Origin of the sequence: Rathayibacter iranicus NCPPB 2253 = VKM Ac-1602, assembly GCF_003149025.1 — a bacterium.
GTDB classification, from domain to species: domain Bacteria; phylum Actinomycetota; class Actinomycetes; order Actinomycetales; family Microbacteriaceae; genus Rathayibacter; species Rathayibacter iranicus.
In genome coordinates, this window is the sequence record NZ_QGDV01000002.1 from 168,251 (window position 1) to 225,921 (window position 57,671).

Here is a 57,671-nt window from a genome sequence, read left to right on the forward strand (position 1 = left end):
ATCTCCGACTCTGGAGCAGAGTGCCGCGCGAAGTGCTCTCGCTGGTGCTCGCCCTCCCGCTCGTCATCGTCGGCGCGTTCTGCGCGGGAGCCGCGCTCGCGCTCGCGCTCGGACTGCTCGGCGTCCTCATCGGGCTGGTCTTTCTCCCCGCCGCCCTCTACGTCGCGCGTTTCTTCTCCCGGGCAGCGGTCGGCCTGGACGTTCTGGCCGGTCGACCCGCCGTGCAGGATCCGCAATGGCGACGGGCGCCGGCATCGGGCACCTCCGCCACCTTCGCGCTTTACGGGCCGGTGATCGACGGCCACTACTGGCTGGCGCTCCTGCACACGCTCCTTGTCGCTCCACTGCTCGCCATCCTGTTCGGTCTCGTCCTCCTGCTCTGGGTCGCCGCGGGTCCCGGCACCGTCGTCTCGGCTTTCGGCGGTGGCAGCTCGGGGGTGGTGAATGTGCTGGCCGAGCAGACCGCGAACGCCCTCCGCATTCCAGAGCCGCCTAATGGATTCGTCACCGCGGCCGCCGTCGCCGTCACGGTGCTGTTCGTCACGACGCTCCCGTTCGTGACCCGCGGTCTCACGCTCGCGCGGTTCCTCGTCGACCGCCTCCTGCTCGGGCCATGGGAGTCGGAGGCACTCCAACGCGAGGTCGCCGAACTCAGCGCTTCCCGTGGCGCGGCCGTCGCCGCCGAGGACCGGGCACTGCGACAGCTCGAGCGTGACATCCACGACGGACCCCAGCAACGCCTCCTGCGCGTGCAGATGGACCTCGCCTCCGCCCGGACCCGGATCGCCGCCGACCCCGAGTCGGCCGTCACTCTCGTCGACGAGGCGCGCGAGCACGTTCGGGCCGCGCTCGACGAACTCCGCGCGCTCTCCCGAGGCGTGGCGCCACCGATTCTCCAGGACCGCGGATTCGAGGCTGCCGTGCTCTCGCTCGCGGCACTCAGCCCGGTCCCCGTCGAGGTGCTGACCGAGCACTCGGTGGCCGATGTGCCGCCCGAGGTGGAGCGCAGCGTCTACTTCGTCCTCGCCGAACTGTTCGCGAATGCCTCGAAGCATGCCTCCGCGCGCTCGATCCGTGTGTACCTCGATACCCGCGACGCCGGACCGGCAGGGGAGCGTTGGCTCGACGCGTGGGTGATTGACGATGGAGTCGGCGGCGCCGCCGCGGTCGCCGGTCACGGCCTTGAGGGGATCGGCGGGCGGGTCAGGGGGCTGCAGGGGCTGCTGACGGTGGAGTCGCCGCTCGGCGGGCCGACCACGATCGGCGTTCACGTTCCCTTCCGTCCGACGGCCCTATCCTGAGCGGGTGCCCGTCATCCGCGTCGCCATCGCCGAGGACTCGGTCCTCCTGCGCGAGGGCCTCGTCCGTCTTTTCGAGGACGCGGGCTTCGACTCCGTTGGGGCATTCGGCGACGCCGACGGCCTGCTCGCTGACCTCGCTCGCGACCCGGGAGGCGTCGACGTCGCGGTGCTCGATGTGCGCATGCCGCCCACTTTCCGTGACGAGGGCGTGCGCGCGGCGCTAGAGATCCGCCGCCGCCACCCCGGGATCGCCGTCCTCTTGCTGAGCCAGTACGTCGAAGTGACGTACGCGCAGGAGTTGCTCGGCTCCGGCGACGGTGGCCTCGGCTACTTGCTCAAGGACAGAGTCGCGTCGGTGGACGAGCTCCGCGACGCTGTCGAGCGCGTCGCCGCCGGGGGAACGGTCCTGGATCCGCAGGTTGTCGCCTCTCTGCTGCACCGTCATCGTGATCCGCTGGCCGCCCTCACGCCGCGAGAACGCGAAGTGCTGGAGCAGATGGCGCAGGGCAGGACGAATGCCGGTGTCGCCACGGCCCTGTTCGTCGGCGTCGGTGCCGTTGAGAAGAACGTCACCGCGATCTTCCAGAAGCTGGGGCTCGAGGACTCGGGCTCCGACCATCGACGCGTGCTGGCCGTGCTCGCGTGGCTGCGCGCGGGCCGTTGAAGGCTACTGAGAGGATCATCCGATGTCACCGACTCTTTCGCAGGGCGCTCGCGTTCTCTCCCTGGCCGGTGGGCGCACGCCGGTCATCGCCGCCTCCGCCTGGGTAGCGCCTGGAGCCGTGATCATCGGCTCGGTGCGCCTTGGCGAGCGGACGAGCGTCTGGTACGGAGCAGTCCTCCGCGCGGAGCACGCACGGATCGAGCTCGGCGAAGGCAGCAATCTGCAGGACGGTGTCATCGTGCACGTCGATGAGGGCTTCGACGCCATGATCGGCGCGGACGTCTCGGTCGGGCACAACGCCGTCCTGCACGGCTGCACTCTGGAGGAGGGCGTGCTCGTGGGGATGAACGCGACGGTTCTCAACGGCGCCACCATCGGGGCGGGATCGCTGGTTGCGGCGGGCGCCGTGGTGCTGGAGGGCGCGACCGTCCCGCCCGGATCTCTCGTCGCCGGTGTTCCGGCCAAGGTGCGCCGAGAACTGTCCGAGGAAGAGCGCGCGGATATCCGCCGAAACGCCGCGTCGTACATCATCCTGACCGAGGAGCACCGCGCCGCGGAGTGAATCATCGCATGGTAGCTGTGGCACAGCCACGGTGGAGGGGCTGACGAGAATCGAACTCGCATCATCTGTTTGGAAGACAGAGGCTTTACCACTAAGCTACAGCCCCGAATGTGGGCCCCCATGGATCCTGACCCGGGAAATCCGACCCTGGCGGATCCGGAGGTGTGTAGCCCCGGACATTCGGCGTGTCCGCGTCTCTCGACCCGGGCACCAGGACAGCGTAGTACATCGGATCCGATTCGCGGACACCCCGCTCGTCCGCGTCACGCGGTTCCGGTCGTCGGAGCCGCCGTGCAGTACACTTGCGAAGGCCATTTCGGCGTGTTGCGCGAGCGAACGTGCGGGGAGGGCTTGACGAGAGTCTCATCAGCACGGTGCTTAGGCCCGCGCATTCGGGGCGTAGCTCAGCTTGGCTAGAGCGCCCGCTTTGGGAGCGGGAGGTCGCAGGTTCGAATCCTGTCGCCCCGACCACGAGAACTCATCGTTCTGACACCGACCCGTCACGACCGGTCATCCGGCGCCGACACCAACCAGCACAGGAGATCCCCTCACGTGAAGACCACGCTAGAACAGCTGAGCCCGACGCGCGTGAAGCTCGCGATTTCGGTCACCCCGGACGAGCTCGGCCCGAGCATCACGCACGCCTACGGCCATATCGCCGAGCAGATCACCGTTCCCGGCTTCCGCAAGGGCAAGGTTCCGCCGGCCATCGTCGACCAGCGCGTCGGCAAGGCAGCCGTTCTCGAGCACGCTGTCAATGAGGGCATGGACGGCTTCTATCGCGAGGCTGTCCGCGAGACGGAGGTCCGTCCGCTGGGCCGCCCGCAGGCCGACATCGTCACGTGGCCGAGCGAAAAGGACTTCGCCGGCGACCTCGAGCTCTCCATCGAGGTCGATGTCCGGCCCGAGATCACTCTGCCGGACTACGACGGCATCGAGCTGACGGTCGACGCTGATGTGGTCACCGACGCCGACGTCGAAGCCGAGCTGGATACGCTCCGCGGCCGCTTCGGCACTCTCGTTACCGTCGACCGCCCTGCGGCTCTCGGCGACTTCGTGCAGATCGACTTGATCGCGACGATCGACGGCGTGGAGGTCGACAGCGAGAACGGCGTCTCGTACGAGCTTGGCTCTGGTCGGCTTATCGAGGGCATCGACGAGGCCCTCGATTCGCTTACCGCCGGCGAAAGCACGACCTTCTCGGCTCCGCTGGTCGGAGGAGATCACGTTGGCGAGCAGGCCGAGATCGCCATCACGCTCACGGCTGTCAAGGAGCGCGAACTCCCCGAGGCCAACGACGACTTCGCTCAGATCGCCAGCGAGTTCGACACCATCGCCGAGCTGCGAGCCTCCCTCAAGGAGCGTGCCGCCGAGCAGAAGACGTTCGCTCAGGGCGGCGAAGCCCGCGAGAAGCTCGTCGACGCGCTGCTCGCGCTCGTCGAGGTTCCGGTGCCCGCATCCCTCGTCGAGGACGAGGTGCACCGACACCTCGAGGGCGAGAACCGCCTCGAAGATGACGAGCACCGCGCCGAGGTCACCGAGGCCAGCGAGAAGACCTTCAAGACCCAGATCCTCCTCGACTACGTTGTCGAGCGGGAGAAAGTACAGGTCAGCCAGGACGAACTCATGCAGTACCTCATCCAGGGTGCCGCGCAGTACGGCATGGAGCCGAACGAATTCATCAAAGTGTTGTCCGAGAACAACCAGATCGGCCAGATGGTGGGCGAGGTCGGCCGCAATAAGGCCCTCGCGATTGTGTTGGGCAAAGCCAAGGTGACCGACACCGAGGGCAACCCGATCGATCTCACCTCGTTCACCGCCGTACCGGGCGACGACGAGGCGGCCGAATCCGAACCCGACGCCGTGGAGGCCGCCGAGACCGAGGTCGTGGAGGAGGCGCTGGCCGTATCCGATGCCGAGGCACCCGCCGAGTCCGCGGCTGAGGAGGAGCCCGCAGCGGCTCCCAAGAAGAAGCGCGCCCCGGCCAAAAAGAAGGATGCCGCTCCCACCGAAGAGACCGCGGTAGCCGAGTAGTCCTCACAGTACACAGCTGGAGCCGCCCCCGATCCATCGGAGGGCGGCTCCTTGCGTGCGTGGCCGGTCGATCCGCCGCGGGCGAACACGGACGGCTCCGGCTCCGCCCCCGGCGAACACGGCAGGATCGGCGCTGCACCGTCCGATAGATTCGCCTCCGAAGCGACAACTGAAACGGAGCAATACATGGCCGACATGGTTATGCCCAACAGTGTTTTCGACCGCCTGCTCAAGGACCGGATCATCTGGCTCGGTTCTGAGGTGCGCGACGAGAACGCGAACGAGATCGCCGCAAAGCTCCTGCTCTTGGCAGCCGAGGATGCCGAGCGCGATATCTTCCTCTACATCAACTCTCCCGGCGGCTCCATTACCGCGGGCATGGCGATCTACGACACCATGCAGTTCGTCCCGAACGACATCGTGACCGTCGGCATCGGGATGGCGGCCTCGATGGGGCAGCTCCTCCTCACCGCTGGAACGCAGGGCAAGCGCTATATCACCCCGAACGCGCGAGTGCTCTTGCACCAGCCGCACGGCGGCTTCGGGGGTACCGCCTCCGACATCCAGACTCAGGCGCAGCTCATCCTTGACATGAAGAAGCGCCTCGCCGAGATCACGGCGAAAGCGACTGGCAAGACCGTCGAGCAGGTCAACGACGACGGCGACCGCGATCGCTGGTTCAGTGCCGAGGAGGCTCTGGCCTACGGCTTCGTCGACCACATCCGTTCGTCGGCGTCCGACGTGACCGGCGGTGGCGGAACCGCCATCGACGAGTAGTCCAGCGACCGCGCCGAGAGATCAGGAACAGACAATGACCACACCCACCTTCGGCACAACGGCGTTCGGCTCGGGAGCCGCACCGTCCTCGCGCTATATCCTCCCCACCTTCGAGGAGCGCACGGCCTACGGCTACAAGCGCCAGGACCCGTACGCGAAGCTTTTCGAGGACCGCATCATTTTCCTCGGCGTGCAGGTCGACGACGCCTCCGCAGACGACATCATGGCCCAGCTTCTCGTGCTCGAGAGCCAGGACCCAGACCGTGACATCGTCATGTACATCAACTCCCCGGGCGGCTCCTTCACCGCGATGACGGCGATCTACGACACGATGCAGTACATTCGCCCGCACATTCAGACCGTGGTGCTCGGGCAGGCGGCTTCTGCCGCAGCCGTGCTGACCGCCGCGGGCACACCTGGCAAGCGACTGGCGCTGCCGAACGCGCGCATCCTCATCCACCAGCCAGCCGTGCAGCAGGGTGGGGGTCAGGCCTCGGACATCGAGATTCAGGCCGCCGAGATCATGCGGATGCGCGAGTGGCTGGAGGAGACCCTGTCCAGCCACTCCAACCGCTCGGTCGAGCAGGTCAAGAAGGATATCGACCGCGACAAGATCCTCGGTGCGAGCGACGCACTCGAGTACGGGTTGATCGACCAGGTCCTCACGAGCCGCAAGAGCCTTCCCGCTCTTACGTCCTGAGGATCGTCAGTGCAGGGGCCGGGTGGCGGAGCGATCCGCGGCCCGGCCCCTGCTCTGTTCCGGCCCCTGCTCTGTTCAGGATCTGCTCTCTTCAGGATCTGTACTGCTCAGGACCTGCGTTCTCCAGCCGCAGCGCTCACCGAATCGCCCGTCATCCGTAGCAAAGCGCCATCCGCCGCGCAAGGGACGGCAAATTCGGCCCGCGTCCCGAGGCATCGCAGCTCAGAGGCTAGGCTCGGAGGGTCGCCCAGCGGCACCGTCGGTCTGGGTACGCCGGAGCTTCAGCGCTCAACTCGAACTCAGCACGACCAGACCTCCGCACGACACACGCACGACAAGGAAGTGGGGCATTCCCGTGGCACGTATTGGCGAGAGCGCCGACCTGCTGAAGTGCTCCTTCTGCGGTAAAAGCCAGAAGCAGGTCCAGCAGCTCATTGCAGGACCGGGCGTCTATATCTGCGACGAGTGCGTCGAACTGTGCAACGAAATCATCGAGGAGCGCCTGTCCGAGTCCAGCGAGGAGACGAGCCACGAGTTCGACCTCCCGAAGCCCAAGGAGATCTTCGGCTTCCTCGAGGAGTACGTGATCGGGCAGGAGCAGGCGAAGAAGGCCCTCGCGGTCGCCGTCTACAACCACTACAAGCGGGTCCGCGTCCGCAACACCATTACCGCGGCGGACGCGATCCACGATGAGGTCGAGATCGCCAAGAGCAACATCCTGTTGATCGGTCCGACCGGCTGCGGCAAGACCTATCTTGCGCAGACTCTGGCCAAGCGGCTGAACGTCCCGTTCGCGGTCGCTGATGCAACGGCCCTCACCGAGGCGGGCTACGTGGGCGAAGACGTCGAGAACATTCTCCTCAAGCTGATCCAGGCCGCTGACTATGACGTCAAGCGGGCCGAGACCGGCATCATCTACATCGACGAGGTCGACAAGATCGCGAGAAAGGCCGAGAACCCCTCGATCACCCGCGATGTCTCAGGTGAGGGCGTGCAGCAGGCGCTGCTCAAGATTCTCGAAGGGACGATCGCCTCGGTGCCGCCGCAGGGCGGCCGCAAGCATCCGCACCAGGAGTTCATCCAGATCGACACCACGAACGTGCTGTTCATCGTCGCCGGGGCTTTCGCCGGGCTGGAAGACATCATCTCGTCCCGCGCGGGCAAGCGGGGGATCGGCTTCGGCGCTCCACTGCACAACAAAGGCGACGAGATCAACATTTTCAGCGAGGTCTTGCCGGAGGATCTGCACAAGTTCGGGCTCATTCCGGAGTTCATCGGTCGCCTCCCCATCGTCACGACGGTCACTCAGCTCGACCAGCACGCGCTCATGCAAATCCTGACCGAGCCGCGCAATGCGCTCGTGAAGCAGTATCAGCGGATGTTCGAGATCGACGGGGTCGAACTCGAGTTCGACCGCAGCGCGCTCGAGGCCATCGCCGATCTGGCCGTCCTACGCCAGACCGGGGCTCGTGGTCTGCGCGCGATCCTCGAGGAAGTGCTCGGCCCGATCATGTTCGAGGTGCCCTCGTCCGATGAGGTCGCTCGCGTCGTCGTCACCCGCGCCGCGGTCCTCGACAATGCCGCGCCGACGATCGTGCCGCACGCGCCGCGTCGCGAAGAGAAGAGCGCCTGAACCGGCGGCCGTGTCGCTGACCGAGTGAGCGGATCGGCCATCCGCGCCAGTTCGCGGTGATTGGCCCCTCGCGTCGGCCAGAGCGATCCTGCGCCTTCCCTACTCTGGCGAAGCGCGAGATCGTCGCGTCCGTCGGCTTGCACCCGCGGTTCGCGCCCGGGAGGCACCGCCATCATCCAGCCGCTGCTCGCCGGGATCGTCGCTGCACTCACTGGCTTCTCTAGCTCTTTCGCGATCGTCCTTGGTGGAGTCGTCGCGGTCGGTGCCACTGATTCCCAGGCCGCCTCCGGACTCTTGGCCGTCTGCGTGCTGCAGGGCCTGTTGTGCATCCTGCTGAGCGTCCGCTACCGGGTGCCGATGACCTTCGCGTGGAGCACTCCGGGCGCGGCGCTACTCGCCGCGACGGCGACCCTCCCCGGTGGTTTCGATCGCGCGGTCGGCGCGTTCCTCTGTGCCTCCGCCCTGCTCGTGATCACTGGACTGTGGCCGGCATTGGGAAGACTCGTCGCGCGCATTCCTCGACCGCTGGCCAACGCGATGCTCGCGGGCATTCTCTTCCCGCTCGTCCTCGCCCCGGTGCGGGCCGCTGTCGAGATTCCCGAACGAGCGCTACCGGTAATCCTGCTCTGGCTGATCCTGGCTCGGCTCCTCCCGCGGTGGGCGGCGCCTGCGGCTATCGCGCTGGCCATCGTGCTGCTGCTGGTGACGGACGGGGCGGCCCTGGACAGCGCCCAGCTGCTCCCGGTGCCGCAATTCGTCGCTCCGGTCTTTGACATCGGCGCGATGGTGGGGATCGGATTGCCGCTCGCTGTCGTGACGATGGCGGGGCAAAACATTCCGGGCATCGCGGTGCTCTCGAGCTTTGGCTACGAGGCGCACTCCCGACCGGGCATCGTGCTGAGCGGGGCGTTTTCGGGTGTTGCGGCCGTGTTCGGCGGCGTGCCGATCAACTTCGCTGCCCTGAGCGCGGCGCTGACCGCGGGACCCGAAGCCTCGGCGCGGCCGGAGCAACGGTGGATCGCGTCCGTGTCGGCGGGCGGGTCCTACCTGGTGCTCGGTCTCTTCGCGGGCGCCGCCGCCGCTCTGGTGTCGTCTGCAAGTCCCCTCCTGATCGAGGCGGTCGCGGGGTTGGCGCTCCTTGGCGTCTTCGTCTCGGCCCTGCAGGCGGCGGTGGAGGACGTGACGCTGCACATACCAGCCGCTACGACCCTCCTTGTGACGGCCTCGGGCGCCACGATTGCCGGGATCGGTTCGGCGTTCTGGGGGCTCGTCGTCGGACTGGTCGTTCTGGCCTGGCTCGTGCCGAGGAGGCACCGGGCCTAGAGATCTCCGCGGGCGAGGACGGCCCGACTATCCCCAGTCGTCCTCGCCCTCGACGCGGCCCTCGGGCTGCGTAATGAAGGCCGCGTCCTCACCGGGACGATAGGTGATCGTGGTGCCGTTATCGAGTTCGAGCACGGGCTTGCCCTCGAGCCAGGTGAGTGTCCAGCGCCAGTCGGCGGTCGCCGTTCCGGAGTGGGTGAGCTCGCCCTCCACCTCGTGGACTGCGGTCACCACGATCGCTGGCAGGGTCTGCGGGGGCGTGTCGCCGACCGCCCATCGGGTTCCGAGTTGCATCCGGTGTCCTCTCTCGTGGTCGCACTGCGGGAGTCCCCTCCCTGGAGCTTTTACGCCTCGGTCTCGAGTTCGATTGCGACAGACAGCGCGTCGCCCTCGTCGAATGTCAGCTCCGCGATGCGCCCGACAGCCGCGAGATCGTTCGCTGCGAGCCGGAGCGAGGCGACGAAATCGGCCGGAGCGGTGACGGTAGCGGAGACCACCGCGGCCTTCTGCGACGCCTTCGCGTCGGTCTTTGCGCGTCGAATGGCAGTGAGCACTGAGCTGGCCGCCGTCAGCACCGATGGGTCGCCGTCCAGGCCTCCCGAGGTCGGCCACGGCTGACGGTGCACAGAATCGTCGTGCGACCACGACCATGTCTCCTCCGTCGCGAAGGGGAGAAAAGGAGCGAAGAGGCGCTCTAGAGCGTCGAGCGCCCGGTGCAGTGCGGCTGCCGCTGAGGCGCCGTCCTCGCTGTACGCGCGCTCCTTGACGAGTTCGAGGTAGTCGTCGCAGAACGTCCAGAAGAACGCTTCCGTTGTCTCCAAGGCCCGCGCATGGTCGTAGTTCTCGAGCGCGGTCGTCGCCTCGGCGATGACGGTATCGAGCGTCGCCAGCATGCTCAGGTCAAGTGGATTCGTCACCGTCGCGCCCTCGGCGGGCGGGAAGCCGTGGATGAACTTCGCCGCGTTGAGAACCTTGATCGCCAGGCGGCGGCCGATCTTGATCTGCGTCGGATTCTGCGGGTCGAAGGCTGCGTCGGTGCCGAGGCGGGACGAGGCAGCCCAGTAGCGGACCGCGTCCGAGCCGTGCTGCTCCAGCATCGCCGCGGGGGTGACGACGTTGCCCTTCGACTTCGACATCTTCTTGCGGTCGGGGTCGACGATGAAGCCGGACACGGTCGCGGTGCGCCAGGGAGCACGGCCGTCCTCGAGCTGAGAGCGCAGGAGTGTGGAGAAGAGCCAGGTGCGAATGATGTCCTGACCCTGCGGGCGCAGATCGTAGGGCGCGACCAGCTGCCAGAGCTCGTCGTCGCGCTCCCAGCCACCCGCGAGCTGCGGGGTGAGGGACGAGGTCGCCCAGGTGTCCATCACGTCGAGCTCGCCCTGGAATCCACCCGGCACACCGCGCTGCTCCTCGGAGTAGCCCGGAGCGGCATCGCTGGACGGGTCGACCGGTAGATCCGACTCCTCCGGAACGAGCGGAGAGTCGAAGATCGGAGTGCCGTCGCCGTCGAGCGGGTACCAGACGGGGATCGGCACGCCGAAGAAGCGCTGACGCGAGATCAGCCAGTCTCCCGAGAGGCCGTTTACCCAGTTCTCGTAGCGGACGCGCATGAACTCCGGCACGAAGCGCACGTCGCGGCCGAGTTCGAGCAGGCGCTCCTTGAGGGCTGCGTCGCGCGCGCCATTGCCGACGTACCACTGGCGGGTCGAGACGATCTCGAGCGGCTTGTCGCCCTTCTCGAAGAACTTCACCTGGTGCGTGATCGGACGCGGCTCGCCGAGCATCTCGCCCGACTCCTTCAGCAGTGCGACGACGGCCTGCTTGGCAGAGAAGACGGTCTTGCCCGCAAGCTGCGCGTAAGCCTCGCGGCCGGCATCACCCGTAATGGCGGCCGGCGCTTCCGAGATGAGGCGTCCGTCGAAGCCGATGATCGCGCGATTGGGCAGGTCGAGTTCCCGCCACCAGACGACGTCGGTGATGTCGCCGAACGTGCAGATCATCGCTATGCCCGAGCCCTTGTCCTTCTGCGCGAGGTGGTGCGCGAGGACCGGTACCTCGACATCGAAGAGCGGAGTGCGCACCGTGGTACCGAACAGTGGCTGATAGCGCTCGTCATCGGGGTGCGCGACCAGGGCGACGCAGGCGGGGAGCAGCTCGGGCCGGGTCGTCTCGATGAAGACGTCGTCGGCTCCGTCCCGATGAAAACCAATGCGGTGATATGCGCCGGGCTGGTCCTTGTCCTCGAGTTCGGCCTGCGCGACGGCGGTGCGGAAGGTGATGTCCCAGAGCGTGGGCGCCTGGGCCTGGTAGGCCTCTCCGCGAGCGAGATTACGGAGGAACGCGCGCTGCGATGCGGCCTGGGACTCGTTGCCGATCGTTCGGTAGCTCTGCGACCAGTCAACGGAGAGGCCGAGGGTCCGCCACACGTCTTCGAACTGCTTCTCGTCCTCGACGGTCAGGCGCTCACAGAGTTCGATGAAGTTACGGCGCGAGATGGGCTTCTGATCGGCCGCCTTGCTGCTCTTGGTGTCGCCGCCCTCGAACGGAGGGGTGAAATCGGGGTCGTAGGGGAGCGTCGGGTCGCAGCGCACTCCGTAGTAGTTCTGCACGCGGCGCTCGGTGGGCAAGCCGTTGTCATCCCAGCCCATCGGGTAAAAGACGCTCTTTCCCCGCATCCGCTGGAAGCGCGCGATCACGTCGGTGTGGGTGTAGGAGAAGACGTGACCGATGTGCAACGAGCCGGACGCGGTCGGCGGCGGCGTGTCGATCGAATAGACGTCGGCGCGGGAGAGTCCCGCACGGTCGAACCGGTAGGTCCCGTCGGTCTGCCAGCGCAGGCCCCACCTCGACTCCAGGCCCTCGAGGGCGGGCTTCGCGGGGAGACGGTCGGCGAGGGTCATGATGCTCCGGTTCGATGTGGGCGGCACCGCGTTGGTGGTGATGGTGCCTGGATGGCGGCTGTTAGCCGCGACAATGCTACCGGCCCGCGCGCACGTCTCTCGGGACACGACGGGGAACGGCACCGAGGGAAGGCGTCACACGTGCCGCTTGGCCGAGCGGCGCAGAGTCAGGCGACGACGGAGGCGAAGCCAGCGCAAACGGGCGCGAGCGCCTCTTCGAGGTATGGCACCAGCTCGCCGCGTGTGGAGCCGGCGGCACCCCACGACTGCACCGCTGCCACTGCTGCTCCGACGCTCGAGTAGGCGACGGACCGGGACAGGTGTGAGGGCAGCGGATGCGCACTGCGCTGCTCCACGAACGTCGCGATGATTGCCGCCTGCCGCGCGAGCCGCGAGAGGGCAGATGCCTGCAGCTCGTGAACGCCGCCGATCAACTCGGACTGAGTGAGTACCCACGGCACCGTGGCGGGACCGAAACCGGAGCCGACGACGAGCAGAGCGTCGCGGAGCGCGTCCATCACGGGACGGTCGGCGTCCGTCTCGGCGAGCGCCTCAGGGAGCTGCGCGAGGCGGTCGTCCACGAGTACCCAGAAGACATCGCTCTTGGATTCGAAGTAGTTGAAGAAGGTGTTGCGCGACACTCCGGCGCGCAGGGCGATCTGCTCCACTGTCGTTCGGCCGTAGCTCTGCTCGATGAAAAGATCGAGGGCCGCGTCCTCGAGCATCGACCGCGACGAGGCTCGAGGCCGTCCCCGCTTTGCTCCTCGTGTCATGATCGCTCCTTACTTTCCGTATCCGCCGACGCGCTAGGATAACGGTTGGACGACTGAGACCCGGCCATCACCGGTGAGTCTTCGGAAGAACAGCGTCGGCTCCGGCCGCTGCCCAGTAGACCCGGACGGGTGCGGCCCGTGATAGCCGATCGAGTGGGAACGCGTCAGTGGGCACTCCGTGAGGAGCGTCTGGCCGACCGGTCCAAGCGAGGTGGTACCGCGACCCGGCCCGGGGTCTGAGATCCGGGCGGGCCGTCCTCGTGCAGACCAGCAGCACTGCCAGGAGATCGCACGTGACCTACCCCCTGACCCCGCCCACCCCCGATGGCTTCGAGCCCGCCGAGAATTCCGCCGATGGCCGAGGCGTGACTCCCTCGCCGCGCTTTCCCGAGATTGAGAAGCGCGTACTGGCCTATTGGAAGGCCGACGACACCTTCCAGGAGTCGATTCGTCAGCGCGAGGGCGCGCCGGAGTGGGTCTTCTACGACGGCCCGCCCTTCGCGAATGGCCTTCCGCACTACGGGCATCTGCTCACGGGCTACGCCAAGGACGTCTTCCCGCGCTTTGAGACGATGCGCGGCAAGCAGGTGCATCGCCGCTTCGGCTGGGACACCCACGGCCTCCCGGCCGAGCTCGAGGCGGAGCGGCAGCTCGGCATCACCGACAAGTCGCAGATCGAGGAGATGGGCGTCGCAGCGTTCAACGCGGCCGCGAAGGAGTCGGTGCTGCGCTACACGGGGGAGTGGCAGGAGTACGTTACCCGCCAGGCGCGCTGGGTCGACTTCGATGACGACTACAAGACGCTCGACCCCTCCTTCATGGAGTCGGTGATCTGGGCGTTCAAGCAGCTCTACGACAAGGGACTCGCTTACGAGGGCCACCGCGTGCTGCCCTATTGCTGGCGCGACCAGACCCCGCTCTCGAACCACGAGCTGCGGATGGACGACGACGTCTACAAGATGCGCCAGGATCAGACGGTCACCGTCACCTTCCCGCTGGTCGGCGAGACTGCGGAGGCGCTGCAGCTCACGGCAGTGCGCGCACTCGCGTGGACCACGACTCCCTGGACCCTGCCGACGAACCTTGCCCTCGCGGTCGGGCCGGACATCGAGTACGCCGTCGTGCCAGCGGGCCCGGACGGCGCTGCCGACGGGAAGGGCGAGCCGGAGGAGCGCGAACTCTCGGCCGAGTACCTCTTGGCGATCGACCAGGTCGGCGCCTACGCGAAGGATCTGGGCTATCCCGACGCCGCGTCAGCGCTGGCCGCCGTCTCGCGCACGCACCGCGGTGCCGAACTCGAGGGGATCAGCTACGACCGCCTCTGGGACCACTACGCCGACACCGAAGCCTGGGGCACTCAGAACGCGTGGCGCATCCTCGTCGCCGACTATGTCACCACGAGCGAAGGCACCGGCATCGTGCACCAGGCCCCCGCCTACGGCGAGGACGACCAAAAGGTGTGCGAGGCGGCGGGCATCCCCGTCATCATTTCCGTCGATGACGGAGGCCGCTTCCTGCCTCAGATCGCCGAGGTCGCCGGGCTCCAGGTCTTCGAGGCGAACACGCCACTGACGCGGCTGTTGCGCGCGGAGCACCGCCTTCTCCGCCAGGCCAGCTACGAGCACTCGTATCCGCACTGCTGGCGCTGCCGCAATCCGCTGATCTATAAAGCCGTCTCCAGCTGGTTCGTCCGTGTCACGGCGATCCGGGACCGGATGGAGGAACTCAACCAGGAGATCACCTGGGTCCCGGAGAACGTCAAGGATGGCCAGTTCGGTAAGTGGCTCTCGGGCGCCCGCGACTGGTCGATCAGTCGCAACCGCTACTTCGGCTCGCCCATTCCCGTGTGGAAGAGCGATGATCCCGAGTACCCGCGCATCGACGTCTACGGCTCGCTCGACGAGCTGGGGCGCGACTTCGGCGTGCGCCCGGAAGACCTCCACCGCCCGTACATCGACGAGCTGACCCGACCGAACCCCGACGACCCGACCGGCCGCTCCACGATGCGCCGCATCTCGGACGTACTCGACGTGTGGTTCGACTCCGGATCGATGCCGTTCGCGCAGGTGCACTACCCGTTCGAGAACGCGGACTGGTTCGAGACTCACAATCCGGCGGACTTCATCGTCGAGTACATCGGCCAGACCCGCGGCTGGTTCTACACGCTGCACGTGCTCTCGACGGCACTCTTCGACCGCCCCGCGTTCCGCAACGTGGTCAGCCACGGCATCGTGCTCGGCAACGACGGGCAGAAAATGTCGAAGTCGCTGCGCAACTACCCCGACGTGGCCGAGGTCTTCGATCGCGACGGCTCCGATGCGATGCGCTGGTTCTTGATGTCGAGTCCGGTTCTGCGCGGCGGCAATCTCGTGGTCACCGAGGAAGGGATCCGTGAAGGCGTCCGCCAGGTGCTCCTGCCGCTGTGGAGCACCTGGTACTTCTTCTCGCTCTACGCCAACGCCTCTGCCGAAGGAGGCTATAAGGCGACCCGGCGTACCGACTCCGAGGACGTGCTCGACCGATACCTGCTGGCGAAGACCCACGATCTCGTCACGACCGTCAGCCACCACCTCCAGGCGCTGGACTCCACGCTCGCCGCGGCCGCGCTCCGCGACTTCTCGGATGTGCTCACCAACTGGTACGTGCGGCGCTCCCGCGACCGCTTCTGGCAGGGCGTCGACGCGGAGGGCCGCGGCTCCGAGGCGTTCGACACGCTCTACACCGTTCTCGAGACCGTGTGCCGCACGGCCGCTCCGCTCCTCCCGCTTGTCACCGAGCAGATCTGGCAGGGCCTCACCGGCGGGCGGAGCGTCCACCTGACCGACTGGCCCGAAGCGAGCGAGTTCCCCGTCGATGAGCCTCTCGTGCACGCAATGGACGCCGTGCGCGTTCTCTCGTCGACCGCCCTCTCGCTGCGCAAGAAGGCGGGACTCCGCGTACGTCTGCCGCTCGCACGCCTGACCGTCGTGGTCGCTGGTGCCGAGGAATTGGCACCGTTCGAGGCGATCCTCCGCGACGAGCTGAACGTGAAGGAGGTCTCGCTGGTGCAGCTCGTCGACTCCAGCGCCGCCGACTACGGAGTCACGTCGCGGCTCGCGGTCAACGCGCGCGCCGCGGGTCCCCGCCTGGGTAAGGGCGTGCAGACGGTGATTAAGGCAGCAAAGGCCGGCGACTGGAGCGAGACGGACGGCGTCGTCACCGCCGGCGGTGTCGAGTTGGTCGAGGGTGAATACGAGCTGACCCTCGAGGTCAGTGGCTCCGCTGGCGACGACCGCGCCATCGCGCTGCTCCCGCGCGGCGGCTTCGTGCTGCTTGACACCGCGACGACCCCCGAACTCGAAGCGGAGGGTCTCGCTCGTGACCTCATCCGCGCCGTGCAGGATGCCCGCAAGGCGGCAGGCCTTGAAGTCAGCGACCGGATCGTGCTGGAGATCGTGCTCGACGAGCCGAGTCTGCACGCGCTCGAGCCGCACGCGCTGTGGATCGCAGAGGAGACCCTCGCGACTGGCTGTGGCTTCACTCCGCTGACCGTGGCGCTGGAGGGTGGAGAGGGTGCGATCACCTTCGGCCCGGCCGGCACCGCCATCATCCGCATCGAGAAGATCGAGGCCGCCGATGTCTGATCCGCTCGACAACGACGAGCGTGCGGCCGCGGATGCTGTTTACGCGGCGCTCCTGGCGCGGCTCGGCGAGGCGAGCATCCGCCCGCGACTGGCGCCGACCCGCCGGGCAGTCGAGATCCTCGGCGATCCGCAGCGGGCTTACCCGATCATTCAGGTCGCGGGCACCAACGGGAAGACCTCGACCAGCCGGATGATCGAGAGCCTTCTGCGCGCCCACGGGCTGCGGGTCGGGCTGTTCACCAGCCCGCACCTGGAGCGCGTCAACGAGCGGATAGTCCTCGACGGAGAACCGATCTCGGACCGCAGCCTCGCGGAGAACTGGCAGGACGTCGAGCCCTACCTCCGGATGACCGACGTCGAACTCGCGGAGCAGGGCGAGGCGCCGCTCTCGTACTTCGAGGCGCTGACGGTGCTCGCCTACGCGGCCTTCGCCGATGCCCCTGTCGATGTCGCCGTGATCGAGGTCGGGATGGGCGGTGAATGGGACTCGACGAACGTCGCCGACGCTCAGGTAGCCGTCTTCACTCCGATTGCCCTCGACCACACCACTCGCCTCGGCTCCACGATCGAAGAGATCGCGCGGACCAAGTCGGGCATCGTGAAGCCGCTCGCGTCCGTCGTCTCGGCGAGGCAGGTCCCCGAGGCGGAGGCGGTGCTGCGCCATGCGGCTGAGGTGACCGAGTCCTCTTTGGTCTTCGAGGGCGCGGAGTTCGACGTCGAATCGACAACCGTTGCCGTCGGCGGTCAAGTCGTGACCATCCGTGGCCTCGTCAGCACCTACGAGCAGCTGTTGCTGCCGTTCTTCGGCGACCATCAGGCCGAGAATGCGGCGGTCGCCGTCGCGGCGGTCGAAACCTTCCTTGGCGGAGGCACGCAAGAGCTGACCGGCGACGTGCTCGACGAGGGCTTTGCGGCCGCCACCTCGCCCGGACGGCTGCAGGTGGTGGGCCTCGCGCCGCGCACTCTCGTCGATGCAGCGCACAACCCACATGGCGCTGCCTCCCTCGCCGCCGCGCTCGGTCGCTACTTCGACTTCGACCGGGTGACCGCCGTGCTCGGCGTGTTGGCCGAGAAGGATGCTGCGGGGATCCTCCGCGCGCTGCTGCCGGTGGTCGACGAGCTGATCGTCACGACGGCGCCCAGCGAGCGCGCTCTGCCCGCCGCCGACCTCGCGGCCCTTGCGCGGACGATCTTCCCGAAGGAGGCGGTTCGCGTGGCCGAGGACCCGCACGGCGCGCTCACCGCCGCTCGCGTCCTCGCGTCTCGTACCGACAAGGGCGCACTGCTGGTCACCGGCTCCATCACGCTCGTCGGTCGTACGATCACCATCGCCCGCGACGAGAAGTGGCTGGGGTCGTGAGGGCCGGACGTTCTCGCCGCACACGGACCGTGCGCGAGAGCCTCGGCTCGATCGTGCTTGGCTTCGAGGCGGTCATCGTTTTCCTCGCGACGCTCGTCGCCTTTGGGCTCAAGGTCGCTGATCCGGTGGTCGTGCTGGTCGCAGGAGCTGTGCTCTGCCTCGCGCTGGTCGCTGCCGTGGGCCTGCTGAACCGCCCGATCGGGTTCCGCGTCGGCTGGGTGCTCCAGTTCGTTATCGTGGCCTCGGGCCTGCTGGTCCCGATCATGTACGTCATCGGCGCCGCCTTCGTGGCGCTGTGGACGTACTGCATGGTGACCGGCACCCGCCTCGACGCACAGACCCACCGAGCCGCGCAGCCCGCCGATCCCACCGATCCCACCGAAGGAGAACGCTGAATCATGGCAACTCAGGAGACTCTCGTCCTCGTCAAGCCCGACGGCGTCGCCCGCAACCTCACCGGCGAGATCCTCCGCCGCATCGAGGCGAAGGGCTACTCTCTCATCGACGTCAAGCTTGTCGAGGCCGACCGCGGGCTGCTTTCCGCCCACTACGCCGAGCACGAGGGCAAGCCGTTCTACGAGCCCCTTGTGGAGTTCATGGAGAGCGGACCGATCGTCGCCCTCCGCATCGCTGGCGACCGCGTTATCGAAGGCTTCCGCGCCCTCGCCGGAACCACCGACCCCACCACAGCCGCACCGGGCACGATCCGCGGCGACCTGGGACGCGACTGGGGTCTCAAGGTTCAACAGAATCTCGTGCACGGCTCCGACTCCGAGGAGTCCGCCGCTCGCGAACTCGCGCTGTGGTTCGCCTGAGCATTGTGATGGGGGCACGCCCGAGCGTTGTGGTCGGGCGTTGTGGTCGGGCTGGGCGTGGCTGGCCCGAGGCGATCCGCTTGCCGCGACGGCCTCCGTCACAGGTAGGCGAGCACGTCCAGCCGCACCTGCGCCAGCACGGCGATGAGCAGGTAGCAGAGCAGGGTGAGGAACGGGGTCCAGCCGTACGCCGCGCGCGCGACGCGGCGGATCTTTGAGGGAACCGGGTAGACGCCCTCGCGGAGATTGCGCAAGGTCACGAGCCAAAAGCCGGGAATGACGACTGCCCACGTGAGCATGCACCAGGGGCACAGCGTCCCGAGAGCGTAGATGCTCGTTGCGACGAGCCAGCCGACGAAAACGAGCGCCAGAACGAAGCCGGCGTTAAATAGCGCCCAGAACCATCGGTCGAACCGCGCGCCCGCGAGCAGACCTGCCCCCACGACGATGGGCGCGATCCACGCGGCGAGCCCGATCAGCGGATTCGGGAAGCCGAAGATCGCGCCCTGCGTGGAGTTCAGATTCGCGCTGCACTGCACGAGGAGGCTGAAGTCGCAGCCAAGGCTCGCCTCAGGGGTCGCGAGGGCGGTGAACTTGTCGTTCGTGAGGGCGAATGCGGCGGTCCAGCCGATGATGCCCAGCGCGATCAGCAGGACGGCGAAAACGACCGGACGGTGCTGGGTGGGGGTGCCGTGCACCCCAGAATCGCTGGACACCGGGGGATTATGACATGCGCCGGATCAGCGCCTCTGGGAATGCGTGCGATAATCGGAGCCGTCGGTCCGGGAGACCCCGCATCGACGCGAAGAAGATTTACCGGGCGAGTACCGGGCCACAGGAGATCGACAGCGTTCCGCGAATGGACGCGCCCGGTCTCCGCTCGACCGAGAGACGACCGCTGGTCGCACGACGGTGGAGTACGTGTCGGATAGTCAGTTCCGAGAGTGAAGCTGCACCCGGAGTCTGCGCCACGTGAGCGATGGGACCGGGGGAGCGGAAGGATTCGCGACGGGCCGAGGCCCCTCGCACGAGAGAAGCATCCGGGGAATCGGCGCGGCGAACGACCCGGCCGAGGAGTGCACCAGGAATGGTGGAAGACAACAGCACGAGCGGATCCGATCCGGACCGCGACGAGCCCCGCAGCGGGGCCAGAAAGATCAGCCGCCTCTTCGGTGGCCGCCGGATGACCCGGCGGACCGAGTCGAGCGCGCCAGCGACAGGGGAGACCATCATCGATAGCACCGAGACCGACCAGACCGGCAACGACGAGACCGGGCGGGCGGAGGCTTCCACCGATGTGTCGACGCAGGCGCCCGGGCAGGCGCCTGAGGCCTCCACAGCAGCGCCTGAGCCGTCGACGCTGGCAGGTACCGCGTCCGCCCCCGCACTGCTACCGGTGACCGCTGAGGGGGAGGAGCCGCGCCGGCCCGTCCTGCCGCCCGCGTCACTCCTGTTTCAGGCCCCCGTCCTACCCGATTACGTCGAGCTGACTCCTCTACCCCCGCGAGGCGCCCCGCTCGGTCTCCGCGACGAGCGCGACGAGCGGGACGCTCCTTCGGACGAGCAGGGCTCGATCCGGCGCCGCTCGAGACGCCGCAGCGGCGAGAACGATCGAGGTGGGTCGGATGATCCTGAGCAGACCGTCGTCAGGGTCCGCCAGCCGCGCGAACCCCGCGAGGCGCGCGAACCCGAGCTGATCACCGAACCGCAGCGCATCAAGGGTTCTACCCGGCTTGAGGCCAAGAAGCAGCGCCGTCGCGACGGCCGCGACGCCGGCCGCCGTCGGACCGTCGTGACCGAGTCCGAGTTCCTCGCGCGCCGCGAGGCCGTCGACCGCGTCATGGTCGTGCGTTCGAGGCAGGACAGCATCCGCATCGGCGTGCTCGAAGACGGCGTGCTCGCCGAGCACTACGTCGCCCGCTCACAGGAGGCGTCGCTTATCGGCAACGTCTACCTCGGTCGCGTGCAGAACGTTTTGCCGAGTATGGAGGCCGCCTTCGTCGACATTGGGCGCGGTCGCAATGCCGTGCTGTACTCCGGCGAGGTCGACTGGGACGCCGCGAACAACGCCGGTGGCCCCCGCCGGATCGAACTCGCACTCAAGCCCGGCGACCGTGTCCTCGTGCAGGTCACGAAGGACCCGGTCGGTCACAAGGGCGCCCGCCTCACCAGCCAGATCTCACTGCCCGGCCGCTACCTCGTGTACGTGCCCAACGGATCAATGAACGGCATCTCGCGCAAGCTTCCCGACACAGAGCGCGCGCGCCTCAAGAAGATCCTCAAGGAAGTCCTGCCCGAGAACGTCGGCGTCATCGTCCGCACAGCCGCTGAAGGTGCCACCGAGGAGCAACTCACGGTGGACGTCGAACGCCTCACGGCGCAGTGGACCGCGCTGAGCGACAAGGCCGCAACGGGCCAGGCGCCGGCCCTTCTCCACAGCGAGCCGGACCTCCTGATCAAGATCGTGCGCGACGTCTTCAACGAGGACTTCGAGACGATGGTCATCGCGGGCGACGACGCCCGCGAGACGATCGAGCTCTACCTCAGTCAGGTCGCTCCCGACCTGCTCGAGCGCGTCGAGATCTACACCGGCGAGCAGGACGCCTTCGACGAGTTCCGCATCACGGAGCAGATTGAGAAGGCGCTGGAGCGCAAGGTGTGGCTGCCCAGCGGCGGCTCGCTCGTGATCGACCGCACCGAGGCCATGACCGTCGTCGACGTCAACACCGGCAAGTTCGTCGGCTCCGGCGGCAACCTCGAAGAGACGGTCACCAAGAACAATCTCGAGGCGGCGGAGGAGATCGTTCGCCAGCTGCGGCTGCGCGACATCGGCGGCATCATCGTCGTCGACTTCATCGACATGGTGCTCGAGTCCAACCGCGACCTCGTCCTGCGGCGCCTGGTCGAGTGCCTGAGCCGCGACCGTACGAAGCACCAGGTGGCCGAGGTCACCTCGCTCGGGCTCGTACAGATGACCCGCAAGAAGTTGGGGCTCGGTCTGCTCGAGACGTTCAGCGAAAACTGCGAAGTCTGCGCGGGCCGCGGTGTCATCGTGCACCACGATCCTGTGCTGAAGCATCGCTCGACCGCGGCGCCGCAGCAGGAGCAGCGCCGGCGCGGAAAGGGCGGCGATCAGCAGCCCGCCTCCGGCCGCTCGAACGGCGCGTCCACGGCTGCCGCCAAGTCGGTCAGCACTCACGCCATTACCGATGACGCCAAGAACGCCCTCGCGCAGATCGCCGCAAGCACCATTCAGCCGCAGGCAGCGCGCCAGGCTACGGAGGAAGTGGCCGAACTGGTCGAGGACGCCACCGAAACCGAGCCGATCGCCGCTCCCCAGGAGGCGGGAGAGAAGCAGCTCGCCGAGCCTGCGTCCCGTGGGGAACGTCCCGTTCGGGGAGAGCGGCGGCGCCGCAGCCGTGACCGCGAGCCTCGCCAGGAGAGCGCCGAGGCGCCTGTCGAGCAGATGGCCGACTTTGCCGCGGCGGCGATTCTCGACATCCCGATCCCGCCGGCGCCTGTCACGCCACCGCGTCGGGTACGCAGCGACGTGGCCGAGCACCTGCTTGACTCCGTGCTCGATGCGCTGCCCGCGCCGAAGCAGCCCGGTCAGGGTCGAGCCAAGAGCCGCCGGGTCACCACGGCCGCGCTCACGGGTGTCGCCGTCATCCCCGAGCACACGCCGCGGCGCGCCGACCAGCAATAGCGGCCGGGAAGGCGCTCAGGAGGGCCCGGAGGTCGGCGAGAGTCGGCACCGGGCCCTCTCGCGGTCGCGACCCCTGATCCGTAAGCCGCTGTCTCGGAGCCGCTCGACCAGCTCCCGCATGCTGACGTGCAGCGCGCCGGCGCCGATCAGTTCTGCAATCCGCTCCTGTGGCACGTCGTAGTGGTCGAGGTCGAAGCCGCGCTCCGGTACTCCGGCGCGTTGAGCGAACGCGTGTAGCTCCTCCAACGAGACGTCGCTCACGAGGTGCGCCCAGAGCGTGCCGTGAGCCGGCCAGCGTGCTGCGTCGATGAGGATGGCCACGCCTTGATCGTAGGCGGCGCGTCGCCGCCGCGTCCGCCCACAGCTCGGCTACCGTGACGAGGTCGTTGGTCGGACGGCGCAGCCCCAGTGGGTGCGTGAGTTTGACCGTGGAGTGTGTAACCCGTACTCTTGACCGTTGGTGTGGCGCGATCCATGTGCTCACGCAGATTTCCGTTGTCGCTCCGCCCCTTCGGGGGTGCGGGCCGCGGTGCCGGTTCCCTCTCATCGTGAGGAGACGGGTACGAACCGGAAGACCGGGGCACAGCCCCGTCCCTACAAGCCCCGGATGGCGCCTCCGCTCCGTCCAGACGAGAAACAGGTACGAGAAGTGGTTTACGCAGTTGTGCGCGCCGGCGGTCGGCAGGAGAAGGTCGAGGTCGGCACCATCGTGACGATGGACCGGGTCAAGGCCGACGAGAACGGCACCGTGCAGCTTCCTGCCGTGCTGCTCGTTGATGGTGAGTCAATCACCTCGGATGCGGCGACCCTCGCGGGTGTCACCGTTACCGCCGAGGTGCTCGAGGACCTCCGCGGTCCGAAGATCATCATTCAGAAGTTCAAGAACAAGACCGGTTACAAGAAGCGCCAGGGGCACCGTCAGGACCTCACGCGCGTCAAGGTCACTGGCATCAAGTAGTCCTGAACAGCAATTGAGCTGACCCGCGGAGCGAGCCATCGCCGTGCGGGCATCAGCACGGGGCTGCGGCCCCCCGGTCTCGAGGAGATGAGAAATGGCACACAAGAAGGGCGCGAGTTCCACTCGCAATGGTCGCGACTCGAACGCGCAGCGTCTCGGCGTCAAGCGCTTCGGCGGCCAGGTCGTGAGCGCGGGCGAGATCATCGTCCGCCAGCGCGGAACCCACTTCCACCCCGGCGCGAACGTCGGCCGTGGTGGCGACGACACTCTGTTCGCCCTCTCGGCGGGCGCTGTGCAGTTCGGTCAGAAGGGCGGCCGCAAGGTCGTCAACATCGTGGCGGCCGCCCAGTAGGGTCGGCCTCCTCGGCCGCACAGGCACAGGATGCAAGGGGCGGGCTTCGGCTCGCCCCTTGCGCGTTTCTGGGAGCTTCTGCTCCCGGCGGCGTCGGTATCTCGACACCGCACACCTCTTCATCGGACGGATATACACCCATGGTCACTTTCGTCGACAACGTCACGCTGCACCTGCGTGCCGGCCACGGCGGGAACGGCTGCGTCTCCGTGCGTCGCGAGAAGTTCAAGCCGCTCGCCGGCCCCGACGGCGGTAATGGTGGTCACGGAGGGGACATCGTTCTCGTCGCCGACCCGCAGACCACGACCCTCCTCGGGTACCACCGCCATCCGCACCGCAGCTCGGCGAATGGCGGACCGGGAATGGGTGACCACCGCGCGGGCGGAAATGGCGAGCTGCTTGAACTTCCCATCCCCATCGGCACGGTCGTCAAGTCGCTCGATGGCGAACAACTGATCGACATGGACGAGCCGGGTCTGCGATTCGTGATTGCCCCCGGCGGTCAGGGCGGGTTGGGTAACGCGTCGCTCGCTACGACGAAGCGCAAGGCCCCCGGTTTCGCACTGCTCGGCACACCGGGGTGGGAGGGCGATGTCGTCCTCGAACTCAAGACGGTGGCGGATGTCGCTCTGGTCGGCTTTCCCTCCGCGGGCAAATCGAGCCTCGTGGCGGCCATCTCGGCGGCGAAGCCCAAGATCGCCGACTACCCCTTCACCACGCTCGCTCCCAACCTGGGCGTCGTTCAGGCAGGGGAGTCGCGCTTCACCGTCGCCGATGTCCCCGGCTTGATCGAGGGAGCCAGCGAGGGCAGAGGCCTTGGCCTGGAGTTCCTCCGCCATGTCGAACGCTGTACCGCGCTCGTGCATGTGCTCGATTGCGCGACGCTCGAGCCGGGCCGTGATCCGCTGACCGACCTCGACGTCATCCTCGGCGAACTCGCCGCCTATCCCGTCGGCGAGGGGCAGGTGCCGCTGATCGAGCGTCCGCAACTGGTCGCCCTCAACAAGATCGACGTGCCCGAGGCGCAGGAGCTGGCCGACTTCGTTCGGACCGATCTGGAGGGCCGCGGCTACCGCGTCTTCGAGATCTCCGCCGTGAGCCACTCCGGGCTTCGGCAGCTCACGTTCGCTCTCGCCGAGATTGTCGAGAAGCATCGCCTCGACCTCGCCGCTGTTCCCCGCGTCGAGCGGATGACGATCCGCCCGCGCGCCGTGGACGAGAAGGACTTCGAGATCAAGGTCGAGGGCGGGTCGTATGGGAACGTCTATCGCGTCCTGGGCACGAAGCCGGAGCGCTGGGTCGCCCAGACCGACTTCACTAACGATGAGGCCGTCGGATTCCTTGCCGACCGCCTGGCCAAGCTGGGCGTCGAGAACGGCCTGTTCTCGGCCGGTGCCGTTGCCGGCTCCACCGTCGTCATCGGTCCGGGCGACGGAGTCATCTTCGATTGGGAGCCGACTCTGACCTCGACCGCCGAGCTGATTACCGCCCCTCGGGGCACCGATCTGCGGCTTGACGAGAATCAGCGCAAGACCCGCAATGAGCGCCGCGAGGATTACTTCGAGCGGATGGACGCCAAAGCGCAGGCCCGCGCCGAACTCGAGCGCGAGCGCGAGGGCGGAGTCTGGCGGGTCGCCGACGAGGAGGACGGCCAGGCGGACTGACTTCTCGGCCACCGGGTCGTCGGCGAATACACTGGCCCGATGCCGCAGACGACCCATGACAGCATCGAGCTGACCGAGCGCTTCGCCGCCTCCCGCGCCGCCTCCCGCGCTCTCAGGAGCGCGACGACCGACCTCAAGAATCGCGCGCTGATGGCCATCGCCGAAGCAGTGCGCACGAGCGCCGCGCGAGTAGTACCGGCGAACGAACTCGATCTCGAACGTGGCCGGGGCAGCGGCATGAGTGCGGGGCTGCAGGACCGCCTCCGACTCGATCAGGCCCGCCTAGGGTCTCTCGCCGAGGCTGTCCTGGCTATCGCAGGGCTGACCGATCCCGTCGGGCAGACCGTCCGCGGCTCGAACCTCCCGAACGGAGCCTCGCTCACACAGGTACGGGTGCCCTTCGGTGTCGTCGGAGCGATCTACGAGGCGCGGCCGAACGTCACCATCGACATCGCGGCGCTCGCCCTGAAGAGCGGCAACGCCGTCGTCCTGCGTGGAGGTAGCGCCGCCGAGAACACGAACCGCGTGCTGGTGGAGCTGTTGCAGGATGCAGTCGTCTCCGTCGGGCTGCCGGCCGCGCTGGTGCAGACGGTCGATGACCACGGCCGCGACGGCGCAAAGGCGCTGATGCGCGCGCGCGGCTACGTCGATGTCCTGGTGCCGCGGGGGAGTGCCGGCCTGATCGAGTCGGTCGTCACGGAATCGACCGTGCCGGTCATCGAGACCGGCGCCGGCGTGGTCCACACCTTTCTCGATGCGAGCGCCAACGAGCAGTGGGCGGTCGACATCGTGCACAACGCCAAGGTGCAGCGGCCGAGCACGTGCAACGCCCTCGAGACGCTTCTGGTGCACCGCGACGCGGCCGAGCGCCTACTCCCGCCCGTTTTGGGGCGTCTCGCCGAGGCGGGGGTCACCGTCCACGGCGACGACCGCGTGCTCGCTCTGCACCCCGCTGCAGTACCGGCGACGGAGGAGGACTGGTCAGCCGAGTACTACTCGCTCGACATTGCCGTCGCCGTTGTCGATGACCTCGACGCCGCGATGGCGCATATCGACAGGTACTCGACGCATCACACCGAGTCGATCGTGACGAACGACCTGGCAAACGCCGAGCGTTTTCTCGCCGAGGTTGACTCCGCCGTGGTGATGGTCAACGCCTCCTCCCGCTTCACGGACGGGGGCGAGTTCGGCTTTGGCGCCGAAGTCGGCATCTCGACGCAGAAGCTGCACGCGCGTGGGCCGATGGGACTCCCCGAGCTGACGACCACGAAATGGTTGCTGCGCGGAACAGGGCAGATCCGGGGCTGAATGCGCTGCGGCCGCTAGGCTGACCTGTCGCCCCGCGGCATCCGGGTACACTCGACGGAGCCCCGCCGGGGTGTCCACGACCTCCAAGGAGCACCGCATGTCCCTCGCGACGACCGTCCTTGCCGAAGCAGCGGCCCACGCGGAGCTTCCGTTCCCCCCGATCGTCTTCGGCCTGATCGCCGCCGTCGCCTTCACCGCTCTCGGCTTCGTCACCTGGAGCTACCGCGACGTCGCCAATCGCCACTCGCACAAGACTGGCGCGGGGTCGCAGGACCAGCACGGTCACGGCCACTAGCCTGGGAGCCCCGCTATCGTGACGTCCGCCTCGAGCGGAGACACCCGGCGTCCCCGCATCGGCGTGATGGGCGGCACCTTCGACCCAATCCACCACGGGCACCTGGTGGCCGCCTCGGAGGTAGCGCAGTCGTTCGATCTCGACGAAGTTGTCTTCGTGCCCACTGGTCAGCCGTGGCACAAGAAGACGGTGACCTCGGCCGAACACCGCTATTTGATGACAGTGATTGCAACGGCATCAAACCCCTCGTTTACCGTGAGCCGCGTTGACGTCGACCGCGTAGGGACGACCTACACGATCGACACTCTTCGAGACATCCACGCCGCGCATCCGGATGCCGAACTGTTCTTCATCACCGGTGCCGACGCAGTCGCCCAAATCCTGAGCTGGAAGGACTACGACGAGCTCTGGGAGCTGGCCCACTTCGTCGCGGTCAGCCGGCCAGGCCATGTCCTCAACGTTTCGGAATTGCCGGCGCAAGACGTATCCTTGTTGGAAATTCCGGCGCTAGCGATTTCCTCGACCGACTGTCGGAGCCGCGTGAACCGGGGTCATCCGGTCTGGTATCTGGTTCCCGACGGTGTCGTCCAGTACATCTCGAAGCACCACCTGTATCGGAGTACGTCATGACAGTTCAGCCCGAGGAGAAGCCGCTCACCCGGCGCGAGATCCGCGAGCGAGAGAGGCGCGAGGCCGGTGCGACCCCCTCCGCCGCCGCTCCGACGACATCACGCCGGGCAGCCACCGCCTCCGCGACAGCCGCCGGTGACATTCCGGTCCTCACCCCTACCCAGGCGATGCGGATCACGCCCGTCGCTCCGAGCCCCGCGAGCGAGCCTGACCTGCGGACGTCCTCGCTCGAGATTGTTGCAACGGAGAATGCGACCGGTCGCGCCCTCACTCGACGCGAATTGCGCGCGCTCCTCGCGCAGCAGCAGGCCGAGAACGTCGCCGCTGCACCACAGACCGAGCGGTCCTCCCACTTCGGCGACGTCGAAGACGCTCTCGAGCGCCCCTCGTCGATTCAGCCGACCGGTGCCGGTGCAGTCGAGGAGGCCGCGGACGTATCACGCGACGCCGAGCCCGTCCCCGAGTACAGGTCTGGGGACCTAGAGACCGGTGCCGCGCAGGAGCAGCCGGCCCTTGGCCCCTCCGGTCCTGTGTCGACGGACGACCCCGAGTCCGAGACGCACGACAAGCCAACAGACGACGACAAGCCAGCGGACGATGACGAACGAGGGACAGACGGCGAGTCCGGGCAGCCGCACCTGAACACCGCGCTCTTCGCTGCCGTCGGCTCCCTCGACATCGCAGAGGAGAAGGCGACTGAGATCACTGGCAACTTCCACCCTCCGATCGAGCACCTCGCCATCACCGAGGAACTCGACAACAAGTCGAAGGAAGAGGTCGACGCCTCGTTTGACTCGCTCATCGCGAGCGGAGTCGCCGCGACCGGCGCGGTCACGACCACTAATGCTCTGATTCTGCCGACGACCGGCTCGGGCACTACCGCGAGGGCGGACACGGGAGAAATCCTGGTCACCGGCTCGTTCGATCTGCCCCGCAGCCTCGGCTCGACCGGCCAACATCCTAATCTCTACGACTCGCCGGACGTCGACCGTTACGTCGATCGTATCGACCGTGAGCAGCCCGTCGGCGAATCGGAGCCTGTCCGCGCCTCGAGTGCCGTGTCCACCCACGCCGCCGGTACGTCGATAATCGCGCCGCAGAAGCGTGCAGGCATCAGCGTGCCCGTCGTCCTTGCGATCACGGCAGCCGTTCTCCTCGTCGCCTCCATCGCGCTGTTCGTCGGCGGCTTTGTGCTCCACATCTTCTGATCCCCACCACCGACACTGAAGGCTTCATGACTGCGACCGACTCCGCCCGCGCCCTGCTTCAACTCGCGGCCACCGCCGCCGACTCCAAGGGCGGAGAGGATCTTGTCGCGCTCGACGTCTCAGGCCCGCTGCCTCTCGTCGACATTTTCTTCCTCGTGACTGGTCGGTCCGAGCGAAACGTGGTCGCCATCGCGAACGAGGTGGAGGACCGACTGCACGACTCGGGGGCGAAGCTCCTCCGCCGGGAGGGACGAGCCGAGGGCCGCTGGATCCTGCTCGACTTCGGCGATCTCGTCGTCCACGTCTTCCACGAGGAGGACCGGATGTACTACTCACTCGAGCGCCTTTGGAAGGACTGCCCGACAGTGCCGTTCACCCTCAATCAGGCCGTCTCGGCAGACTCATCGGCTGCGACGACCTGAGGAACACGCCCGGCGGCAGGACTCGATTTCGCTGCACGAAGATCGTGTTGTAGGTTATCGGAGTTGCTTCCGCTGGGCGGTGACGGCACAACAGCAAGAAGCGCAGAACAGAAAAACTGTTACGCAGTAAAAACATCAAACAGCACTACTCACGGGTCCGTGGCGCAGCTGGTAGCGCACCTGCATGGCATGCAGGGGGTCAGGGGTTCGAATCCCCTCGGATCCACCGAATGGTCCGCACTCCTTTGGGAGTGCGGACCTTGGTCGTTAAGGGCGGCTCGCGGCCCTCCGTGCTGCAGGTGAGCGCCGGTCCCAACGAGGAACGTCGACGGGCTCTCGCGGCCGTCCTGCGCCAGGGTAGACGTCGCGCCACCTCGGCCAGCATGTCGGTCAGTGCCTCAGCGCGCGCGGCGATCCTGGTCTGTGCCGCCCTATCATCCGGGCGCGAAGGCGAGGGAAAGCGCCCACAGAAGGTGATTGGTGCATAGGCACATGGAGGGAGAACTCGTCGTCCCGGACGGCGTGCACCGTCTGTTCCGGGGCGACTGCTTCTAGCCCACCCATGTCGTCCCAGTCGCAAGAGTCGGCTCCCTCAATGCGCTCCGTGCGGCGGTTCGAGCGCTGGTCCCAGCCCGAACACGATCGTCGGCGTGAGCGACGCGGTCGAGACCACGAAAGACCCCCACTGAGCGCCTCTACCCTGGAGACATGCCCACTCTGCGCGACGTCCATGCCGTCATCGACCGACTCTGGCCCGAGGCGGCCGCCGAGGACTGGGACGCGCCCGGTCTCGTGACGGGCAACCCCGGCGCCCCTGTCGAGCGCATCCTTCTCACCATCGACGTGGTCGCCGACACGGTGGCGGAGGCTGTCGACGGCGGCTTCCAGTTGCTCATCGCGCACCATCCGCTTCTCCTGCGAGGCGTGACCTCTATCGCCGAGGATGGATACAAGGGCCGGCTCCTCGCCGACCTGATCCGTGGCGGCTGCGCCCTGATCTCGGCACACACGAACGCTGACATCGTGGCCAGCGGCGTCTCGGACGTGATTGCTGGCCGCCTGGGCCTGACCGGCGCGACCCCCGTCGTCCCGGGGGCCGACCCGTCCGTCGGGCTCGGTCGCGTCGGCAATCTGCCGGAGGAACTCACTCTCGGCCGCCTCGCCGCGGCCGTCGCCGAGATGTTGCCTCCGACGGCTGGGGGAGTGCGCGTTGCCGGAGGGTATGAGACGCCCGTGCGGAGGGTCTCCCTCTGTGGCGGAGCAGGCGACTCCCTCCTCAGCGCCCCTGCGGTGCGGACAAGCGACGTCTACATCACGGCTGATCTGCGGCACCACCCGGCGTCGGAGGCGCGTGAGAAGGCCGTGCACGGTACCGGTCCCGCCCTCATCGACGTCTCGCACTGGGCGAGCGAGTGGCTCTGGCTTGACGTCGCTGCCGCCGCGCTGCGTGAGGCGTTGCCGACCGTGACCGTGACGGTCAGCGAGACCCGTACCGACCCGTGGGATTTCGCCATCGTGCGGTGAGCGGCGATCGGCACGGGAGAATAGACGCGGCACGCTCACCCTCCGTGCCGGGAACGAGGACAGCGACGTGAACGCCACCCCCGCCGACCAGCGCCAACTCCTGACGCTGGCGAGTTTAGACACGAGGGGCGCGCAGCTTCGGCACGCCATCGCGACCCTCCCGCACATCGCAAAGATCCAGGCGTTGCAGGCTCGTGACAACGAGACTCGCCGCGCTCTCGCCGAGCGAGTCGGACGTCTCGAGGACGTGCGCACCGAGCTTGGTCGCATCGAGTCCGACGTCACCGTCGTCGAGAAGCGCCTCGCGCGCGACCGCGACCGCCTTCAGACCGCTTCGTCCGCGAAGGACATCGCGGCGCTCGAGGGCGAGATCACCTCGCTCGTCAAGCGCCGCGGCAATCTCGAGGACATCGAGCTCACGCTGATGGAGCGGATCGAGGGAATCGAAGGTGAGGTCGCGGCGGCGCAAGCCGAGCGTGACGAGGTCGTTGCAGCGCTGGCCGCCCTCGCTGACGAGCGAGACGCCCAGGCCGAGAAGCTGCGGGAGAAGCAGGAGGCGCTGGCCCGCGATCGCGCGTCGCTCGTCACTACTCTTCCCGAGGATCTCGTGGAGCTCTACGACAAGCAGCGTGCCCGCTATGGCGTTGGTGCGGCCCTCCTTCGCGGCAAGGTCTCCGAGGGCAGCGGAGTCGCGCTGACGGAATCGGACCTGTCCTGGATCCGTGCTTCCGCGCCCGACGAGGTCGTCCTTTGCCCCGATAGCGGTTGTATTCTCATTCGCGGTGAGGAGTCCACTCTCGGGTGAGCCGTACACTGGTCGGGCGAACGGGTCGGCAAGACGGTCGCGTCACCGGAGCGAGAGTTCCGGTGCCGAGGAACGTCCGGGCTCCGCAGAGCAGGGTGGTGGGTAACACCCACCCGGGGCAACCCGCGAGACAGTGCCACAGAGAACAGACCGCCGCAGACTCCGGTCCGCGGTAAGGGTGAAACGGTGGTGTAAGAGACCACCAGGGGCCGGAGTGATCCGGTCCGCTCGGTAAACCTCGCCCGGAGCAAGGTCAGACAGAGGACGATGCGGCTGCTCGTCGGGTCCTCGGGTAGACCGCTGGAGGGTCGCGGCAACGCGACTCCGAGAGAGATGGCCGTCTAGCGCCCGCCGAGAGGCGCGGCGTGAACAGAACCCGGCGTATCAGCCGACCCCTTCGCCGGGAGACGCCCCACTCCGGTGGGGCATCTCCCGTCCCCACCCCCCTCCCACGCTCCTCGCCCTTACGCGTGCCAGCAGGAACCGCCGTGCCAACGAGGACCAGGCCACCCACCGAAACGCCTACCAGCGTTTCGACGCAGCCGTTCGCGCCCCGCTCTGCAAAACGCCTACGTCGCGAGGCCAACCGCGCCACGGCAGGCAGGGACCGCCATGCCAACAAGGACCAGGCGACCCACCGAAACGCGTGCCAGCGTTTCGACGCAGCCGTTCGCGCCCCGCTCTGCAAAACGTCTACGTCGCAAAGCCAACCGCACCACGGCAGGCAGGGACCGCCATGCCAACAAGGACCAGGCGACCCACCGAAACGCGTGCCAGCGTTTCGGCGCAGCCGTTCGCACCCCGCTCTGCAAAACGCCTACGTCGCAAAGCCAACCGCGCCACGGCGGGCAGGGACCGCCGTGGAAACAAGGACCAGGCGACCCGCCGAAACGCGTGCCAGCGTTTCGGCGCAGCCGTTCGCGCCCCGCTCTGCGAAACGTTTACGTCGCGAAGCCAACCGCGCCACGGCGGGCAGGGACCGCCGTGGAAACAAGGACCAGGCGACCCGCCGAAACGCGTGCCAGCGTTTCGGCGCAGCCGTTCGCGCCCCGCTCTGCGAAACGTTTACGTCGCGAAGCCAACCGCGCCACGGCGGGCAGGGACCGCCGTGGAAACAAGGACAGCCTCAGCTCGGCCCGCCTCCGGCAAGGGCGGCGGCGCCGAGGATGCCCGCGTTGTTGCGCAGAGCCGCCGGAACGATCGGGGTGCGCAGCTCTAGGAGTGGGAGGAATTCCTCGTGGTGCTTCGAGATGCCGCCGCCGACGATGAAGAGGTCTGGCCAGAGCAGGGCTTCGAGGTGTGAGTAGTAGCGTTGGAGCCGCTTCGCCCAGTGCTTGTAGTCGAGGTCGTCCCGCTCCTTCGCTGCGAACGAGGCCTTCTTCTCGTAGTCGCCGCCGTGGATCTCGAGGTGGCCGAGTTCGGCGTTGGGGATCAGCACGCCGTTGTAGATCTGGGCCGTGCCGATGCCCGTGCCGAGCGTGGTCATGATGACCAGGCCACCTTTATCCTTTGCGGCTCCAAAACGTGACTCGGCGTATCCGGCGGCGTCCGCGTCGTTGACGAAGGAGATATTGCGGCCAATCGCGTCCTCGAAGAGCTTCTCTGCTTCGAGGCCGATCCACTCGTCCGAAACGTTGGCCGCTGACATGGTGCGGCCGTGAACGACCGCAGCAGGGAAGCAGATGCCGACGGGAGTGCTCGACGGTACATCCGGTATCGCCTCCAGGATCCGCTCGACCGTCGCGACAATGTCTCTTGGGCGACCGCCTTCAGGGGTAGGCAGCTTCATCCTGTCGCTGAGCAGCAACCCTCCGCCCAGGTCGACCGAGGCTCCCTTGATGCCTGTTCCCCCGATGTCGATCCCGATGGCCATTGCCTCAGCTGTCATACGCGTCATGCTAGCGAAGCACGAGGGAAGCGGCGTGCTGACGACCGGCATAGGATCGCCGCATGACTGACGGCGACGCGAACTCCTGGTGGTACAACCTGAAAGCCGGTGCGGTGGAGCAGGGCTTCGTCTCCCCATCCGTTGACCGTGTCGGGCCTTTCTCTTCGCGGGAAGAGGCGTCGCACGCGCTCGAGCGACTGCACGAGAACAGCCGCAAGTGGGCCGAGGAGGACGCCGCCGAGGACTAGGGCCGGCTACTCGAAGCTGTGCTCGGTGCCGGGGTACGCGCCGGACTCGACGTCCTCCCGATAAGCGGCCACCGCTCCCGCGAGCACTCCGCGCAGGTCGGCGTACTGCTTGACGAAGCGGGGGATGCGGCCGGTGGTGAGGCCAGCGAAATCGGTCCAAACCAGTAGTTGACCATCGACGTGGGGGCCGGCGCCGACTCCGATCGTCGGGATGCGCAACTCCTCGGTGACCTGGCGGGCCGCGTCGGCCGGCACCATTTCGAGGACGACGGCGAACGCCCCTGCCTCCTGGACAGCATGGGCGTCCGCGAGTAGTTGCTCCAACCCCTCACCGCGACCCTGCACCATGTGGCCGCCCAGGCCATGCTCGCTCTGAGGCGTGAATCCAATGTGCGCCATCACGGGGATGCCCGCCTCGACGATGCGGCGAATCTGCTCTGCCGAGCGCACGCCCCCCTCGAGCTTCACGGCGTGGGCGTGCGTTTCCTTCATAAAACGGAACGCCGTGTGCAGTGCGTCGTCCGCTCCGGACTCGTAGGAGCCGAAGGGCATGTCAGCGACGACGAAGGCGCGATCGACGGCCCCCGCCACCGCTCGCGCCAAGGGGATCAGCTCGTCTACTGTGACCGGCAGCGTCGTGTCGTAGCCGAGGACGGTGTTGCCGGCGGAGTCGCCGACGAGGAGGAAGTCGATGCCCGCCTCGTCGAAGATCTTCGCGGTGAGCTGGTCATAGCTGGTCAGGCCAGTGATGCGCACACCCGATTCCTTTGCGTTCTGGAAGTGGCGGGTTCGAACGCGTTTCACCGGCTGCGCTGACATGGCCGCCACTCTACCGGCGCCCCCGCCGCAACCCGCGGGCACTGGTCGGAGGCAGTAGCCTGAGGGGCGAAACAGAAGGAGTCTGGATGGACAAGCAACGGGACTTCGTTCTTCGCACCATTGAAGAGCGAGGGATCAAATTCGTTCGCCTCTGGTTCACGGACGTCGTCGGCACGCTGAAGTCAGTCGCGATAGCGCCCGCCGAGGTCGAAGGGGCATTCGCCGAGGGCCTGGGGTTCGACGGCTCTGCTATTGAGGGCCTGACGCGCTCGTTCGAGGCCGACGTGCTCGCGCATCCGGACCCATCCACGTTCCAGATCCTGCCGTGGCGGGGCGAGATTGATCCGACGGCGCGGATGTTCTGCGACATCACCACGCCCGACGGCCAGCCCGCGGTCGCGGACCCGCGAAATGTGCTCAAGCGCACGCTCGCAAAGGCGGCTGAGCGCGGCTTCACGTTCTACACGCATCCCGAAATCGAGTTCTACCTCTTGAAGTCCTCGACGTTCGGCGCCGAGGGCCCCGAGCCCGTCGATTCCGCGGGATATTTCGACAACGTCCCGGGAGGCACCGCGCACGACTTCCGTCGACGCTCCGTGCGGATGCTGGAGGACCTGGGCATCTCGGTCGAGTTCAGCCATCACGAGGCCGGCCCTGGCCAGAACGAGATCGACCTCCGTTACGCCGATGCGTTGACGACGGCTGACAACATCATGACCTTCCGCACGGTCATCAAAGAGGTTGCCATCGAGCAGGGCGTGTACGCGACCTTCATGCCCAAACCGCTCTCCGGCCACCCCGGCTCCGGCATGCACACTCACCTCTCCCTCTTCGAGGGTGACGTCAACGCGTTCTACGAGCAGGGCGCGCAGTACCAGCTCTCGAAGCTTGGCCGCCAGTTCATCGCGGGGCTGCTCAAGCACGCCCCCGAGATCACCGCGGTCACCAACCAGTTCGTGAACTCGTACAAGCGACTCTGGGGCGGCGACGAGGCGCCGAGCTACGTCTCCTGGGGTCACAACAACCGGTCAGCCCTGGTGCGGGTGCCGCTTTACAAGCCGAACAAGGGCCAGTCCTCGCGCATCGAGTATCGTGCACTCGACTCTGCTGCAAACCCCTACCTCGCTTACTCGCTGCTGCTGGCCGCGGGGCTCAAGGGCATCGAAGAGGGCTACGAGCTACCTGCCGAGGCTGAGGACAACGTGTGGGCTCTCTCGGACGCCGAGCGCCGTGCACTGGGATACGGCGCTCTGCCCGCGAGCCTCGACCGCGCCATTTCGCTGATGGAGGAGTCGGAGCTGGTCGCTGAGACGCTCGGGGAACAGGTATTCAACTTCGTGCTGCTCAACAAGCGGAAGGACTGGGCCGAGTACCGCGCGCAGGTCACTCCGTACGAGCTGCGCAGCAACCTCGAGATGCTCTGACTCCTCGGCCATGCCGCGCGAACGCTCACTCCGCGATATCGCGCGTCTCGGCTTCGCCGCGCTCGGCGAGACGGGGGCGCGCTTGGCGGAGGCGGAGGAGCGAGCCGGACGCGACCTTGAGTCCGTGCTGCCATCCTTCGCCGCTGTCGCCGACCCGGATGCTGCGCTGAGCGCTCTGATCAGTGTGCTCCGTCGGCATCGCGACCGGATGAACGAGGTCCTGGCCGACGACGAAGCACTCACTCGGCTTCTGCTCGTGATCGGCGCCTCCTCCGGTCTTGCCGATTTCCTCCAGCGTCGGCCGGACGAACTCACGAGCTTCCTGGAGCCGGTGCCGTCCCTGCCCGGACGCGCCGAGTTCGTGGGCGAACTGCTCGACTCGGTGGGAGCCGTCGATGGCTTCTCGACGCTGCGGGAGGAGGCGGGATGGACGGCGCTGCGTGTGCGGTACCGGCGCTTGCTCACTCGTATCGTGGTGCACGACATCAGCCAGCCCGATCCGGTCGCAGCGATCGACCGCGTCACGCGCGCACTCGCCGACCTTGCTGGAGCTGCGCTGGAGGCCGCACTCGCCGTCGCTCGCACCGAGCTTGTCGAGGGCACGGGCCCCGGTCGATTCCCTCGCGGCGAGGTGGCAGCGACCCGATTCGCCGTCATCGGGATGGGCAAGGCCGGCGCCTCCGAACTCAACTACGTCAGCGACGTCGACGTGATCTTCGTCGCCGAGGGGGATCCCGAGCGTGAGCTCTCGAACGCGCGTGCTCTTGACATCGCGACACGCCTCGCCGTCCTGCTCATGCGCGGAACCTCGGCGCCCGCAGTGGAGCCCGAGCTGTGGGAAGTCGACCCGAATCTTCGTCCAGAGGGCAAGCAGGGCGCGCTCGTGCGCACTCTCGAGTCGCACATCACCTACTACGACCGCTGGGCCAAGAGTTGGGAGTTCCAGGCCCTGCTCAAGGCTCGCCCGCTCGCCGGCGACCCAGAGCTAGGCCGTGCCTACGTCAACGCCGTCGCCCCCAAGGTGTGGTCGAGCGCTTCCCGGGAGAATTTCGTCGAGTCCGTCCAGCGGATGCGCGAGCGAGTCACGGAACACATCCCGCAGAAGGACGTGCATTATCAGATCAAGCTCGGGCCTGGCGGACTGCGCGACATCGAATTCACGGTCCAGCTGCTCCAGCTCGTGCACGGGCAGACCGATGACGAGATCCACATGCCTGGCACGCTCCTTGCCCTGGGCGCGCTCGCCGAACGTGGCTATATCGGACGGTCGGCAGCGGAGGAGTTCGCGCAGGATTACCGCGCGCTGCGCCTCCTCGAGCACCGCCTCCAGCTGCGTCAGCTCCGGCGCACGCATCTCATGCCGCGCGACGAGCACGAGCTGCGCACGCTGGCTCGTTCCAGTGGCCTCGCGCGCACGGCCGAGGAGCTGCTCCAGGTCTGGAACGGCATTAAGCATCGGGTGCGCGGCTTGCATGAGCGCCTGTTCTACCGCCCCCTGCTCTCGGCCGTTGCGGCGCTCCCGGAGGGCGGCGCCGAGCTCTCGACGGGCCAGGCGGAGGCGCGCCTCGCGGCGATTGGCTTCGCGGACTCGCGCGGCGCTCTCGGCCACATCGCGGCGATGACGTCCGGCGTCTCGCGGCGCGCGAGCATTCAGCGCCACCTGGCGCCGGTCATGCTGCAGTGGTTCGCCGACGGCGCCGACCCTGACTACGGTCTGCTCGCCTTCCGTCGGCTCAGCGATGCCCTCGGCGGTACGCCGTGGTTCCTACGGATGCTGCGCGACTCCTCCGGGGCGGCGAAGCGACTCACGACGGTTCTCTCGGGCTCGCGCTTTGTCGGGGAGCTGCTCGACCGCATTCCGGAGTCGGCCGCGTGGCTCGAAGACGACGACGCCCTCCGCCCGCGCGGCGCCCCGCAGCTCGATGAGGAGGTGCGCGCGGTCCTGTCCCGCCACGAGACTCCCGACGCGGTCGCCTCCGTCCTGCGCTCGATGCGCAGACGCGAGGTGTTGCGGACGGCGATGGGGGGCGTGCTCGGACTGAGCACGATCGAGGAGATCGCGGCAAGCCTCACCGACATCATCAGTGCCTTGCTGAGCGGCGTGCTCACGGCGATCCGGCGTGGCAGTGCGACCCGGCCGGGCGCGGAGGCGGAGTTCGCGATCATCGGCATGGGGCGCTACGGGGGCGCAGAGCTCGGCTTCGGCTCCGACGCCGACGTGATGTACGTCCAGCGCCCCGGCGCCGCCGAGCCGCACCAAGCGCAGCTGTACTCGCAATTCCTCGTCGCCGAGCTGGTGCGCCTCACCGAGGACTCGCGCCTCCCGCTCGACCTCGACGCCAACTTGCGGCCCGAGGGGAAGAACGGACCGCTGGTGCGGTCGCTCGACTCCTACCGTGCCTACTACGCCCGCTGGTCGCTGACCTGGGAGGCGCAGGCTCTGCTGAGGGCCAGGGGAGTGGCGGGCGATCGGGCGCTGATCGACGACTTCGAGAAACTGGCCGACGATGTCCGCTACCCGGGCACGATCTCGGACCGCGACATCCGCGAGGTCAAGCGGATCAAGGCCCGCGTCGAAAACGAGCGGCTGCCGCAGGGCGCCGACCCGCGTCGGCACCTCAAGCTCGGTCGCGGCTCGCTGAGCGACGTGGAGTGGCTGGTACAGCTCCTGCAGCTGCAGCACGCGCGCCGGATGCCATCGTTGCGCACGACCTCCACGCTCACGGCCCTCGCGGTCGCGGAGAGCGAGGGACTGGTCGGTGCGCACGATGCCGAACGCCTCCGTGCAGCATGGCTGCTCGCCTCCCGCGTGCGCTCGGGGACGACCCTGTGGCCGAACCGCACGAGCGACGTCCTCCCGACCGACCGCCGCCAGCTCGACGGTGTCGCGCGCCTGCTGGAGTACCCGGCCGGCTCAGCGACGGCCCTGGAGGACGACTACCTCGGCGTGACCCGCCGCTCGCGGGCAGTCTTCGAGCGGCTGTTCTACGGGCCTGCGGCGGGGGATGTGCCCACCTCCAGCTGAGGACGCTCGCGGATCGAGGACGCGCGTCTGCGCCAGTCGCGGCACGACCAGGTCAGCTACACCCACCCTCGGCTCTTAAGTTCGGCCGCAAGGCGGGCCCCAATGTGCGACGCAAACTGCGTCTTGATGTGCTGGCCGTCGTGGGTGAGCTGCGGGGCGAGCGCGTCCTCAAGGCGGTTGTCTCGGTCGGACTTGTAGGTGTAGCCGTTGATGGTCACCGGTGTCGTGCCCTCGGTCAGGCCAGCGACGCCCATGAGGCTGTCCTGGATCCAGTGGCGGAGGTCGTAGTAGAGGTTGGGGTAGATGCGTGCGAGTTCGTGCTCCACGTTCCACACGACGTAGTGCTTCTCGCGACGGTTCTTATTGACATCATTCAGTGCTGGCAGGTTGCCGTCGATCAGCCACGGGCTGGGGCCGCCATCATTTGCCCGGATCAGGGATCCAACCAGCAGGGTCCGCTTCACGGTCGAGCGCTGAGCCTCGACCATCGCGCAGGTCGCCGTGACGCATCGACCGACCGCCTGCCGGATGGTCTCGCCGGGCATCGCCACGGAGTCATTGACCGCGGAACCGATGATCTGGACGGCATCCCCGTAGAGCTTCTGGTCGTCGCTGACGAACCACATGGACGTCACGTCCGTGATGACAGTGCCTGGGGTGGAACGCAAGAAAAAGTAGGTGCTGCCGTCGCTCGTGCTCTGATGTTGGAGGGTTCCGTGGATCGCGGTAGTCCCACTCGATGTCACGACGGTGAGAGTGCCTGCGTCCGCAGGTATAGGCCCGGCCGTCGTGCGGAAGCGGACGTCCGCGACGAGAGTCGCGTAGGGGCTGTTGGTCGCGGGGAAGGTCTGCGCCGCCCCTTGCATCGTGAACAGGGGAGTGATCGCGCCGGCACGGAGCGCGGCTTCCTCGGACGTGCTTCCGCCGAGCGCGCGCACGATGACGCTTGCGGTGGGTAGCTCCTGGTCGAGGAAGTACGGCCATGACTTCTCGTACGCAACGTCGCCTTGGGGCGAGGATCGCCCCAACATGTGCGAATCGCCTCGAACAATCACGTGACTCGGGTCGGGGACCATCACGGAAGGGAGAGTGGAAGGCGGCGGCAGATGAATCGAGTGGTAGGGGTTCACGAACGGGGATCCGGCCGGCAGCGTGTAGGGCCAGTCACCAGGGTCGTTGTTGCTCAACGAAGAGTCCTTCCAGGTCGGTGCCGCGGCCGGTTCAGTTTGCACAATGACGACCGTCCACGACGAAGGCTGAACAGTGCTGCTCAGCTGGGGAAGTTCCGCAACGGAGAACGGCCGTCGCTATCAGAGGTGCGCGACGATGTGCCGCGTGCTGCGGGGTGGGCAGCTCGCCGAGGAGGCTATCGCTGCTCGCGACGACGCCCAGTCCCGCGGCGCGACGCGCGTGACGTGTAACGGTTCGGGGGTGTCGCGGAGGAGCGGCGAACGAGAGCCGGCCCGGGGCCAACCAGCGAACAGGCAGCACGCTTCGCCCTCGACCCCCCCCGTGTGAGGAATGGCGCGTGCTGGGGTCTGACGCGACCTGCCGCTTTACGCGCTGACGAGGTACGGCCACCGCTGAAGCAGTAGTGGCTCCCACCCGAATTCACGACTGCCTGCGGGAACACGTGGCCCGACACAGACGAGTCCGCACGAGCGGCCGTTGCACAGGTGCTGGCCGCTCGTGCGGACTCGATGCGGACTGACTCCGCTATTTCCGCGGGATCTCGCTAGACCCCGTAGTACAACTCGAACTCGAACGGGTGCGGGCGCTGCGCGAGGGGCTTAATCTCCTTCTCGCGCTTGTACTCGATCCAGGTGTCGATGAGTTCCTGGGTGAACACGCCACCCTGAAGCAGGAAGTCGTGGTCGGCCTCAAGGGCGTCGAGCGCCTCACCGAGGGTCGCAGGGACCTGCGGAATGAGCTTGGCCTCCTCGGGGGGCAACTCGTAGAGATCCTTATCGACCGGCTCATGCGGCTCAATGCGGTTCTTAATGCCATCCAGTCCCGCCATCAGCTGGGCGGCGAACGCGAGGTACGGGTTCCCCGAGGCGTCCGGCGCGCGGAACTCAATGCGCTTCGCCTTCGGGTTTGTGCCGGTGATCGGGATGCGGATCGACGCGGACCGATTGCCGGCCGAGTAGACGAGGTTGACCGGCGCCTCGAAGCCCGGGATGAGACGGTGGTACGAGTTGACCGTCGGGTTGGTGAACGCGAGGACAGCGGGGGCATGCTTGAGCAGGCCGCCGATGTACCAGCGCGCGACATCCGAGAGTCCGCCGTAGCCGTTCTCGTCGTAGAACAGCGGCGTGCCGTCGTTCCAGAGCGACTGGTGGGTGTGCATTCCCGAGCCGTTGTCGCCGAAAAGGGGCTTGGGCATGAATGTAGCGGTCTTGCCCCACTGCTCGGCCGTGTTCTTGACGATGTATTTGAACTTCAGAATGTCGTCGGCTGCGTGCACCATCGTGTCGAAGCGGTAGTTGATCTCGGCCTGGCCACCCGTACCCACTTCGTGGTGGGAGCGCTCGAGGATGAGCCCGGCGTCGATCAGCTTCAGGCAAATGTCGTCGCGGAGATCGGCCTGCTTATCCACCGGGCTCACCGGGAAGTAGCCGCCCTTATAGGGGGTCTTGTTGCCGAGGTTGCCGCCCTCCTCGACGCGTCCCGAGTTCCAAGCGCCCTCAACCGAGTCGACGGAGTGGAATGCGGAATTCTGCGTGACCTCGTAGCGGACGTCGTCGAAGATGTAGAACTCGGCCTCGGGGGCGAAGAACGCGGTGTCGGCTATGCCGGTCGACGCGAGATACTTCTCGGCCTTTTTGGCGACCTGGCGAGGATCCTTGGAGTAGATCTCACCGTTGCGCGGGTTGTAGATGTCGAAGACGAGGATCAGCGTGCGCTCGATGCGGAACGGATCCACGTAGGCGGTGGTCACGTCAGGGATCAGCTGCATGTCCGATTCGTGGATGTTCGCGAATCCGCGGATCGACGACCCGTCGAAGAGCTGGCCGACGGAGAAGAATTCCTCGTCGACAGTCGAGGCGGGGATGTTGAAGTGCTGCTGGACACCGGGAAGATCGGTGAACCGGATGTCGAGGAACTTGACGTCCGTGTCCTTGATGAACGTGAGCACCTCGGAAGAATCTTTAAACATGCAAAGGTCTCCAATGGCGTAACGGGTGGCTGCAGAGCGCAGCCGTTTCAGGGTAGTGATGGGCGGTTTCCCCGCCGTGTCCCTTCTGTTTCCGGTATGTTACGCGGCCGCCACGGGGGTTCGCTCCGCGTGGCTCGTCCCACGTGTCCGGCGATAGAGTCGGAGGATGCCAGGAGCCGACCGAAGGACCTTCGCTGACGCCGCCCCAAGTGAGTACCCGGGGGAGCGCCTAGGTCTTCCTCAGGATGGCCGCCTCTCCATTGGCCGCTCTGGACGCCGCATCGCCGCGCTGGCCGTTGACTTCGCTCTTTCTGCCCTGATCTCGTTCGCGTTCTTCGACTACGACCGTTGGGCAAGCCTGCTGCTGTTCGTCCTGCTGCAAGCGGTCTTCATCCCGACCATCGGCGGCAGCCCCGGCCATCGACTGCTCGGGATGCGCGTCATTCGGCTCGGCGGAGGCTGGGTGGGTGTGTGGCGTCCGCTGGTGCGCTCGGTGCTGCTGGCAGTGCTCGTGCCCGCCCTAGTTTGGGACTCGGACCAGCGGGGCTTCCACGACAAGGTGGCCGGTACCGTGCTGGTGCGCTACTGACGGGCCTTCCCGAACACGGAGCCGACCCTTCGCAGACACGGAACGGGACGGGAATGGCTGCCAGCGGCCCACAGTCTCGTGAAGGTCAGCGCGAGCGCTGCGGCCGCACCTTGAAGGGATCGACGCCTTTGGGGATCGGCAGTGAGGTATTGAGGGAAGCAAGACGATTCTTGACCGCAAGGACCTCGGCCTTGGTCAGAACCTTTTTCGTCTTTGCAAGGCGGCTGGGGACTCTGTGCAGCGGCACGGCGTCAGCATCCGGGCCCACGGTGACGAAGGTCACGGGTACGTTCGGCAGGATGCGGGTAACCTTGCGTCGCTCGTCCTCGAGCATCCGCTTGGTGCGACCGGCGGGGCCCTCCGCGATCAGCACGACACCGCCGCGACCGACCGCTCGATAGACCGCGTCCTGGGTCTTGCCGTTCACGGCAACCGGCATCTCGCCGCCGGTCCACGTGCCGCGAAGTCCGCTTCGCAGGACCGCGCCGACCGCGCCGGGCTGGCCAGCAATCTGGCCGTAGGCCGCACGTTCTGCACGGCGGGAGAGAACCGCGAGGCCGGATACGAGACCCGCCATGACGCCCACGAGAATCCAGAGAGCGATGACGAAGCCGTTGCCGTTCCCAAGCACGATACCGAGAAGGACGCCGAGAAGGATCGGGAGCAGGAGCGCGAGGAGGATGATCCAGACGGCGCTGCTGTCGTAGCGGCGGGTCATCTGGAACACCTGCCACATCTGCTTGAGACGTCCTGGTTCCTTGGCCGCCTTCGTCGACGGTTCCGTGCTGCGTGCCATGCGGTCAAGGATACCGAGCGAGCGCGAGGCGGCGGACCCTGTCAGCGTGATCGCGCTCCTCCACAGGCGAACGCTCGTGCGATTCGTCCACAGAATGTCGCCGGAGCCGCCTGCTCCCGCGGAGCCTGGACCACGCTCGGAGTATGAGATCGAGGAGCGCCGGGCGGCGCAGCAAGATCGGCGGTTACCGGGTCGTCGAGCGGACGCCGCGCGGTCTTGTCCTCGTGAACGAAGACGGCTCGGAGTTTGCCGGGCGGCGGCTTAGGCCACGCGAGGCCGAGGCGGTTCGCGAGTCGCCGATGGCCCGTCTCCCGGCCCATCGACATCGGGAGGCCATCGTCGGGATCGTGCCTTCCCGCGGACGGCGTGTGGTCGTCGCCACGCCGTCCACGGTCGCCACAGGCGAGCAGCTGCTTGCAGGGGAGCGACCACTGCGGCTGGGGGCCGCGATCACTCTCCTCGGACCCGTGATCGGAGCGGTCCGCTCCGCGGGAGCCGTCGGCGTGCACTTGGCACCGACCGCCGCCGATATCGGGCTGACCTCAGAGGGCCGGCCTGTGTTACTCCTGACGACTCCCTCCGTACCATCCCCTCGGGAGACGCGGGCTGCGCTGCGGCGGCTGCTGACCGAGGTGAGCGTACGCTGCGCTGAATTGCCCGTCACGCTCCTCTTAGAGCAGGGTGACCTCCTTGCGCTCGAGGGTCGGCTCTATGGACTTGCGGATCCCGAGGGCATCGGCTTGGTCCGCCTCAGCGCAGGGACGACCACCACGTCCGTCCGACGACGTGAGCACACTCGTTCTTCAGCTGCACGCCACAGGCGGCGGCATCCTCTCGACGGCTGGCGATCCCGAGTCCAGGACGTCGCAGTGCGGCGTCGCGGCCCTCTGCTTGCGGCCGCCGTCATCATGCTCGGCGCGGTCATTGCGGGAGTCCTCGGGACCCCGCCGTCCGGCCGAGCCGATCATTCCCGCACCCCGACCACCGCGTCCCCTTCTCGCAGTCCAGTGTCCGAACCCCCCGCCACGCAGGCGCCGTTCGTCGGTATGCCGTCTTCGCCCGGGTCCGCGGGGAGGGCGCAGACTCCGGCCGAAGCGGAGGAGGCAGCGCACCTGCTCGTCGAGGCCGCACTGGCCTGCTCCGACGCCGACTGCCGTCGAGCGTTGACCACTGCGGAGTCACCGTTACGCACGGCCGCGGACGCACTCGCCGAGCACCTACCGGCGGGTGTTGGTGTCGGGGTGGTCCTGGCCGACGTGAACGGTTCCTCCGCAGTGGTCGACCTCGAGACGGCCCCGGGCACAACAGCGGCCTCCGTCCTGATCATCAGGACGGAGGCCGGGTGGCTTATCCGCGATGTCTATGCCGGAGCCGCACCGTGACGGGCCGACTCAGCGCTGATACCTCAGACTCCCAGGTCGTTCTCGAACGAGCCCTCCTCGAGGCGCTCCTTGATCGCGACCAGGAAGCGCGCCGCGTCGGCACCGTCGACGGTGCGGTGATCGTACGAGAGCGCGAGGAACACCGTCGAGCGGATGGCGATAGCGTCTGCGCCATCGACCTGCACGACCGCCGGCTTCTTCGTGACGATGCCGGTACCGAGGATCGCGGTCTGCGGCAGGAACACGACGGGCGTGTCGAACAGCGCTCCGCGGGATCCCGTGTTGGTCAGCGTGAAGGTGCCGCCCGCGAGCTCATCGGGCTTGAGCTTGTTATTGCGCGTACGCTCCGCGAGGTCGCCGATGGTGCTAGCGATCTGCGCGAGGTTCAGCTCGGAGGCGTTCTTGAGCACGGGGGTGAGCAGGCCGCGCTCGGTGTCCACCGCGATGCTGATGTTCTCGTGGTCCGGGTAAACGATCGACTCGCCGTCGAGCGTGGAGTTGATGACCGGATACGCCTTGAGGGCTTCGGCTGCGGCAAGGGCGAAGAAGGGGAGGAAGGAGAGCTTGGCGCCCGTCTTCTCCTGGAAGCTCTTCTTCACCGAGTCGCGGAAGCGCGCTACCGCGGTCACGTCGACCTCGATGACCGACGTGAGCTGAGCGCTCGTCTGCATCGACTCGACTGCCCGCTGCGCAAGAACCTTGCGCAGCCGGGACATCGGTTGCGTGGTACCACGCAGGGGAGAGGTCTCGAGCGGGGTGCGCGTGGCCTGAGCGGCGGCGGCGATCGGGGCCGCCGCTGCAGCGGCGGGAGTCGACTTCGCGGCCTCGACAGCGTCGAGAACGTCCTGCTTGCGGATGCGGCCGCCCACGCCGGTGCCGGTCAGGGCCGAGAGGTCGATGCCGTGCTCGCTCGCGAGCTTTCGGACGAGCGGAGTCACGTAGCCGGGGTTCGAGTCGGTGGGCTCGGGAGCCGCGGCGGGTGCGGGAGCCGCAGCAATCGGAGCCGCAGCGGCAGGCGCGGGAACCGAGGGGGCAGGTGCGGTGACCTCCGGCGCAGAGGGCCTTTCGACTGCCGGAGCGGGCTCGGGCTCGGCCGGCGCGGGCGCCTCGGCATCGCTGTCGGCGTCGACGGACGGGGTCGCCTCCTCCGTGGGCTCAGTCTCGGCTGCCTGAACCTCGGGCTCCTGCTCAGCGGGTGCCTCGGGCTCGGAGGTGGAGGCCGCACCGGAGCCATCGCCGATGCGCACGAGCTCAGCGCCAACTTCAACGGTCTCGTCCTCCTGGACGAGGATCTCCTCGATGACGCCGGCGACGGGCGACGGGATCTCCGTGTCGACCTTGTCGGTCGAGACTTCGAGCAGGGGCTCGTCCACCTCGACGCGGTCCCCGACGTTCTTCAGCCAGCGGGTGACCGTTCCTTCCGTGACACTCTCTCCGAGTGCCGGGAGGCTGACGGATTCGCTCATGAGCCTGTCTCCTTAAAACGCTTGTGCTTCGATGTTCAGCTTACTAATGCGGACGCAACGGGTTGCCGCGCCGCAATGGTTCTACAGTGCGTGCAAAGGCTTGCCGGCCAGAGCGAGGTGCGCCTCGCCGAGCGCCTCGTTCTGAGTCGGATGCGCGTGGACAAGAGGCGCGACGTCCTCGGGATGGGCTTCCCAGTTCACGATGAGCTGCGCCTCGCCGATCAGTTCGCCCACACGGGCGCCGACCATGTGGACTCCCACGACGGGGCCATCCACCACCCGCACTACTTTGACGGAACCGGTCGTGCCGATGATGGTGCTGCGTGCGTTGCCGCCCAGGCCGTAGTCGTAGGTCGATATGCGCTCGGCGCCGAATTCGGCGATCGCGCGCTCCTCGCTGAGGCCGACCGAAGCGACCTCGGGGTCGCTGTAGGTCACTTTCGGAACGTTGACGTCCGAGACGATCTGAGGACCGAGACCGGCGATCTCCTCCGCGACAAAGATGCCCTGCTGGAAGCTCCGGTGCGCGAGTTGGAGGCCGGGCACGATGTCTCCCACTGCATACACCCCGGGCACGGAGGTCTGCAGGCGCTCGTCCGTCAGCACGTAGCCGCGGTCGAGGCGGACTCCGACCTCCTCGAGGCCAACGCCCGCGGTCACGGGGCCGCGGCCCACGGCGACCAAGAGCAGCTCGCCCTCGACGGTCGCTCCGCCCTCGAGCGAGACCCTCACGCCCTCGTCCGACTGCGACACCGAGGCGACGCGGGAGCCAAGTTGAAAGGCGATGCCGCGACGCCGGAAAGCCCGCTCCAGTTGCTTGCTGACGCTCTCATCCTCATTGGGCACGAGGTGGTCGAGCGCCTCGACAATGGTGACCTCGGCGCCGAAGGATCGCCAGACGCTCGCGAACTCGACGCCGATCACTCCGCCGCCAAGGACCACTACCCGCGAGGGAACGTGGTCGAGTTCGAGGGCCTGGTCACTCGTGAGAACGCGTCCGCCGATCTCGATACCGGGAAGGGTGCGCGACGCAGACCCCGTCGCGACGACGATCGACGATCCGTGCACAACATGCTCGCCGACCGTCACCGTCCCGGGAGCCGTCAGACGTCCCTCCCCAGAGATCACGGTGATCCCCCGCGAGGACACGAGGCTCTGCAGACCCTTGTACTTGCCCGCCACAACGCCCTCGCGGTAGCGGGTGACGCCTGCCATGTCGATCCCGGCGAAGCTCGAGAGCACGCCGTATTTCGCTCCGTCGCGGGCGCCGTCGGCCAGCTCAGCGGCGTGCAGAAGCGCTTTCGTCGGCACGCAACCGCGGTGCAGGCACGTGCCGCCAAGCTTGTCCCGCTCGATGAGCGCAACGCTCATCCCGAGCTGCGTCGCCCGCAGGGCTGCCGCATATCCACCGCTGCCACCACCGAGCACGACCAGGTCGTAGCGCTCTTCCGACACTCAGTGACTCCCTCGCAACGTGCGGTCCCACTGCATCGCCGACCGGCTCCGGCGCTGAGCGCTCGGCGGATCGGGAAGGGAGACGAGGCGAGGTTTCCCGCCCCGACGACCCTACTACGCGCGTGCGAGGCGCTCGGCCAGCGCGATCAGCGCCCGGACCGAGACCCCGGTCGCACCGGCACCGGTGAAGCCGTAGGCGCCGCCACCGTTGCTTGCCGGGCCCGCGATGTCAAGGTGTACCCACGGAATCGAGGTCGTATCGTCGCCCTCACCGCGTGTACCGACGAACTCGCGGAGGAAGTGTGCGGCAAGCAGCATGCCACCGGCGGTGTTGCCCGGCTTCACATTCGCGATATCGGCGATATCCGAGTTCAACAGGGGCCGCAGCTCGGCCGGAAGCGGCATGTGCCAGAAGGATTCACCCGAGGCGCGCGCGGCCTCGAGTACCTCAGCGACAAGCTTCTCGTCGCCCATTGCGCCGACCGTCCGGTTGCCGAGGGCAACGACGGACGCCCCGGTGAGCGTCGCGACGTCGATGATCGCATCGGGCTGCTCCTCGCTCGCGGCGACGATGCCATCGGCGAGCACGAGCCGACCCTCGGCATCTGTGTTCAGCACCTCGACCGTCGTCCCGCCACGGATCGTGAGGACATCATCCGGTCGGATCGCGGTGCCAGAGGGCAGGTTCTCGGCGATGCAGAGCCAGGCGGTGGCGCGGATCGGGAGGCCGAGTTCCGCGATGGCGCGCACCACGGCGTACACGGTCGCAGCACCCGCCATGTCGGTCTTCATCCCGATCATCGAAGCCGGCGGCTTGAGCGAGAGTCCGCCGCTGTCGAAGGTGATGCCCTTGCCGACCAGGGCGAGGTGGGTATGAGCGCCCTCGGGGGAGTAGGCGACCTTCACCAGACGCGGTGGGCGGGAGGATCCACCGCCAACCCCGAGGATCCCGCCGAACCCACCCTCGGCGAGGGCCTTCTCGTCCCAGACCGTCACATCGAGGGGCAGCCCTTCGATGCCTCCCTGCACGGCCTCGGCGAGCGTTTGGGGGTACAGGTGGGAGGGAGGAGTGTTGACGAGATCCTTCACCGTCGACACCGCGCGCCCGAGCACGAGGGCACGGTCGAGAACCTCCGCGTCAGCGGAACCATCCGCGCCCAGGAGGACGACGTGCTCGACAGGCGCCTTCACCGAAGAGGCGGTGCTGCCGCGGAAGGTGGTGAAGGCGTACGCGCCAAGGGCGGCGCCCTCGGCGACCGCGGCAAGAGAGCCGTCGGATCCGCGGGGAAGAGACAGCGCGACCCAGGCGCAACCGGCAAGCGCGCGGATTGCCGAACCGGCGGCGGTCCGCAGAGCGGCGTCGTCGGGTTCGGCCGAGCCCAGCCCGACCAGCACGACGACTCCGGCGTGCACAGGCGAGGGAACGCGGATGATCGACTCCGCCGCGCCGGTCACTCCGAGAGCAGTGAACGAGGAGGCCAGCTCCTCGAATCCCTCCACGCCGACGAGGCGTGGTCCGTCCGGTCCCGGAGCAACGCCCAGCACGAGCGCGTCAGTGTCGATCTCGGAGGCGGGGACAGTCGAGTATTCGAGAGAGGAGAGGGGCATGGCGGCAATGCTAGGTGCTGTTCGCTGAGGGCTCAGCGGAGCCGGGCGGGCGAGACAGACGCCCGTCTAAGCTTGTCCGCATGCTGGATCCGGAAGACCTGTTCGAGATCGAGGGCGACCTCTCCGAGATCCCCCGTGGGCTGCACCTGGTTGCTGGGCTCACCGGTTCGGCAGATGCGGGTGGCGCCGTCGGGCAGCTCGGCGAATACCTCCTCGACACACTCGAGCACCGTTCCGTCGCCGTCTTCGACCAGGACCAGCTCCTGGACTACCGTGCTCGGCGGCCGATCATCACCTTCGACCAAGACCACCTCACCGATTATCGTCCGGCGATGTTGCGGCTTTCACTCGCCCACGACGAGCTACACCAGCCCTTCCTTCTGCTCACCGGCTTCGAGCCCGACTTCCAGTGGGAGCGGTTCACCCGTGCCGTGGTATCGCTGGTCACCCGTCTCGACGTCGCCTCAACCACCTGGGTGCAGGCGATCCCGATGCCGGTCCCGCACACTCGGCCCGTCGGCGTGACCGTCAGCGGAACTCGCGAGGACCTGGTTGATGCGATGTCAGTATGGAAGCCGCACACGCAGGTCCCCTCCAATGTCCTGCACCTGCTCGAACTTCGTCTTTCTGAGCGCGGGCTCGTCGCCGTGGGCTTCGCGCTGCTCATCCCGCACTACCTCTCTGACACGGAGTATCCGCAGGCTGCGGTTGCGGCTCTCGAAAGCATCTCGGCGGCGACCGGCCTGATCTTCCCCACCGACCGACTCCGCGAGAGCGGCCGGGAGTTCCTGTCGAAGGTCGACGAACAGGTCGCCGGTAACGAGGAGTTGCAGAAGCTGGTGTCGGCCCTCGAAGCTCGGCACGACACCTATATGGAGGGAACGAGCCTCCGCTCGCCGCTGACGGACGAGGACGGTTTCGTACCGAGCGCGGACGCCATCGCCGCGGAACTCGAGAAATTCCTCGCCATCCGCCGACCCGGCGACGAGCCCGCCACCTCCTGACCGCCGGCCGACGCTTGGGGCGTTGGTAGGATCGCGGGAGTGCGAGATCGTCGGGCCTGGTTTGTCTTCGGTACCGGCGCATTCGCCTATCTGGTGGCAGTCCTCAATCGCACGACTCTCGGTGTGGCGGGCGTCGATGCAGCGGAACGATTCGGAGTCGCGGCGGCGGTCCTCTCGACCCTCGCGGTCGTCCAGCTAATCGTGTACGCGGGGATGCAGATCCCCGTCGGGATCCTGATCGACCGCTTTGGACCGCGCGCACTCATCCTCAGCGGGACGGCGCTCATGATGGCGGGACAGATCGTGGTAGCGGTCGCGCCGAGCATCAGCATCGCAGTCCTCGGGCGCGTGCTGCTGGGGGCGGGTGACGCCGCGATCTTCACCTCTGTGATCCGCCTCACCGTGACGTGGTTCAGCGGCCCGATCGTTCCCCAGCTGTCGCAGTGGACCGGGAACATCGGTCAGGTGGGCCAAATCCTCTCCGCCCTTCCTTTCGCCGCCGTTCTGCACACGTTCGGCTGGACTCCTGCATTCCTCTCTGCTGCGGGTACCGGGGCTCTCGCGTTCCTCGCCGTGCTCTTCCTGATCAGCGACCTACCACCGCGCGCGGAGCAGGTCGTCCCTGGGCCGTCGACGCTGAGGGCGACCGTCGCGCAGCTCGGAGTGAGCCTGAGCCGGCCCGGGACGCAGCTCGGCTTTTGGTCGCATTTCACGACGCAGTCCTCCGGCACGGTCTTCACGCTGCTGTGGGGCTACCCGTTCCTCGTCTATGCGATCCAGCTACCCCCGGCGGTCGCGGCGCCCACCCTGACGATCGTTGTCGTCGCCGGAATCGTGGTCGGCCCCGTCCTCGGAGTGCTCACCGCGCGCCATCCGACACGCCGTAGCAATCTGGTGCTGGGGATCGTCTCGGCGATGGGCGTCGCCTGGACCGCGGTGCTGCTCTGGCCGGGCATCCCGCCGTACTGGCTCGTCGTGGTGCTCCTCATCGTCGTGGGAGCGGGCGGCCCGGGCTCGATGATCGGCTTCGACTTCGCCCGTACTTTTAATCCGTCTCGGAGTCTCGGGGCGGCGAATGGGGTCGTCAACGTGGGCGGATTCCTCGCGAGCTTCACGATGATGTTCGCGATCGGCCTGATCCTGGACGCTCTTGCGGGCCCGGACGCGTCGTCAGAGCAGACGTATTCCCTCGAGCATTTCCGGATTGCCTGGTGCGTGCAGTACGTCGTGATTGGTGCCGGGGTCGTGGGGCTGCTTGTTGCTCGGCGCCGCACCCGCCGCCGCCTCGCCGAGGACGAGGGAATAACCGTGGCACCGCTCTGGGTTGCACTGAACAACCGTCTACGCTGCGACGACCGTCTGCGCCGCGGGCGCACGGGGCGCTAATCGTCATCTGCTTCCGATCGTCATCTACCTCCGATCGCTCGCCGAGAACCGTGATCTTCCTGTGTGACGCAGCCTGGTCGGGCGGTTCTCGGCCTGCAAGGGGCGCAATCGCACCCCACCGCACAGCTGCACTACTCAGACGTGCAATAATTGTCAATAGGACCCGTTCGGGTCGAGGAGCACCAGGCCTACGTCGGGTGTGCAACGTCCTCGACTTGACATGGGTCCTCGTAATGCCCACCGACAGACGACGCTCTCCTGGCGTCGTCCGCCTCCGGGACGCAACGGATGGAGAGGTGCCGCCATGGCCACCAGAGCTACCAAGACCGCAACGCTCGACGCCGTCGATGACGACGTGACGACGACCACCAAGAAGCCCGCGACGCGCAAGCCCGCGGCAAAGAAGGCGGCGACGAAGACCACCGCTGCCAAAACCACCCGCTCGCGCGCGACCACGAAGGCCGCAGCTCCCGCCGACGGCGACGAGGAGCCGACCGAGGCGGTTGAGCCCGACGAGGTGGAGGTAGCTGAAGACGACGAGACCGAGGTCGTCGTCGAGGACACCGAGACCAAGGACGACGCGGAGGTCGCGGATGCTCCCGTCGTCGCAGTCGCGGCGCCCGCGGAGCCGCTCCCGAGCGGCGCCCTCGTTCTCTCCTTCGGCGGCGAGGACGACGAGGTCCCGGTCTACTCGACCGCGATCACCGGCGCGACGGCCGACCCGGTCAAGGACTACCTCAAGCAGATCGGCAAGGTCGCGCTCTTGAACGCGGCCGAGGAGGTCGAACTCGCGATGCGCATCGAGGCAGGTCTCTTCGCCGAGGACAAGCTCGCAAACTCGTCCGATCTCAGTCCTGAACTCGTCCGCGAGCTGCGCTGGGTCGCGAAAGACGGCCAACGAGCGAAGAGCCACCTTCTCGGGGCAAACCTCCGACTCGTAGTCAGCCTGGCCAAGCGCTATACCGGTCGTGGAATGCAGTTCCTCGATCTCATCCAGGAGGGCAACCTCGGCCTGATCCGTGCGGTCGAGAAGTTCGACTACACCAAGGGCTTCAAGTTCTCGACCTACGCGACGTGGTGGATCCGCCAGGCCATCACCCGCGCGATGGCCGACCAAGCGCGCACCATTCGCATCCCGGTGCACATGGTAGAGGTCATCAACAAGCTGGCTCGCGTGCAGCGCCAGATGCTGCAAGACCTGGGCCGAGAGCCAACGCCTGAGGAACTTTCTCGCGAGCTCGACATGACCCCGGAGAAAGTCATCGAGGTGCAGAAGTACGGCCGTGAGCCGATTTCGCTGCATACGCCTCTCGGCGAGGACGGCGACAGCGAGTTCGGTGACCTCATTGAGGACACCGAGGCGGTCGTGCCGGCCGATGCGGTGGGCTTCACCATGCTGCAGAAGCAGCTCGAGTCACTTCTCGATTCGCTTTCGGAGCGCGAAGCGGGCGTCATTCGTATGCGCTTTGGCCTCGGCGACGGCATGCCCAAGACGCTCGACCAGATTGGCGACACCTTCGGTGTCACGCGCGAGCGGATCCGCCAGATCGAATCCAAAACGATGGCCAAGCTGCGTCACCCGTCCCGCTCGCAGTCGCTCCGCGACTACCTCGAGTAGGCCGGTGATCCGCTACGCCCCGGCGATCCTCCTGGGAAGGGCCGCCCGATTCGCAGCGCGGGTGCGAAAGCCCGGTGGGGGATCCGCTGTTCCCGGGCTGGTGGTGAATCGCCTCGCACCGGGCTTTCTCCCCGCCGTGGTAACTGGCTTCCCGGAGGGACTCGTCGTTGTGACGGGATCCGCGGGCAAGTCCACGACAACGAAGATGCTCGTTGCCATCCTCCGCGCGCACGGCCTCCGGGTGTTCACCAACCCCTCGACTGCGAATATCGCACAGGGGCTCACCTCTGCCCTGCTCGAGCGAGCCGATCTCCGCGGCCGAATCGACGCGGACATCGCCGTCCTCGAGATGGACGAGGGGCACGGTGCACGGCTTGCGCCACGTCTACGCCCTCGCGTGGTACTGCTGACAAATGTGGTGGTTGATCAGATCGACCGTTTCTTTGACCCCGCGATGGTCGCGCGGATGCTCGCGGCGATCGCTGCCCGGGCGACCGGACGGGTGGTGCTGAACGCCGACGACCGACACGTCGCCGACATAGCAAGCGGCCTCTCCGATGACATCGTCCGCTGGTATGGCGTCTCCGATTCGGTGCGCGCTGGCTTCCCACGCGGTCTCGGTTATGCCACTGATGCCGAGGGAGGTGACCGCGCTACCACCGTCGTGGAGTCGACTCACGGCGACGCTGCCGAGATCAGGAGTGACGGTGACGCGCTCGCCGTGCGCCTCCCGGCTCGAGGCGTCCACTACGCCGTCGATGCCGCAGCGGCCGTCTCGACCGCCCGGGCGGTGCTCGACGCGCGCTTCGATCCCGCGACGACCGCCCACGCGCTCTCATCAATCGAGCCCGTCTTTGGCCGGGGCGAAGTCGTGACCGTTCGAGGCCAGGAGGTGGAGTTTGTCCTGGTGCAAAATCCGGCAAGCTACCGGCTCAACATTGCCGAGATTCCGGACGGCACCGAGCAGATCATGCTCGCGATCGGCTCCGACGTGCGCGACCCGTCGTACTTCTGGCCCGTCGACACCTCGGTTCTGCGACGGGTCCGCGTCATTTCGGGATCGAAGGCCTACGAGGCGGCACTGCACCTGCGCTACGACGGCGTTGCGGTCGACGCGGTGGACGAGGATCTCGGGCGAGCGCTCGAGAGTTTCCTCGCCCTGCCGACGCCGACTATCGGGCGAAAGACGATCGTCTTCTCAGCAGACTCGATGCGCCGCACACGTTCTCTTCTGCATCTCACTACCAACCGCGAGGAGCCCGAATGACCACGTTGCGCATCGCGGTCCTCGCCCCTGACATCCTCGACAGCAACGGCGATGCCGGGAACGCACGTGTTCTCGCCGCGCGCGCACGCTGGGCCGGAACGGATGCTAACGTCCTCCCGCTCGCGAGACCGGAGGACGCCGCTGTCCGACCCGATGTGTTGGTCGCGGGTACCGGTGCCGAAGCAGACCTTCCGGCCGTCCTGGAATTCCTACGGACGATTGCCTCGACCGTGCACGCATGGGTTGCGGAGGGCACCCAGGTTGTCGCTGTCGGAGCCGGTTGGGAGCTGATGGCGGAGTCCCTTGTGACGCCCTCAGGCGAGCTAAAGGGGATTGGCCTGTTCCCAGGACGCTCCGTGGCCGGAGACCGAGTGGCCGACGACCTCGTCGTCGACGGGGCGGACGGCCTGCTCATTGGCTTCGAGAACCACGAGCGCCGAATGACTGGCATCTCTGCCGAACACGCGCTCGGCCGCGTCCTGTACGGGACCGGTGACGGAGCCGGCTACGAGGGTTACTTCGCGGGCGGTCTGCTCGGCACACACCTGCACGGGCCCGTTCTCGCGAAGAACCCCGCACTGGCCGATGTCATCCTCCGCCGCGCCCTCGGCGACGCTTACTCGATCAGCGATGAGCGCATCCGCTCGGTGGATGACACGGCACGAGCCGCCCGCAATATCATCGCGAAGCGGCTCGGTGTCGGTCGGTAGGGTTGTCGGTCGGTAGGGTACAGACGCTCCAACCGGGCTGATCAAGGGAGCGCTACGGGCGCTGTTCCTCGAAGAGCCGGGCGGATTCATCGTGCCAGCTCTGGGCGATGCCGGAAAGCTTCTCCTGGTACTTCTTGCCGTGGTGTGAGCAGAACAGCAGTTCGCCGTTGTTCACGACCACTCGGATGTACGCCTGCGCACCGCAGCTGTCGCAGCGGTCGGCGCCGGAGAGCTGGTGGGCACTGGCGAGTTCGTCCACGCCATTCTGGGTTGCTGTGGTCGACATGACTTGGCCTCCTGCACTCGGTCTTCGATCTCTGCTTAGTGGAACCATCCAAGCACGCGGATGTTTCCCGGCGGAGTCGATCAGGCGGCATTTCGCTCTGCGCGTAGGCGGGTCGGTCCCCGGAGGGATGTGCTGAATGCCTCGTCCGCGCCGCAACCAGGGGGAGCGTCACCGCGAAAGTAGACTCGACGGATGGCCTCTACCGACTACAACGCCCGGCATCTCTCGGTCCTCGAAGGTCTCGAAGCGGTCCGCAAGCGGCCGGGGATGTACATCGGCTCGACCGATTCGCGCGGGCTGATGCACTGTGTGTGGGAGGTGATCGATAACTCCGTCGATGAAGCCCTGGCGGGGCACGGCACCGAGATCAGCGTTCTGCTGCACGCCGACGGGAGCGTCGAGGTCCGCGACCGAGCGCGCGGAATCCCCGTCGACATCGAACCCAAGACCGGACTCTCCGGGGTGGAGGTCGTCTTCACGAAGCTGCACGCGGGGGGGAAGTTTGGCTCCGGCTCGTACGCTGCGTCCGGCGGCCTGCACGGCGTCGGCGCCTCGGTCGTCAACGCGCTCTCGGAGCGGCTCGACGTCGAAGTCGACCGCAACGGCCGTACGTACCAGATGTCCTTCCACCGCGGCGAGCCGGGCCGCTTCGCCGACGCTGGCGAGCCCACTCCGGACGCGCCGTTCACGCCGTTCGAGAACGGCTCCGAACTCACCGTCATCGGAAAAGTCGCGAAGGGCGTGACAGGAACCCGCGTGCGTTATTGGGCCGACCGCCAAATTTTCACGAAAGGCGCGTCATTCCAGACGGACGAGCTCGTTACTCGGGCGCGGCAGACAGCGTTTCTCGTCCCCGGTCTCACGATCGACATTGTCGATGACCGGGCGGAGGAGCGCCGCGCGGAGATGTTCCGTTACGACGGTGGCATCTCGGAATTCGTCGAGTTCCTCGCCCCTGACGCGCCGGTGACCGACATCCTGCGCCTCACGGGCTCGGGTACCTTCACCGAGACGGTCCCCGTGCTCACCTCGGGCGGTGCGATGGTGCCGACTGAGGTCGAGCGCACCTGCGAGGTCGACATCGCCCTGCGCTGGGGAACCGGCTACGAGACTGTCGTGCGCAGCTTCGTGAACATCATCTCGACACCCAAGGGAGGGACGCATCAGACCGGGTTCGAACAGGGCCTGCTCAAGTTGCTCCGCTCACAGGTCGAGGCGAACGCTCGGCGCCTCAAGGTCGGCTCGGACAAGCTGGAAAAGGATGACGTGCTCGCGGGGCTCACCGCGGTGCTGACCGTGCGACTCCCTGAGCCGCAGTTCGAGGGCCAGACCAAAGAGATTCTCGGCACGCCGGCGGTGCGCGCGATCGTCGCGAGCACACTCGCCTCGACGCTGGGCGCGGTCTTCTCCTCGACCCGCCGAGAAGATAAGACGCAGACGTCGCAGCTGCTCGAGAAGGTCGTCGCCGAAATGAAGTCGCGCATTTCGGCGCGCGCACACAAGGAGACGCAGCGCCGGAAGAATGCGCTGGAATCGTCGTCGCTGCCGGCGAAACTCGTGGATTGTCGTAGCAACGACGTGGAGAACAGCGAGCTTTTCATCGTCGAGGGCGATTCCGCTCTCGGCACCGCGAAGCTCGCCCGCAACAGCGAATACCAGGCGCTGCTGCCCATCCGCGGGAAGATCCTCAACACTCAAAAGGCCAGCATCGCCGACATGCTCTCGAACGCCGAGTGCGCGTCGATGATCCAGGTGATCGGCGCGGGCTCCGGCCGCTCGTTCGATCTTCCGGCGGCCCGATACGGGAAGATCATCCTGATGAGCGACGCCGACGTCGATGGCGCGCATATTCGCACCCTGCTGCTTACTCTGTTCTTTCGCTACATGCGCCCGCTGGTCGAGGCGGGCCGAGTCTTCGCTGCCGTTCCGCCACTGCACAGGCTTGTCGTCATGAACGCCGGTAAGAAGCCGAACGAGACGATCTACACATACTCCGAGAAGGAGCTGCAGAGCGTCCTCGCTGCGCTGGGTAAAGCGGGCCGGCGCTACCAGGACCCGATTCAGCGCTACAAAGGCCTGGGTGAGATGGACGCGGACCAGCTGGCGACGACCACGATGGACCGGGCCCGACGCACGCTCCGTCGAGTCCGCGTGGCCGATGCCGAAAATGCGGGACGGGTCTTCGAGCTGCTGATGGGTAACG

At 67.2% G+C, this 57,671-nt stretch carries 48 protein-coding genes, 3 tRNA genes and 1 other RNA gene (2 of these 52 running past the window's edge); 37 read left to right on the forward strand and 15 right to left on the reverse strand.

Annotation, left to right across the window (positions count from 1 at the left end; genetic code table 11):
• The 3 genes in view from B0H03_RS03320 to B0H03_RS03330 are tightly spaced (at most 22 nt apart) and all read left to right on the forward strand, a layout consistent with a single transcriptional unit that may run on beyond the window.
• Nucleotides 1-1,301, forward strand: the 3' portion of a protein-coding gene (locus tag B0H03_RS03320) for a sensor histidine kinase (protein ID WP_104264705.1). 43 nt of this gene lie to the left of the window's left edge; the window shows 1,301 of its 1,344 coding nt (coding positions 44-1,344); the start codon falls outside the window, past its left edge; it ends in the stop codon at nt 1,299-1,301.
• A 4-nt stretch (nt 1,302-1,305) separates the two neighbouring features.
• Nucleotides 1,306-1,965: a response regulator transcription factor gene (locus B0H03_RS03325; protein WP_104264706.1), complete on the forward strand. Its 660-nt coding sequence runs from the start codon at nt 1,306-1,308 to the stop codon at nt 1,963-1,965.
• 22 nt (nt 1,966-1,987) lie between these two features.
• Complete coding sequence (locus B0H03_RS03330) at nt 1,988-2,527, forward strand: gamma carbonic anhydrase family protein (RefSeq protein ID WP_104264707.1); 540 nt, start codon at nt 1,988-1,990, stop codon at nt 2,525-2,527.
• Between the two features lie 32 nt (nt 2,528-2,559).
• Here B0H03_RS03330 and B0H03_RS03335 read toward each other — a convergent pair.
• Nucleotides 2,560-2,633: transfer RNA gene (locus tag B0H03_RS03335), tRNA-Gly, on the reverse strand.
• Between the two features lie 287 nt (nt 2,634-2,920).
• Between B0H03_RS03335 and B0H03_RS03340 the strand changes: the two genes are divergently transcribed.
• From B0H03_RS03340 to B0H03_RS03365, 6 genes are all read left to right on the forward strand, one after another.
• Nucleotides 2,921-2,998: transfer RNA gene (locus B0H03_RS03340), tRNA-Pro, on the forward strand.
• An 81-nt stretch (nt 2,999-3,079) separates the two neighbouring features.
• Nucleotides 3,080-4,561, forward strand: coding sequence for a trigger factor (gene tig, locus B0H03_RS03345; protein WP_104264708.1), 1,482 nt, complete (start codon nt 3,080-3,082; stop codon nt 4,559-4,561).
• A 186-nt stretch (nt 4,562-4,747) separates the two neighbouring features.
• Nucleotides 4,748-5,338, forward strand: a complete 591-nt coding sequence (locus tag B0H03_RS03350; RefSeq protein ID WP_104264709.1) for an ATP-dependent Clp protease proteolytic subunit — start codon at nt 4,748-4,750, stop codon at nt 5,336-5,338.
• 34 nt (nt 5,339-5,372) lie between these two features.
• Nucleotides 5,373-6,038 carry an ATP-dependent Clp protease proteolytic subunit gene (locus B0H03_RS03355; RefSeq protein ID WP_104264710.1) on the forward strand — a complete coding sequence of 222 codons (666 nt, stop codon included), beginning with the start codon at nt 5,373-5,375 and terminating at the stop codon, nt 6,036-6,038.
• A gap of 355 nt (nt 6,039-6,393) precedes the next feature.
• On the forward strand, nt 6,394-7,671 hold the full coding sequence (gene clpX / locus B0H03_RS03360) for an ATP-dependent Clp protease ATP-binding subunit ClpX (protein ID WP_104264711.1): 1,278 nt from the start codon (nt 6,394-6,396) through the stop codon (nt 7,669-7,671).
• Between the two features lie 60 nt (nt 7,672-7,731).
• Nucleotides 7,732-8,994 carry a benzoate/H(+) symporter BenE family transporter gene (locus B0H03_RS03365; RefSeq protein ID WP_237399418.1) on the forward strand — a complete coding sequence of 421 codons (1,263 nt, stop codon included), beginning with the start codon at nt 7,732-7,734 and terminating at the stop codon, nt 8,992-8,994.
• A 27-nt stretch (nt 8,995-9,021) separates the two neighbouring features.
• On the opposite strand, the gene B0H03_RS03370 is transcribed toward B0H03_RS03365, so the two are convergent.
• From B0H03_RS03370 to B0H03_RS03380, 3 genes are all read right to left on the reverse strand, one after another.
• Nucleotides 9,022-9,288 (reverse strand): hypothetical protein, encoded by a 267-nt coding sequence (locus B0H03_RS03370; RefSeq protein ID WP_104264712.1) that lies wholly within the window; start codon nt 9,286-9,288, stop codon nt 9,022-9,024.
• A 50-nt stretch (nt 9,289-9,338) separates the two neighbouring features.
• The gene (valS, locus tag B0H03_RS03375; protein WP_104264713.1) at nt 9,339-11,894 is read right to left on the reverse strand and encodes a valine--tRNA ligase; all 2,556 of its coding nucleotides are present in this window, start codon (nt 11,892-11,894) and stop codon (nt 9,339-9,341) included.
• A 167-nt stretch (nt 11,895-12,061) separates the two neighbouring features.
• Nucleotides 12,062-12,667 carry a TetR/AcrR family transcriptional regulator gene (locus tag B0H03_RS03380; protein ID WP_104264714.1) on the reverse strand — a complete coding sequence of 202 codons (606 nt, stop codon included), beginning with the start codon at nt 12,665-12,667 and terminating at the stop codon, nt 12,062-12,064.
• A 293-nt stretch (nt 12,668-12,960) separates the two neighbouring features.
• Between B0H03_RS03380 and ileS the strand changes: the two genes are divergently transcribed.
• From ileS to ndk, 4 genes are read left to right on the forward strand one after another with little or no spacing between them, the layout of a single operon-like run.
• Complete coding sequence (ileS, locus tag B0H03_RS03385) at nt 12,961-16,290, forward strand: isoleucine--tRNA ligase (protein ID WP_419956900.1); 3,330 nt, start codon at nt 12,961-12,963, stop codon at nt 16,288-16,290.
• Nucleotides 16,283-17,650: a bifunctional folylpolyglutamate synthase/dihydrofolate synthase gene (locus B0H03_RS03390; RefSeq protein ID WP_104264751.1), complete on the forward strand. Its 1,368-nt coding sequence runs from the start codon at nt 16,283-16,285 to the stop codon at nt 17,648-17,650. The genes ileS and B0H03_RS03390 overlap by 8 nt, the downstream gene beginning before the upstream one ends.
• Nucleotides 17,651-17,679: 29 nt before the next feature.
• On the forward strand, nt 17,680-18,045 hold the full coding sequence (locus B0H03_RS03395) for a DUF4233 domain-containing protein (RefSeq protein WP_241560387.1): 366 nt from the start codon (nt 17,680-17,682) through the stop codon (nt 18,043-18,045).
• A gap of 3 nt (nt 18,046-18,048) precedes the next feature.
• Nucleotides 18,049-18,465, forward strand: coding sequence for a nucleoside-diphosphate kinase (ndk, locus tag B0H03_RS03400; RefSeq protein ID WP_104264753.1), 417 nt, complete (start codon nt 18,049-18,051; stop codon nt 18,463-18,465).
• A 98-nt stretch (nt 18,466-18,563) separates the two neighbouring features.
• Here ndk and B0H03_RS03405 read toward each other — a convergent pair whose 3' ends face one another.
• Nucleotides 18,564-19,181 carry a vitamin K epoxide reductase family protein gene (locus B0H03_RS03405; RefSeq protein ID WP_241560386.1) on the reverse strand — a complete coding sequence of 206 codons (618 nt, stop codon included), beginning with the start codon at nt 19,179-19,181 and terminating at the stop codon, nt 18,564-18,566.
• A 371-nt stretch (nt 19,182-19,552) separates the two neighbouring features.
• Between B0H03_RS03405 and B0H03_RS03410 the strand changes: the two genes are divergently transcribed.
• Entirely contained in the window at nt 19,553-22,171 is a 2,619-nt protein-coding gene (locus tag B0H03_RS03410) for an Rne/Rng family ribonuclease (protein ID WP_104264755.1), read from the forward strand.
• A gap of 15 nt (nt 22,172-22,186) precedes the next feature.
• Here the strand turns inward: B0H03_RS03410 and B0H03_RS03415 are convergent, their stop codons facing one another.
• The gene (locus B0H03_RS03415; protein ID WP_104264756.1) at nt 22,187-22,492 is read right to left on the reverse strand and encodes a DUF4031 domain-containing protein; all 306 of its coding nucleotides are present in this window, start codon (nt 22,490-22,492) and stop codon (nt 22,187-22,189) included.
• Between the two features lie 328 nt (nt 22,493-22,820).
• Between B0H03_RS03415 and rplU the strand changes: the two genes are divergently transcribed.
• The 12 genes from rplU (at nt 22,821) to rnpB (ending at nt 31,737) form a co-directional block, all read left to right on the forward strand.
• The gene (gene rplU / locus B0H03_RS03420; RefSeq protein WP_104223682.1) at nt 22,821-23,129 is read left to right on the forward strand and encodes a 50S ribosomal protein L21; all 309 of its coding nucleotides are present in this window, start codon (nt 22,821-22,823) and stop codon (nt 23,127-23,129) included.
• Nucleotides 23,130-23,223: 94 nt separating this feature from the next.
• A complete protein-coding gene (gene rpmA / locus B0H03_RS03425; protein ID WP_104264757.1) occupies nt 23,224-23,481 on the forward strand; it encodes a 50S ribosomal protein L27 in 258 nt (85 codons plus the stop codon).
• A 140-nt stretch (nt 23,482-23,621) separates the two neighbouring features.
• The gene (gene obgE / locus B0H03_RS03430; protein WP_104264758.1) at nt 23,622-25,145 is read left to right on the forward strand and encodes a GTPase ObgE; all 1,524 of its coding nucleotides are present in this window, start codon (nt 23,622-23,624) and stop codon (nt 25,143-25,145) included.
• Nucleotides 25,146-25,184: 39 nt separating this feature from the next.
• Nucleotides 25,185-26,453 carry a glutamate-5-semialdehyde dehydrogenase gene (locus tag B0H03_RS03435; protein ID WP_104264759.1) on the forward strand — a complete coding sequence of 423 codons (1,269 nt, stop codon included), beginning with the start codon at nt 25,185-25,187 and terminating at the stop codon, nt 26,451-26,453.
• A 97-nt stretch (nt 26,454-26,550) separates the two neighbouring features.
• Complete coding sequence (locus B0H03_RS03440) at nt 26,551-26,748, forward strand: hypothetical protein (RefSeq protein WP_104264760.1); 198 nt, start codon at nt 26,551-26,553, stop codon at nt 26,746-26,748.
• An 18-nt stretch (nt 26,749-26,766) separates the two neighbouring features.
• A complete protein-coding gene (gene nadD, locus B0H03_RS03445; protein ID WP_258061985.1) occupies nt 26,767-27,378 on the forward strand; it encodes a nicotinate-nucleotide adenylyltransferase in 612 nt (203 codons plus the stop codon).
• Nucleotides 27,375-28,586: a hypothetical protein gene (locus tag B0H03_RS03450; protein ID WP_104264761.1), complete on the forward strand. Its 1,212-nt coding sequence runs from the start codon at nt 27,375-27,377 to the stop codon at nt 28,584-28,586. The genes nadD and B0H03_RS03450 overlap by 4 nt, the downstream gene beginning before the upstream one ends.
• Before the next feature lie 26 nt (nt 28,587-28,612).
• Nucleotides 28,613-29,008, forward strand: a complete 396-nt coding sequence (rsfS, locus tag B0H03_RS03455; RefSeq protein WP_104264762.1) for a ribosome silencing factor — start codon at nt 28,613-28,615, stop codon at nt 29,006-29,008.
• A gap of 153 nt (nt 29,009-29,161) precedes the next feature.
• Nucleotides 29,162-29,234 (forward strand) — tRNA-Ala (locus B0H03_RS03460).
• A 482-nt stretch (nt 29,235-29,716) separates the two neighbouring features.
• A complete protein-coding gene (locus B0H03_RS03465; RefSeq protein WP_104264763.1) occupies nt 29,717-30,532 on the forward strand; it encodes a Nif3-like dinuclear metal center hexameric protein in 816 nt (271 codons plus the stop codon).
• 67 nt (nt 30,533-30,599) lie between these two features.
• Entirely contained in the window at nt 30,600-31,337 is a 738-nt protein-coding gene (locus tag B0H03_RS03470; RefSeq protein ID WP_104264764.1) for a zinc ribbon domain-containing protein, read from the forward strand.
• A 21-nt stretch (nt 31,338-31,358) separates the two neighbouring features.
• An RNA gene (rnpB, locus tag B0H03_RS03475) (RNase P RNA component class A) lies at nt 31,359-31,737 on the forward strand.
• A 726-nt stretch (nt 31,738-32,463) separates the two neighbouring features.
• Here the strand turns inward: rnpB and ppgK are convergent.
• Entirely contained in the window at nt 32,464-33,225 is a 762-nt protein-coding gene (gene ppgK / locus B0H03_RS03480) for a polyphosphate--glucose phosphotransferase (RefSeq protein WP_104264772.1), read from the reverse strand.
• Nucleotides 33,226-33,287: 62 nt separating this feature from the next.
• On the opposite strand from ppgK, the gene B0H03_RS03485 reads away from it, so the two are divergent.
• A complete protein-coding gene (locus B0H03_RS03485; RefSeq protein WP_104264765.1) occupies nt 33,288-33,473 on the forward strand; it encodes an SPOR domain-containing protein in 186 nt (61 codons plus the stop codon).
• Nucleotides 33,474-33,479: 6 nt separating this feature from the next.
• On the opposite strand, the gene panB is transcribed toward B0H03_RS03485, so the two are convergent.
• Complete coding sequence (gene panB / locus B0H03_RS03490; RefSeq protein WP_104264766.1) at nt 33,480-34,292, reverse strand: 3-methyl-2-oxobutanoate hydroxymethyltransferase; 813 nt, start codon at nt 34,290-34,292, stop codon at nt 33,480-33,482.
• A gap of 86 nt (nt 34,293-34,378) precedes the next feature.
• Here panB and B0H03_RS03495 point away from each other — a divergent pair, with 86 nt between their 5' ends.
• Both B0H03_RS03495 and B0H03_RS03500 read left to right on the forward strand, forming a co-directional pair.
• Nucleotides 34,379-35,716 (forward strand): glutamine synthetase family protein, encoded by a 1,338-nt coding sequence (locus tag B0H03_RS03495; protein ID WP_104264767.1) that lies wholly within the window; start codon nt 34,379-34,381, stop codon nt 35,714-35,716.
• 10 nt (nt 35,717-35,726) lie between these two features.
• Nucleotides 35,727-38,741 (forward strand): bifunctional [glutamine synthetase] adenylyltransferase/[glutamine synthetase]-adenylyl-L-tyrosine phosphorylase, encoded by a 3,015-nt coding sequence (locus B0H03_RS03500; protein ID WP_104264768.1) that lies wholly within the window; start codon nt 35,727-35,729, stop codon nt 38,739-38,741.
• A 56-nt stretch (nt 38,742-38,797) separates the two neighbouring features.
• Here the strand turns inward: B0H03_RS03500 and B0H03_RS03505 are convergent, their stop codons facing one another.
• Together B0H03_RS03505 and glnA are read right to left on the reverse strand one after the other, a co-directional pair.
• Nucleotides 38,798-39,772 carry a hypothetical protein gene (locus tag B0H03_RS03505; protein WP_104353972.1) on the reverse strand — a complete coding sequence of 325 codons (975 nt, stop codon included), beginning with the start codon at nt 39,770-39,772 and terminating at the stop codon, nt 38,798-38,800.
• Nucleotides 39,773-40,476: 704 nt separating this feature from the next.
• Nucleotides 40,477-41,901 (reverse strand): type I glutamate--ammonia ligase, encoded by a 1,425-nt coding sequence (gene glnA / locus B0H03_RS03510; RefSeq protein WP_104264773.1) that lies wholly within the window; start codon nt 41,899-41,901, stop codon nt 40,477-40,479.
• A gap of 166 nt (nt 41,902-42,067) precedes the next feature.
• On the opposite strand from glnA, the gene B0H03_RS03515 reads away from it, so the two are divergent.
• Nucleotides 42,068-42,490, forward strand: a complete 423-nt coding sequence (locus B0H03_RS03515) for an RDD family protein (protein WP_104264774.1) — start codon at nt 42,068-42,070, stop codon at nt 42,488-42,490.
• Between the two features lie 85 nt (nt 42,491-42,575).
• Here the strand turns inward: B0H03_RS03515 and B0H03_RS03520 are convergent, their stop codons facing one another.
• Nucleotides 42,576-43,286, reverse strand: a complete 711-nt coding sequence (locus tag B0H03_RS03520; RefSeq protein WP_104264775.1) for a DUF4191 domain-containing protein — start codon at nt 43,284-43,286, stop codon at nt 42,576-42,578.
• Nucleotides 43,287-43,429: 143 nt separating this feature from the next.
• Between B0H03_RS03520 and B0H03_RS03525 the strand changes: the two genes are divergently transcribed.
• The gene (locus B0H03_RS03525; protein ID WP_104264776.1) at nt 43,430-44,668 is read left to right on the forward strand and encodes a hypothetical protein; all 1,239 of its coding nucleotides are present in this window, start codon (nt 43,430-43,432) and stop codon (nt 44,666-44,668) included.
• A gap of 23 nt (nt 44,669-44,691) precedes the next feature.
• Here the strand turns inward: B0H03_RS03525 and sucB are convergent, their stop codons facing one another.
• The 3 genes from sucB to B0H03_RS03540 all read right to left on the reverse strand — a co-directional run bounded on the left by sucB (nt 44,692) and on the right by B0H03_RS03540 (nt 49,197).
• Nucleotides 44,692-46,134, reverse strand: coding sequence for a 2-oxoglutarate dehydrogenase, E2 component, dihydrolipoamide succinyltransferase (sucB, locus tag B0H03_RS03530; RefSeq protein ID WP_104264777.1), 1,443 nt, complete (start codon nt 46,132-46,134; stop codon nt 44,692-44,694).
• Nucleotides 46,135-46,215: 81 nt separating this feature from the next.
• On the reverse strand, nt 46,216-47,589 hold the full coding sequence (gene lpdA, locus B0H03_RS03535) for a dihydrolipoyl dehydrogenase (protein ID WP_104264778.1): 1,374 nt from the start codon (nt 47,587-47,589) through the stop codon (nt 46,216-46,218).
• Between the two features lie 114 nt (nt 47,590-47,703).
• Nucleotides 47,704-49,197 carry a leucyl aminopeptidase gene (locus B0H03_RS03540; RefSeq protein ID WP_104264779.1) on the reverse strand — a complete coding sequence of 498 codons (1,494 nt, stop codon included), beginning with the start codon at nt 49,195-49,197 and terminating at the stop codon, nt 47,704-47,706.
• A gap of 80 nt (nt 49,198-49,277) precedes the next feature.
• Between B0H03_RS03540 and B0H03_RS03545 the strand changes: the two genes are divergently transcribed.
• From B0H03_RS03545 to B0H03_RS03565, 5 genes are all read left to right on the forward strand, one after another.
• On the forward strand, nt 49,278-50,201 hold the full coding sequence (locus tag B0H03_RS03545) for a proteasome assembly chaperone family protein (RefSeq protein WP_104264780.1): 924 nt from the start codon (nt 49,278-49,280) through the stop codon (nt 50,199-50,201).
• Between the two features lie 39 nt (nt 50,202-50,240).
• Nucleotides 50,241-51,587 (forward strand): MFS transporter, encoded by a 1,347-nt coding sequence (locus B0H03_RS03550; RefSeq protein WP_104264781.1) that lies wholly within the window; start codon nt 50,241-50,243, stop codon nt 51,585-51,587.
• A 304-nt stretch (nt 51,588-51,891) separates the two neighbouring features.
• Nucleotides 51,892-53,205, forward strand: a complete 1,314-nt coding sequence (locus B0H03_RS03555) for an RNA polymerase sigma factor (RefSeq protein WP_104264782.1) — start codon at nt 51,892-51,894, stop codon at nt 53,203-53,205.
• A 4-nt stretch (nt 53,206-53,209) separates the two neighbouring features.
• On the forward strand, nt 53,210-54,472 hold the full coding sequence (locus tag B0H03_RS03560) for a MurT ligase domain-containing protein (RefSeq protein WP_104264783.1): 1,263 nt from the start codon (nt 53,210-53,212) through the stop codon (nt 54,470-54,472).
• The gene (locus B0H03_RS03565; protein WP_104264784.1) at nt 54,469-55,182 is read left to right on the forward strand and encodes a type 1 glutamine amidotransferase; all 714 of its coding nucleotides are present in this window, start codon (nt 54,469-54,471) and stop codon (nt 55,180-55,182) included. The genes B0H03_RS03560 and B0H03_RS03565 overlap by 4 nt, the downstream gene beginning before the upstream one ends.
• Nucleotides 55,183-55,234: 52 nt before the next feature.
• Here the strand turns inward: B0H03_RS03565 and B0H03_RS03570 are convergent, their stop codons facing one another.
• Nucleotides 55,235-55,468 (reverse strand): DUF7455 domain-containing protein, encoded by a 234-nt coding sequence (locus B0H03_RS03570; protein WP_104264785.1) that lies wholly within the window; start codon nt 55,466-55,468, stop codon nt 55,235-55,237.
• 192 nt (nt 55,469-55,660) lie between these two features.
• Here B0H03_RS03570 and B0H03_RS03575 point away from each other — a divergent pair, with 192 nt between their 5' ends.
• Nucleotides 55,661-57,671: the 5' portion of a DNA gyrase/topoisomerase IV subunit B gene (locus B0H03_RS03575; RefSeq protein ID WP_104264786.1), read on the forward strand. The gene runs 71 nt beyond the window's last position; the window shows 2,011 of its 2,082 coding nt (coding positions 1-2,011); it begins with the start codon at nt 55,661-55,663; its stop codon lies beyond the right edge, outside the window.

Coding starts and splice junctions, on each gene's coding strand:
- B0H03_RS03330 (WP_104264707.1), top strand. CDS start 1,988: ATGTCACCGACTCTTTCGCAGGGCGCTCGCGTTCTCTCCCTGGCCGGT.
- B0H03_RS03350 (WP_104264709.1), top strand. CDS start 4,748: ATGGCCGACATGGTTATGCCCAACAGTGTTTTCGACCGCCTGCTCAAG.
- B0H03_RS03355 (WP_104264710.1), top strand. CDS start 5,373: ATGACCACACCCACCTTCGGCACAACGGCGTTCGGCTCGGGAGCCGCA.
- B0H03_RS03370 (WP_104264712.1), bottom strand. CDS start 9,288: ATGCAACTCGGAACCCGATGGGCGGTCGGCGACACGCCCCCGCAGACC.
- valS (WP_104264713.1), bottom strand. CDS start 11,894: ATGACCCTCGCCGACCGTCTCCCCGCGAAGCCCGCCCTCGAGGGCCTG.
- B0H03_RS03380 (WP_104264714.1), bottom strand. CDS start 12,667: ATGACACGAGGAGCAAAGCGGGGACGGCCTCGAGCCTCGTCGCGGTCG.
- B0H03_RS03390 (WP_104264751.1), top strand. CDS start 16,283: ATGTCTGATCCGCTCGACAACGACGAGCGTGCGGCCGCGGATGCTGTT.
- ndk (WP_104264753.1), top strand. CDS start 18,049: ATGGCAACTCAGGAGACTCTCGTCCTCGTCAAGCCCGACGGCGTCGCC.
- B0H03_RS03410 (WP_104264755.1), top strand. CDS start 19,553: ATGGTGGAAGACAACAGCACGAGCGGATCCGATCCGGACCGCGACGAG.
- rpmA (WP_104264757.1), top strand. CDS start 23,224: ATGGCACACAAGAAGGGCGCGAGTTCCACTCGCAATGGTCGCGACTCG.
- obgE (WP_104264758.1), top strand. CDS start 23,622: ATGGTCACTTTCGTCGACAACGTCACGCTGCACCTGCGTGCCGGCCAC.
- B0H03_RS03435 (WP_104264759.1), top strand. CDS start 25,185: ATGCCGCAGACGACCCATGACAGCATCGAGCTGACCGAGCGCTTCGCC.
- B0H03_RS03440 (WP_104264760.1), top strand. CDS start 26,551: ATGTCCCTCGCGACGACCGTCCTTGCCGAAGCAGCGGCCCACGCGGAG.
- B0H03_RS03450 (WP_104264761.1), top strand. CDS start 27,375: ATGACAGTTCAGCCCGAGGAGAAGCCGCTCACCCGGCGCGAGATCCGC.
- rsfS (WP_104264762.1), top strand. CDS start 28,613: ATGACTGCGACCGACTCCGCCCGCGCCCTGCTTCAACTCGCGGCCACC.
- B0H03_RS03465 (WP_104264763.1), top strand. CDS start 29,717: ATGCCCACTCTGCGCGACGTCCATGCCGTCATCGACCGACTCTGGCCC.
- ppgK (WP_104264772.1), bottom strand. CDS start 33,225: ATGACAGCTGAGGCAATGGCCATCGGGATCGACATCGGGGGAACAGGC.
- B0H03_RS03485 (WP_104264765.1), top strand. CDS start 33,288: ATGACTGACGGCGACGCGAACTCCTGGTGGTACAACCTGAAAGCCGGT.
- panB (WP_104264766.1), bottom strand. CDS start 34,292: ATGTCAGCGCAGCCGGTGAAACGCGTTCGAACCCGCCACTTCCAGAAC.
- B0H03_RS03495 (WP_104264767.1), top strand. CDS start 34,379: ATGGACAAGCAACGGGACTTCGTTCTTCGCACCATTGAAGAGCGAGGG.
- B0H03_RS03500 (WP_104264768.1), top strand. CDS start 35,727: ATGCCGCGCGAACGCTCACTCCGCGATATCGCGCGTCTCGGCTTCGCC.
- B0H03_RS03505 (WP_104353972.1), bottom strand. CDS start 39,772: ATGTTGGGGCGATCCTCGCCCCAAGGCGACGTTGCGTACGAGAAGTCA.
- glnA (WP_104264773.1), bottom strand. CDS start 41,901: ATGTTTAAAGATTCTTCCGAGGTGCTCACGTTCATCAAGGACACGGAC.
- B0H03_RS03515 (WP_104264774.1), top strand. CDS start 42,068: ATGCCAGGAGCCGACCGAAGGACCTTCGCTGACGCCGCCCCAAGTGAG.
- B0H03_RS03520 (WP_104264775.1), bottom strand. CDS start 43,286: ATGGCACGCAGCACGGAACCGTCGACGAAGGCGGCCAAGGAACCAGGA.
- B0H03_RS03525 (WP_104264776.1), top strand. CDS start 43,430: ATGAGATCGAGGAGCGCCGGGCGGCGCAGCAAGATCGGCGGTTACCGG.
- sucB (WP_104264777.1), bottom strand. CDS start 46,134: ATGAGCGAATCCGTCAGCCTCCCGGCACTCGGAGAGAGTGTCACGGAA.
- B0H03_RS03540 (WP_104264779.1), bottom strand. CDS start 49,197: ATGCCCCTCTCCTCTCTCGAATACTCGACTGTCCCCGCCTCCGAGATC.
- B0H03_RS03545 (WP_104264780.1), top strand. CDS start 49,278: ATGCTGGATCCGGAAGACCTGTTCGAGATCGAGGGCGACCTCTCCGAG.
- B0H03_RS03555 (WP_104264782.1), top strand. CDS start 51,892: ATGGCCACCAGAGCTACCAAGACCGCAACGCTCGACGCCGTCGATGAC.
- B0H03_RS03565 (WP_104264784.1), top strand. CDS start 54,469: ATGACCACGTTGCGCATCGCGGTCCTCGCCCCTGACATCCTCGACAGC.
- B0H03_RS03570 (WP_104264785.1), bottom strand. CDS start 55,468: ATGTCGACCACAGCAACCCAGAATGGCGTGGACGAACTCGCCAGTGCC.